Origin of the sequence: Pseudomonas delhiensis (assembly GCF_900187975.1) — a bacterium.
Taxonomy (GTDB): domain Bacteria; phylum Pseudomonadota; class Gammaproteobacteria; order Pseudomonadales; family Pseudomonadaceae; genus Pseudomonas; species Pseudomonas delhiensis.
This window is the reverse complement of the sequence record NZ_FZPC01000023.1, coordinates 56,023-113,693: the sequence shown is the minus strand read 5'-3', so window position 1 is coordinate 113,693 and position 57,671 is coordinate 56,023. Positions and strand designations below refer to the sequence as shown.

General features: G+C 70.0%; 43 protein-coding genes (2 of these 43 only partly in view). 11 read left to right on the top strand and 32 right to left on the bottom strand.

The window, feature by feature from the left end:
- On the top strand, positions 1-1,209 hold the 3' portion of the coding sequence (gene norR, locus CHC02_RS20870) for a nitric oxide reductase transcriptional regulator NorR (protein ID WP_089393343.1). The gene continues 357 nt to the left of window position 1, outside the view; 1,209 of the gene's 1,566 nt are visible here — the last part of the coding sequence; its start codon lies off the left edge, out of view; it ends in the stop codon at positions 1,207-1,209.
- Positions 1,210-1,249: 40 nt separating this feature from the next.
- Here the strand turns inward: norR and CHC02_RS20865 are convergent, their stop codons facing one another.
- Positions 1,250-3,223, bottom strand: a complete 1,974-nt coding sequence (locus CHC02_RS20865) for a BCCT family transporter (RefSeq protein WP_089393342.1) — start codon at positions 3,221-3,223, stop codon at positions 1,250-1,252.
- A gap of 309 nt (positions 3,224-3,532) precedes the next feature.
- On the opposite strand from CHC02_RS20865, the gene CHC02_RS20860 reads away from it, so the two are divergent.
- Positions 3,533-3,877 carry a DUF3302 domain-containing protein gene (locus CHC02_RS20860; protein WP_089393341.1) on the top strand — a complete coding sequence of 115 codons (345 nt, stop codon included), beginning with the start codon at positions 3,533-3,535 and terminating at the stop codon, positions 3,875-3,877.
- Position 3,878: 1 nt separating this feature from the next.
- Complete coding sequence (locus tag CHC02_RS20855; protein WP_089393340.1) at positions 3,879-4,838, top strand: HlyD family secretion protein; 960 nt, start codon at positions 3,879-3,881, stop codon at positions 4,836-4,838.
- A 458-nt stretch (positions 4,839-5,296) separates the two neighbouring features.
- Here the strand turns inward: CHC02_RS20855 and CHC02_RS20850 are convergent, their stop codons facing one another.
- The 5 genes from CHC02_RS20850 to CHC02_RS20830 form a co-directional block, all read right to left on the bottom strand.
- Complete coding sequence (locus tag CHC02_RS20850) at positions 5,297-5,839, bottom strand: PqiC family protein (RefSeq protein ID WP_089393339.1); 543 nt, start codon at positions 5,837-5,839, stop codon at positions 5,297-5,299.
- Between the two features lie 27 nt (positions 5,840-5,866).
- Positions 5,867-7,504 carry a PqiB family protein gene (locus CHC02_RS20845; RefSeq protein WP_089393338.1) on the bottom strand — a complete coding sequence of 546 codons (1,638 nt, stop codon included), beginning with the start codon at positions 7,502-7,504 and terminating at the stop codon, positions 5,867-5,869.
- A complete protein-coding gene (locus tag CHC02_RS20840) occupies positions 7,485-8,132 on the bottom strand; it encodes a paraquat-inducible protein A (protein WP_089393337.1) in 648 nt (215 codons plus the stop codon). The genes CHC02_RS20845 and CHC02_RS20840 overlap by 20 nt, the downstream gene beginning before the upstream one ends.
- Positions 8,129-8,725 (bottom strand): paraquat-inducible protein A, encoded by a 597-nt coding sequence (locus CHC02_RS20835; RefSeq protein WP_089393336.1) that lies wholly within the window; start codon positions 8,723-8,725, stop codon positions 8,129-8,131. Before CHC02_RS20835 ends, CHC02_RS20840 begins: the two co-directional genes overlap by 4 nt.
- A gap of 138 nt (positions 8,726-8,863) precedes the next feature.
- Positions 8,864-10,447: a GMC family oxidoreductase gene (locus CHC02_RS20830; protein WP_089393335.1), complete on the bottom strand. Its 1,584-nt coding sequence runs from the start codon at positions 10,445-10,447 to the stop codon at positions 8,864-8,866.
- 98 nt (positions 10,448-10,545) lie between these two features.
- Between CHC02_RS20830 and CHC02_RS20825 the strand changes: the two genes are divergently transcribed.
- A complete protein-coding gene (locus tag CHC02_RS20825) occupies positions 10,546-11,556 on the top strand; it encodes an AraC family transcriptional regulator (RefSeq protein WP_089393334.1) in 1,011 nt (336 codons plus the stop codon).
- A 351-nt stretch (positions 11,557-11,907) separates the two neighbouring features.
- Here the strand turns inward: CHC02_RS20825 and CHC02_RS20820 are convergent, their stop codons facing one another.
- The 9 genes from CHC02_RS20820 to CHC02_RS20780 form a co-directional block, all read right to left on the bottom strand.
- A complete protein-coding gene (locus tag CHC02_RS20820; RefSeq protein ID WP_089393333.1) occupies positions 11,908-14,418 on the bottom strand; it encodes a fused MFS/spermidine synthase in 2,511 nt (836 codons plus the stop codon).
- A gap of 125 nt (positions 14,419-14,543) precedes the next feature.
- Positions 14,544-16,124 (bottom strand): arylsulfatase, encoded by a 1,581-nt coding sequence (locus tag CHC02_RS20815; protein ID WP_089393332.1) that lies wholly within the window; start codon positions 16,122-16,124, stop codon positions 14,544-14,546.
- Between the two features lie 97 nt (positions 16,125-16,221).
- Complete coding sequence (locus CHC02_RS20810; RefSeq protein ID WP_089393331.1) at positions 16,222-17,235, bottom strand: HAD family hydrolase; 1,014 nt, start codon at positions 17,233-17,235, stop codon at positions 16,222-16,224.
- Between the two features lie 14 nt (positions 17,236-17,249).
- Complete coding sequence (locus tag CHC02_RS20805; RefSeq protein ID WP_089393330.1) at positions 17,250-18,563, bottom strand: BatD family protein; 1,314 nt, start codon at positions 18,561-18,563, stop codon at positions 17,250-17,252.
- On the bottom strand, positions 18,560-20,146 hold the full coding sequence (locus CHC02_RS20800) for a VWA domain-containing protein (RefSeq protein ID WP_089393329.1): 1,587 nt from the start codon (positions 20,144-20,146) through the stop codon (positions 18,560-18,562). The genes CHC02_RS20805 and CHC02_RS20800 overlap by 4 nt, the downstream gene beginning before the upstream one ends.
- 1 nt (position 20,147) lies before the next feature.
- Complete coding sequence (locus CHC02_RS20795; RefSeq protein WP_089393328.1) at positions 20,148-21,149, bottom strand: vWA domain-containing protein; 1,002 nt, start codon at positions 21,147-21,149, stop codon at positions 20,148-20,150.
- On the bottom strand, positions 21,136-21,642 hold the full coding sequence (locus CHC02_RS20790) for a DUF4381 domain-containing protein (protein WP_089393327.1): 507 nt from the start codon (positions 21,640-21,642) through the stop codon (positions 21,136-21,138). The genes CHC02_RS20795 and CHC02_RS20790 overlap by 14 nt, the downstream gene beginning before the upstream one ends.
- Positions 21,639-22,589, bottom strand: coding sequence for a DUF58 domain-containing protein (locus tag CHC02_RS20785; protein WP_089393326.1), 951 nt, complete (start codon positions 22,587-22,589; stop codon positions 21,639-21,641). The genes CHC02_RS20790 and CHC02_RS20785 overlap by 4 nt, the downstream gene beginning before the upstream one ends.
- A 13-nt stretch (positions 22,590-22,602) precedes the next feature.
- Positions 22,603-23,583 carry an AAA family ATPase gene (locus tag CHC02_RS20780; RefSeq protein ID WP_089393325.1) on the bottom strand — a complete coding sequence of 327 codons (981 nt, stop codon included), beginning with the start codon at positions 23,581-23,583 and terminating at the stop codon, positions 22,603-22,605.
- 323 nt (positions 23,584-23,906) lie between these two features.
- Between CHC02_RS20780 and CHC02_RS20775 the strand changes: the two genes are divergently transcribed.
- From CHC02_RS20775 to CHC02_RS20765, 3 genes are all read left to right on the top strand, one after another.
- Complete coding sequence (locus CHC02_RS20775; RefSeq protein ID WP_089393324.1) at positions 23,907-25,208, top strand: OmpP1/FadL family transporter; 1,302 nt, start codon at positions 23,907-23,909, stop codon at positions 25,206-25,208.
- Positions 25,209-25,273: 65 nt separating this feature from the next.
- Entirely contained in the window at positions 25,274-25,942 is a 669-nt protein-coding gene (locus tag CHC02_RS20770) for a DUF3313 domain-containing protein (protein WP_089393323.1), read from the top strand.
- 138 nt (positions 25,943-26,080) lie between these two features.
- Positions 26,081-27,106 carry an AraC family transcriptional regulator gene (locus CHC02_RS20765; protein WP_089393322.1) on the top strand — a complete coding sequence of 342 codons (1,026 nt, stop codon included), beginning with the start codon at positions 26,081-26,083 and terminating at the stop codon, positions 27,104-27,106.
- Here the strand turns inward: CHC02_RS20765 and CHC02_RS20760 are convergent.
- Positions 27,103-28,725 carry a mechanosensitive ion channel family protein gene (locus CHC02_RS20760; RefSeq protein WP_425262401.1) on the bottom strand — a complete coding sequence of 541 codons (1,623 nt, stop codon included), beginning with the start codon at positions 28,723-28,725 and terminating at the stop codon, positions 27,103-27,105. The two genes, CHC02_RS20765 and CHC02_RS20760, sit on opposite strands and share 4 nt — an antisense overlap.
- Before the next feature lie 432 nt (positions 28,726-29,157).
- Between CHC02_RS20760 and CHC02_RS20755 the strand changes: the two genes are divergently transcribed.
- Both CHC02_RS20755 and CHC02_RS20750 read left to right on the top strand, forming a co-directional pair.
- Positions 29,158-30,288: an AI-2E family transporter gene (locus tag CHC02_RS20755; RefSeq protein WP_244160940.1), complete on the top strand. Its 1,131-nt coding sequence runs from the start codon at positions 29,158-29,160 to the stop codon at positions 30,286-30,288.
- A 395-nt stretch (positions 30,289-30,683) separates the two neighbouring features.
- Positions 30,684-30,941, top strand: a complete 258-nt coding sequence (locus tag CHC02_RS20750; protein WP_089393320.1) for a hypothetical protein — start codon at positions 30,684-30,686, stop codon at positions 30,939-30,941.
- 441 nt (positions 30,942-31,382) lie between these two features.
- Here CHC02_RS20750 and CHC02_RS20745 read toward each other — a convergent pair whose 3' ends face one another.
- On the bottom strand, positions 31,383-33,872 hold the full coding sequence (locus CHC02_RS20745) for a helix-turn-helix transcriptional regulator (RefSeq protein WP_089393319.1): 2,490 nt from the start codon (positions 33,870-33,872) through the stop codon (positions 31,383-31,385).
- Between the two features lie 249 nt (positions 33,873-34,121).
- Positions 34,122-36,020, bottom strand: a complete 1,899-nt coding sequence (locus CHC02_RS20740) for a DUF1302 domain-containing protein (RefSeq protein ID WP_089393318.1) — start codon at positions 36,018-36,020, stop codon at positions 34,122-34,124.
- A gap of 249 nt (positions 36,021-36,269) precedes the next feature.
- Between CHC02_RS20740 and CHC02_RS20735 the strand changes: the two genes are divergently transcribed.
- Positions 36,270-37,637 carry a DUF1329 domain-containing protein gene (locus tag CHC02_RS20735; protein WP_089393317.1) on the top strand — a complete coding sequence of 456 codons (1,368 nt, stop codon included), beginning with the start codon at positions 36,270-36,272 and terminating at the stop codon, positions 37,635-37,637.
- A gap of 169 nt (positions 37,638-37,806) precedes the next feature.
- The gene (locus CHC02_RS20730; RefSeq protein ID WP_089393316.1) at positions 37,807-40,458 is read left to right on the top strand and encodes a winged helix-turn-helix domain-containing protein; all 2,652 of its coding nucleotides are present in this window, start codon (positions 37,807-37,809) and stop codon (positions 40,456-40,458) included.
- A 27-nt stretch (positions 40,459-40,485) separates the two neighbouring features.
- Here CHC02_RS20730 and CHC02_RS20725 read toward each other — a convergent pair whose 3' ends face one another.
- The 14 genes from CHC02_RS20725 to CHC02_RS20660 all read right to left on the bottom strand — a co-directional run.
- Positions 40,486-41,649 (bottom strand): OmpA family protein, encoded by a 1,164-nt coding sequence (locus CHC02_RS20725; RefSeq protein WP_244160939.1) that lies wholly within the window; start codon positions 41,647-41,649, stop codon positions 40,486-40,488.
- Positions 41,650-41,703: 54 nt separating this feature from the next.
- On the bottom strand, positions 41,704-42,147 hold the full coding sequence (gene tssE, locus CHC02_RS20720; RefSeq protein ID WP_089393314.1) for a type VI secretion system baseplate subunit TssE: 444 nt from the start codon (positions 42,145-42,147) through the stop codon (positions 41,704-41,706).
- A gap of 2 nt (positions 42,148-42,149) precedes the next feature.
- Entirely contained in the window at positions 42,150-42,695 is a 546-nt protein-coding gene (gene tssJ, locus CHC02_RS20715) for a type VI secretion system lipoprotein TssJ (RefSeq protein ID WP_089393313.1), read from the bottom strand.
- Entirely contained in the window at positions 42,676-43,770 is a 1,095-nt protein-coding gene (gene tssG, locus CHC02_RS20710; protein ID WP_089393312.1) for a type VI secretion system baseplate subunit TssG, read from the bottom strand. Before tssG ends, tssJ begins: the two co-directional genes overlap by 20 nt.
- Positions 43,734-45,503 carry a type VI secretion system baseplate subunit TssF gene (gene tssF, locus CHC02_RS20705; RefSeq protein ID WP_089393311.1) on the bottom strand — a complete coding sequence of 590 codons (1,770 nt, stop codon included), beginning with the start codon at positions 45,501-45,503 and terminating at the stop codon, positions 43,734-43,736. Before tssF ends, tssG begins: the two co-directional genes overlap by 37 nt.
- Before the next feature lie 29 nt (positions 45,504-45,532).
- Entirely contained in the window at positions 45,533-47,119 is a 1,587-nt protein-coding gene (gene tssA, locus CHC02_RS20700) for a type VI secretion system protein TssA (RefSeq protein ID WP_089393310.1), read from the bottom strand.
- Positions 47,120-47,128: 9 nt separating this feature from the next.
- Positions 47,129-50,536 (bottom strand): ImcF-related family protein, encoded by a 3,408-nt coding sequence (locus tag CHC02_RS20695; RefSeq protein WP_244160938.1) that lies wholly within the window; start codon positions 50,534-50,536, stop codon positions 47,129-47,131.
- Entirely contained in the window at positions 50,523-51,659 is a 1,137-nt protein-coding gene (locus CHC02_RS20690) for a hypothetical protein (protein WP_089393309.1), read from the bottom strand. The genes CHC02_RS20695 and CHC02_RS20690 overlap by 14 nt, the downstream gene beginning before the upstream one ends.
- Complete coding sequence (locus CHC02_RS20685) at positions 51,656-51,913, bottom strand: PAAR domain-containing protein (RefSeq protein WP_089393308.1); 258 nt, start codon at positions 51,911-51,913, stop codon at positions 51,656-51,658. The genes CHC02_RS20690 and CHC02_RS20685 overlap by 4 nt, the downstream gene beginning before the upstream one ends.
- Before the next feature lie 40 nt (positions 51,914-51,953).
- Positions 51,954-52,445: a Tli1a family immunity protein gene (tli1a, locus tag CHC02_RS20680; RefSeq protein WP_279615542.1), complete on the bottom strand. Its 492-nt coding sequence runs from the start codon at positions 52,443-52,445 to the stop codon at positions 51,954-51,956.
- A 67-nt stretch (positions 52,446-52,512) separates the two neighbouring features.
- The gene (locus CHC02_RS20675; RefSeq protein WP_089393306.1) at positions 52,513-55,008 is read right to left on the bottom strand and encodes a T6SS phospholipase effector Tle1-like catalytic domain-containing protein; all 2,496 of its coding nucleotides are present in this window, start codon (positions 55,006-55,008) and stop codon (positions 52,513-52,515) included.
- Positions 54,996-55,538: a Tli1a family immunity protein gene (gene tli1a, locus CHC02_RS20670; protein ID WP_089393305.1), complete on the bottom strand. Its 543-nt coding sequence runs from the start codon at positions 55,536-55,538 to the stop codon at positions 54,996-54,998. The genes CHC02_RS20675 and tli1a (CHC02_RS20670) overlap by 13 nt, the downstream gene beginning before the upstream one ends.
- Before the next feature lie 25 nt (positions 55,539-55,563).
- Positions 55,564-56,334, bottom strand: a complete 771-nt coding sequence (gene tla1, locus CHC02_RS20665) for a toxin Tle1 chaperone Tla1 (RefSeq protein WP_089393304.1) — start codon at positions 56,332-56,334, stop codon at positions 55,564-55,566.
- Position 56,335: 1 nt separating this feature from the next.
- Positions 56,336-57,671, bottom strand: the 3' portion of a protein-coding gene (locus CHC02_RS20660) for a type VI secretion system Vgr family protein (RefSeq protein ID WP_089393303.1). 1,058 nt of this gene lie beyond the right edge of the window; 1,336 of the gene's 2,394 nt are visible here — the last part of the coding sequence; its start codon lies beyond the right edge, outside the window; its stop codon occupies positions 56,336-56,338.

Sequence of the window (57,671 nt, the reverse complement as noted above, 5' to 3'; positions counted from 1 at the left end):
AAGCCCCTGCCGGTGCACGACTGCATGGGCATGAGCCTCTACCTGGAGGGCCGCCCCTGGGGCGTGCTGACCCTGGACGCCCTGCGCCCCGGCAGCTTCTCGCCGGTCCTGGTCCGGCGCCTGGAGCACTGCGCGCCGCTGATCGAGGCCGCCGTGCGCGTCGGCCGCCTGGAAAGCGAAGTGCGCCGCCTGCGCCTGACCCGCAGCGCCCTGGCCGAGCCCGCCCTGGAGCCCGGCGCCGGCATCCTCGGCGAAAGCCCGGTGCTGCACCGGCTGCTGGACGAGCTGAAGATAGTCGCCGACTCCGAGCTGCCGGTGCTGCTGCAGGGCGAGACCGGCGTCGGCAAGGAACTGTTCGCCCGCGCCCTGCACGCCAGCTCGCCGCGCTCGCGCAAGCCGCTGGTGTACGTGAACTGCGCGGCGCTGCCGGAAACCCTCGCCGAAAGCGAGCTGTTCGGCCACGTGCGCGGCGCCTTCTCCGGCGCCGCCCAGGACCGCCAGGGCCGCTTCGAGGCGGCCAACGGCGGCACGCTGTTCCTCGACGAGATCGGCGAGCTGCCGCTGTCGATCCAGGCCAAGCTGCTGCGCGCCCTGCAGGGCGGCGAGATCCAGCGCCTGGGGGCGGACCGGCCCCGGCACGTCGACGTGCGCATCATCGCCGCCACCAACCGCCACCTGGCCGACGAGGTGCGCGGCGGGCGCTTCCGCGCCGACCTCTACCACCGGCTGTCGGTGTACCCGGTGCACATCCCGCCGCTGCGCGAGCGCGGCCAGGACGTGCTGGTGCTGGCCGGGCACTTCCTCGAACTCAACCGCACCCGCCTGGGCCTGCGCTGCCTGCGCCTGGCGCCGGACGCCGAGCAGGCCCTGCTGGACTACGCCTGGCCGGGGAACGTGCGCGAGCTGGAACACCTCATCAGCCGCGCGGCGCTCAAGGCCCTGAGCCTGGCCGGCTCCCGCCGCGAGCTGCTGAGCATAGACGCCGCGGGGCTCGGCCTGGACCTGCCGGCGGCCGATGACGCCAGAGCGGCCAGCGCCCCCGCGGCCGAGGACGCCCGTTCCCTGCAGGAGGCGGTCGACGACTTCCAGCGCCACCTGCTGCAGCGCGCCCTGCAACGCCACGACGGCAAGTGGGCCGCCGCCGCCCGCGCGCTGAAGATGGACCCGAGCAACCTGCGCAAGCTGGCGCGCCGCCTCGACCTGCGCTGAGCGCCTCGCGAGCGGCCCGCGGGCCGCTCGCAGCGGGGCTTCAGCGCACCAGGTGCAGGTAGTGCAGGTGGCGTTCGTACTGGTCGAGGATGTCGCCGATCACGTCCTCGCGGCTCCAGCCCATGATGTCGTAGTCCTGGCCGCCCTCGCGCAGGTGCACCTCGGCGCGGAAGTACTTGCGGGCGTCGTTGCCCTCGTCGCTGTCCTGCACCACGAAGCTGGGCTGGGCGAAGGCCCGCGGGCGCACCTCGTAGAGGAAGCGACCTTCGCCGGCGTGGTCCAGCGCCAGGCTCACGCGGCCGTCGTCGCGCTCCTCCACCGCCACCTCGTAGCCCTGCTTGCGCAGCTCGCCGGCCACCTGCTCGCAGGCCGGGCGCACCACCTCGGTGATGAAGCGCGCCACGTGGGCCCGCCGCGGGCGCATGGCGATGTTGCGCAGGCGCCGCTGCCAGCCGCCCTGCGCGTGGGGCGCATGGCGTGGCGAGGGCAGCGCCTGGTGGCGCAGGCCGCGGCGGGTGGCGTCCAGGTGCAGCGCCTTGAACAGGCCCCAGATCGACGCCAGGAGGATGATGGCGAACGGCAGCGCGCTGGCGATGGTCGCCGTCTGCAGCGCCTTCAGGCCGTTGGCCAGCAGCAGCGCCACCGCCACCACGCCGATGCTCACCGACCAGAAGATGCGCTGCCACAGCGGCGAGTGGTCGTGCCCGGACGAGGCCAGCATGTCCACCACCAGCGCGCCGGAGTCGGCGGAGGTGACGAAGAACACCACCACCATCAGCACCGCCACCAGCGACACCACGCGGGACAACGGGAAGTGCTCGAGGAAGGCGAACAGCGCCAGGGAGCTGTCCTGGCCGACCACCGTCGCCAGGTCGGTCACCCCTTCGTTGAGGATCATGTGCAGCGCCGAGTCGCCGAACACCGTCATCCATAGCAGGGTAAAGCCGGCCGGCACGAAGAGCACGCCGCAGACGAACTGGCGGATGGTCCGCCCGCGGGAGATGCGCGCGATGAACAGGCCGACGAAGGGCGACCAGGACAACCACCAGCCCCAGTACAGCAAGGTCCAGCCGCCGATCCAGTCGGTGGGCTGGTAGGCGTAGAGGTTGAAGGTCTTGTTGACGATCTCCGAGAGGTAGGCGCCGGTGTTCTGCACGTAGGCCTGCAGCAGGAAGACCGTGGGCCCCAGCAGCAGCACGAAGAGCATCAGCAGCACCGCCAGGCCCAGGTTCAGCTCGGAGAGGATGCGGATGCCGCGGTCCAGGCCGCTGGCCACCGAGAGGGTCGCCAGGGCACAGGTGGCGGCGATCAGGATGACCTGCACGGTGGCGTTCACCGGCAGGCCGAACACGTGGTGGAAGCCGCTGTTGATCTGCAGCACGCCGTAGCCCAGGGAAGTGGCCACGCCGAACACGGTGCCGAGGATGGCGAACACGTCCACGGCATGGCCGATGGGGCCGTGGATGCGTTCGCCGATCAGCGGGTAGAGCGCCGAGCGCAGCGTCAGCGGCAGGCCCTTGCGGAAGCTGAAGTAGGCCAGGATCAGCCCGACGATGGCGTAGATCGCCCAGGCGTGCAGGCCCCAGTGGAAGAAGGTGATCTTCATCGCCTCGCGCGCGGCGGCCACGGTGCCCGCCTCGCCCACCGGCGGCGTGGTGAAGTGCATGACCGGCTCGGCGACGCCGAAGAACATCAGGCCGATGCCCATGCCGGCGGAGAACAGCATGGCGAACCAGCTGCCGTTGCGGTACTCGGGCTCGCTGTGGTCGGGCCCCAGCTTGATGTCGCCGTAGCGGCTGATGGCCAGGAACACCACGCAGATGAGCACCAGCGCCACCGCCAGGATGTAGAACCAGCTGGCGTTGCCGACGATCCATTGCTGGATGCGGTCGAAGCGGGCCTGCGCCTGGTCCTGGAAGGCCACCGCGTAGACCACCAGCAGCACGATGAGCAGTGCGCTGCTGTAGAAGACCGGGGGGTTGAGCGTGCTCCTTGGTTTGGAAGGGTCGGACATCGGGGACGGTTTCTCCTTGTGAAGCGAAGGCGCCGGTGGCGCCCTGAACCTGCGTTCGCCTGCAAGGGTAGCTCATCGGCATCTCGTAATAATTCGAGGCACGGCGTTGCTACAGTGTCGCCGCGGCGGGCAAGACGCATGGCGCGGGCCCTCCCCGCCCGCCGGGCAGCCCTTCGCCCATGGCCGCTGTCGCCAAATGAGCATCCCGCTCCCGCCCGCCCATCGCCGGCCCGGCTTTGCGCCAGCGCGAATCGAAACTAGATTCAAAGGCAGCGCCCCCGCCGGCACCGCTCAAGGAACAGAACGCCCATGCTGAACTACGTGGCCCTAGGAATCCTCATCGCCGTCGCCCTGATTCTCTTCTACGGCATCATCGCCCTCCACGACATCCCCTACGAGATCGCCAAGGAACGCAACCACCCGCACCAGGACTCCATCCACGTGGCCGGCTGGGTGAGCCTGTTCACCCTGCACGTCATCTGGCCGCTGCTGTGGATCTGGGCGACGCTCTACCGCGAAGACCGCGGCTGGGGCATGGGCAACCCGAACGCGCCGGCCACCGAGCGCGAGCTGGCCGAGCTGAAGGCCGAGCTGGTGGAACTCAAGCGCACCCTCGCCGCGCCCCATGCGCCCCACGACGAAGGGAGCCACTGAGATGGAAACGTTGCTCCTGCTGACCTACGCCGCCCTCTGCGTCGCCGTCTTCAAGCTGTTCCGCATTCCCAGGAACAAGTGGACCGTGCCCACCGCCGCCCTCGGCGGCGTGGTCCTGGTGGGCTGCCTGGTGTTCTTCATGAACTACAACCACCCCTACTCCGAGGTGGCCCGCAGCTACTTCATCAGCACGCCCATCTCTCCCAACGTCAGCGGCCAGGTGATCGAGGTGCCGGTGGAGCGCGACCGCGCGGTGAAGAAAGGCGACGTGCTGTTCCGCCTGGACCCGACGCCCTTCCAGAGCAAGGTCAAGGCACTGGAGGCCCAGCTGGTGTCGGCCAAGGCCGACCTCTACCGCGCCTCCACCCTGGTGCAGCGCAACGTCGGCAACCGCCGCGACCTCGACCAGGCCACCGCCCAGGTCAACGCCATCGAGGCGCAGCTGATCGGCGCCCGCTACGACCTGGAAAGCACCACGGTGCACGCCCCGGCCGACGGCATCGTGTCCCAGCTGATCCTGCGTCCCGGCGTGCGCGCCACGCGCTTCGCCACCCGGCCGTCGATGGTCTTCATTCCCAACGAGGACTACTTCTACGTGGCCTGGATGCGGCAGAACAGCCAGCTGCGCCTGAACGCCGGCGACGCCGCCGAGATCGCCTTCGACGGCCTGCCCGGCCAGGTGTTCCAGGCCAAGGTGCGGCGCGTGCTGCCGGTGATCGGCGAAGGCCAGATCCAGCCCGGCGGCAACCTGATCAGCTTCAGCGGCTCGCCGCCGCCGGGGCGCGTGCCGGTGCTTCTCGACATCACCGACCCGGCCTTCGAGCAATACCGCGCCACCCTGCCCGGCGGCGCCTTCGGCCAGGCCGCGGTGTACAGCGAGCACGCCCACGAGCTGGCGGTGATGCGCAAGATCCTGCTGCGCATGGCGTCCTGGTTGAACTACATCTATCCCTTCCACTGACGCCCCATGCAGGAGCGCGCCCTGCGCGCGAAATCGCGGACAGAGTCCGCTCCTACAGGTTGCCGGGTGGTACGGACGCGTAGGGCGCATAACCGTTCGCGGTTATCCGCCGCCGGCCGGAACGCCGGTGCTCGGGCAATGGCGGATAACGCCGTAGGCGTTATCCGCCCTACGGGCAGGGAGGCGCGGACGCGTAGGGCGCATGACCGTTCGCGGTTATCCGCCGCCGGCCGGAACGCCGGTGCCCGGGCAATGGCGGATAACGCCGTAGGCGTTATCCGCCCTACGGGCAGGGAGGCGCGGACGCGTAGGGCGCATGACCGTTCGCGGTTATCCGCCGCCGGCCGGAACGCCGGTGCCCGGGCAATGGCGGATATCCGTGAGGCATGGCATTCCCCCGCAGGAGCGGACTCCGTCCGCGATCTGCCGATCCCGGGCACCGCTATCGCGGATGAACCCTACGGCGCCGGGCAACGCCCCTGGCCGGCCGCGGTCTGGGCGATGGCTGTGGCCAGTTGGTGCAGGTTGGCCTGGTGCGCGCTGACCAGGCTTTCCACGCTGTTCTGCGCCGGCGTCTGCACCGTGGTGTGGCAGCTCAGTTCGCCCTGGCCGCCCGCGCGTTTCAGGCGCCAGGTGGCGTCCAGCAGCGCGTAGCGCCCCGGCACCGAGTCGAAGCGCTGCACCTCCACCCGCAGCACCGCCCTGGGCGCGGCGCCGGGCGGGCCGCCCAGCTGGTCCTGCAGGGCGTTGTGGAACTCGTCCACCAGGTTGGCGCCCCACCATTCGGTTTCCAGGATGGCCAGGCCGCTGCCGCCCTGGCGCACCACGATCTGCGAGCGGTCCACCTGCGGCGGCAGGCTCACGCGTTCCACGCGCACCCCGCTCGCCGCGCCCTGCCCCGGTTGCGCGGGCACCAGCGTGTGGTAGTGGATGGGCGCGCTGCTGCAGCCCCAGAACAACGGCAGCAGCCCGGCCATGAGCAGCTTCGGCAGCTTGGGCATCTCGTTCACTCCTTTGGCATGGCCCTGTCAGGGCTGCAGGTCGTCGACGCCCGCGGCCTTCGGGCGCCCGCGGATCAGCGATTCGGGGTGCCGGCCGAGGTAGTCCGAGAGGTCGCGCAGCGAGCGCGACATGCGGTCCAGTTCCTCCAGGGTGTCGCCCAGCTTCTGGCGCTGCGGCGAGTCCTCCGCCAGCGCGGCGTTGGCCGTCTGCAGCGTCTTGCGCACCTCGTCGAGGGTGCCCTTCACCCCGGGCAGGGTCTGGGCGTTGAACTGCTTCAGGCTTTTCTGCAGCTCGCGCAGGCTGCCGTCCAGGTTGTTGGCGATGTGCTCCAGCGGCAGCTTGCGGATGCGCTCCACCACCTCCTGCAACTGTTCCTGCAGCTTGTCCAGGTTGCCGGGCACGGTGGGGATGACGAACGGCTGGGCCGCGGCGTCGAAGCCCACCTTCCTGGCGTCGGGGTAGAAGTCCAGGGAGATGTACATCTGCCCGGTGATCAGGTTGCCGCTGCGGGCCTGGGCGCGCAGGCCGTGCTCGACGAAGGTGCCGATCAGGCGCCGGGCCGCCTCCTCGCCGGGCGACTGGCCGAAGGCCTTGAGCATCTTCTCGTGCACCGGGCCGAGGCGCGCCGGGTAGACCACGGCCTCGACCATCACCGGGAAGCTCTGCTTCACCTCGTCGTAGTCCAGCTGCACCGAGGTGACCTTGCCGAAGGCCACGCCCATGAACTCCACCGGCGCGCCCACCGACAGGCCGCGCATCGACTGGTCGAAGCGAAAGCGCAGGTGCTGCGCGATGCCGCTGGGCGGGGCCAGGGCGCTGTCGCGATCGGCGAACAGGCGGAAGCTCTGCTGGTCGGCCGCCGGCGCCGCATTGGCGGCGAACGGCGGGGTGCCGAAGGCCAGGCCGCCCATCAGCAGCGAGGACAGCGACTCGGTGTTGACCTTCAGGCCGTTGGCATCCACCGATACATCCACCCCGCTGGCGTTCCAGAAGCGCGTGTCCTGGGTGACGAAGGCGTCGTAGGGCGCATTGACGAACACGCCGATGTCCACGCCCTTGCCGTCCTCGCGCAAGGCGTAGGACACCACCTGCCCCACCGGGATGCGCCGGTAGTAGATCGACGAGCCGATGTCCAGCGAGCCCAGGTCGTCGGCGCTGAGCGTGAAGCGCTTGCCCTTCTCGCCATAGGTGATCGGCGGCGGCGACTCCAGGCCGGTGAAGTTCTTCTCCGGGGCGCTGGCCTCGCCGGCGTCGGCGCCGATGAAGGCCCCTGACAGCAGGGTGTCCACCCCCGACACGCCGCCGGCGCCGATGCGCGGCCGCACCACCCAGAACTTGGCGCCGCGGCTGGCGAAGGACTCGGCGTCCTTGGACAGCTGCACCGTGGTGACGACGCCCTTGCGGTCCCTGGCCAGCTCCACCGAGGTCACCTCGCCTATCACCACGCTGCGGTACTTGACCTGGGTCTTGTGCGCTTCCAGCCCCTCGCCGGTGGCGAAGGAAATGGAGATCACCGGCCCCTGCTGCATCCAGTTGCGCACCACCAGCGAGGCGCCCACCAGCAGCGCGATGATCGGCACTATCCAGACCAGCGACAGGTTCCAGCGCCGCGTGCGCACCTCGGCCCGCCCCGGCGGGGCCGGGTCATGTGTGTCCTGCGCCATCGATTCGGTCCCCCTTGTGCGGATCGTCGTCCCAGATCAGGCGAGGGTCGAAACTCATCGCCGAAAGCATGGTGAGTACCACCACCAGGCCGAAGAAGAGGATGCCCGGGCGCGGCTCGATGGTGCCCAGCCCGCGCATCTGCACCAGCGCCGCCACCAGCGCCACCACCATCACGTCGAGCATCGACCAGTAGCCGATCAGCTCGACGAAGCGGTACAGCTGCGAGCGCTGCCGGCGCGCCCAGGCGCTGTGGCGCTGGGCGGTGAACAGCAGCAGGCCGAGGGAGCCGAACTTGATCGCCGGCACGCCGATGCTGGCGATGAAGATGATCAGCGCGATGTCCCAGGCGCCCGCCTCCCAGAACTCCAGCACGCCGCCGCCGATGGTGCTGTCCACGCCCTGGCCGAGCATCTCGGTGCGCATCACCGGCAGCAGGTTGGCCGGCACGTAGAACACCAGCGCCGCCACCAGGTAGGCCCAGCCGCGGTTGATGGCGTCGGCCTTGCGCGCGTGCAGCGGCGCGCCGCAGCGTTCGCACTCATGGGCGTTGCGGCCCAGGTCGCAGGTGTGGCCGCAGCCGTGGCACAGGCACAGGTTCAGCTGCGGGGCCAGTGGCGGCGTGCTCATACCTGCTCCCAGAGGTCGCGGATGTCGCGCCCGGCGATGGCGATCAGCAGCACGCTCAGCGCCGCCAGGGCCACCAGGCCGATGCCGGGGATCACCTCCAGCAGCCCGGCCAGCTTGATCACCGCCACCAGGGCGCCGAGCAGGCACACCTCCAGCATGCTCCATGGCCGCAGCCCCTCCAGGGCGCGCATGCACGGGGCGAAGGCCGGCGCGCGGCGGCCGCCCAGGGCGAAGCCCAGCACCCAGGTGAGCAGCGCCACCTGCAGCGCCGGGGCGATGATGATGGCCAGGGCCAGCACCAGGGCGATGAAGGTGATGCTGCCGCTGCTGAGGATCAGCACCGAGTCCCAGAGCGTCGCCGAGTTGCTCAGGCCCTTCATGCTGATGGTCATCACCGGGTAGGCGTTGGCGAAGGCCAGCAGCACGGCGCCGGTCAGGCTCAGCGCCAGGCGCTGCTGCACCGTCAGCGCGCTGTGCCGCTGCAGCACGCCGCCACAACGCACGCACAATGCGCGCTGGTGGCGTTGCAGCGGCGCGCGCTCATACACGGCGTCGCAGTATTCGCAGATGATCAGGTCGCGGGCCTGGGGCATGCGGGGCTCTGGGCAGTGGGAACCGGGGCCGGGGCGCCGCGCGAATGACGGCGCGCCCGACCATGCCTGGCAAGCCTAGCCGAAGATGGCGGCGCGGCCGCCGCACCCTGCTCTTTGCACGACAGCCGGCCCGCCGTCTCAGGCGCCGCCGATCCACCCCGCCGCGCGCTCGGCGATCATGATCGCCGCGGCGTTGGTGTTGCCGCCCACCAGGGTCGGCATGATCGACGCGTCGACCACGCGCAGGCCCTCGATGCCGCGGACCTTCAGGCGGCTGTCCACCACCGCGTCTTCGTCGGGGCCCATGCGGCAGGTGCCCACCGGGTGGTAGATGGTGTCGGTGCGGCGGCGCAGCACCTCCACCAGTTGCTCGTCGCTGTGCAGGCCGGCGCTGTACAGGTCCTTCAGGCCGAAGCGCGCCATGGGCCGCTGCTCGCAGATTTCCCGCGCCATGCGGTAGCCCTTGAGCAGCGTCTGCACGTCGTCGTCGTGGCCGAGGATGTTCGGGTCGATGCGCGGCGCCGCGGCCGGGTCGGCGGACTGCAGGCCCAGGCTGCCGGCGCTCTTGGGCCGCAGCACGCAGACGTGGCAGCTGAAGCCGTGGCCCCAGTGCAGGGTGCGGTTGTGGTTGTCCAGCAGGCTCACCACCGAATGCAGCTGCACGTCCGGGCGGCTCTGCTCGGGGCCGGTGCGCAGGAAGGCGCCGGCCTCGGCGAAGTTGCTCGCCAGCGGGCCGCTGTGGCTGGCCAGGTACTGCGCCAGGGCCGCGCCCATGCGCGCGCCGCCGCGCACCGAGTAGCCCGGCAGCGAGGTGTCGTGGCTGCGGTAGCAGAGCACCACGTCCGGGTGGTCGCGCAGGTTCTGCCCCACGCCGGGCAGCTCGTGCTGCACGCGGATGCCATGGGGTTTCAGCTCGGCCTCCGGGCCGATGCCCGAGAGCAGCAGCAGTTGCGGGCTGCCGAACACCCCGGCGCTGAGCAGCACCTCGCGGCGCGCCTTCAGCTCCAGGTGCTGGCCCTTGTGCGTCACCCGCACGCCGCAGGCCTGCTTGCCCTGCAGCAGGATGCGCTCGGCGCGGGCGCCGGTCAGCACCCTGAGGTTGCCGCGCGCCTTGCGGATCGGCTTGAGGAAGGCGGTGGCGGCGCTCCAGCGGCGGCCGTCGCGGATGGTCACCTCGTAGTGGCCCACGCCTTCCTGCTCGGCGCCGTTGAAATCCTCGTTGTAGCGATGGCCGGCGTGCAGCCCGGCCTCGATGAAGGCATGGGAGGCCACGTGGGCGTTCACCCGGCCGACGTACAGCTCGCCCTGGCCGCCGTGGTACTCGCAGCCGCCGCCGTGGTGGCGCTCGCTCTTGCGGAAGTACGGCAGCACCTCGGCGAAGGACCAGCCGGGGTTGCCCAGGGCCGCCCAGTCGTCGAAGTCGCTGTGGTGGCCGCGGATGTAGATCATGCCGTTGATCGAGCTGCTGCCGCCGAGCACCTTGCCCCGCGGCTGGTAGCCGACGCGCCCGCCCAGGCCGGGCTGGGGCACGGTATCGAAGGCCCAGTTGACGTGGTGCGTGGGCAGGATGGCGGCGATGCCGGCCGGCGCGTGCACCAGCGGCGAACGGTCCTCCGGCCCCGCCTCGAGCAGGCACACGGAAACGCCGGGGTCGGCGCTCAGGCGGTTGGCCAGCACGCAACCGGACGAGCCGGCGCCAACGATGATGTAGTCGAATTCCATGAGGTGCTCCGGTGAGTGGGAAGGGAACGCCTCGGATTCTTCGCTGGCCATCGTCCGATTGATTGATCTTTGATGACAGATAATTGATTCTTCACGACATGGAACCTTTCATCCGCACCACCTCCTTCACCGGCTTCCGCGAGCTGGTCGCCCAGCACGGCCAGGACCCGGCCGCGTACCTGCGGCGCTTCCGCATCAAGCCGCAGTTGCTCGACGACGAGGACGCCCGGGTGCCCTTCCGCTCGCTGGTGGAGCTGCTGGAATACACCGCCGCCGAACTGGGCTGCCCGGACTTCGGCCTGCGCATGGCCGAGCACCAGAACCTGCACGTGCTCGGCCCCATCGCCGCCATCGCCCGCCATTCGGTGACCGTGGCCCATGCCCTGGGCGACGTGGTGCGGTTCATCGGCTACCACAGCCCGGGCATCCAGCTGGAGCTCGACCAGGCGCCCGGCCAGGCCCCGCGCCTGTGCATCGCCCTGCGCATCCCCGGGGTGACGCAGCAGCGGCAGATGGCCGAGCTGGCCATGGGCGTGGCGCACAACACCATGAGGCTGCTCTGCGGCCCCGGCTTCAAGGCCCAGGCGGTGGAGCTGCACGGCGCGAGCCCGGTGCCGCTGCTGCGCTACCGGCGCTACTTCCATACCGAGGTGCGCAGCGGCCAGGCCGGCTACGCCATGCTGCTGACCCGCGCCCAGCTCGACCAGCGCATCGAGCAGCAGGACCCGGCGCTGCACCGCACCCTGGTGCAGTACCTCAGCCAGTTCGAACAGGAAGGTGCCGACCTGGGCGAGCTGGTGCGGCGCTGGGTCACGCGCATGCTGCCCACCCAGCGCTGCCGCCTGCCGCTGGTGGCCGAGCAGATGGGCCTGCACGAGCGCACCCTGCAGCGCCGCCTGGGCGAACTGGGGCTGACCTTCGACGAGGTGGTCGACAGCGTCCGCCGCGAGCGCGCGCAAACCTACCTGGCGGCGCGGGACATCCCCCTGGCGCAGATCGCCAACATGCTCGGCTACAGCGAACAGGCGGTGTTCAACCGCGCCTGCCGGCGCTGGTTCGACCTCACCCCCGGCGCGCGCCGCCGCCAGTTGCTGGCGCCGCGCGCGTAGATACCCCCCCGGCCACGTCCCACGCCAAGGTCGGCCTCGAAGCCGCCTGGGGTCCAGGCCAAACGGCGGATAACGCCGGAGGCGTTATGCGCCCTACGGGGTTCGGCCGTGGCGTGGGGCGTATAACCGTTCGCGGTTATACGCCGACACACCCGTGCCACAACCCACGCCTAGGTCGACCTCGAAGCCGCCTGGGGCCCAGGCCAAGCGGCGGATAACGCCGGAGGCGTTATGCGCCCTACGGGTTCGGTCGTGGCGTAGGGCGTATAACCGTTCGCGGTTATACGCCGATACACCCATGCCACGACCCACGCCAAGGTCGACCTCGGAGCCGCCTGGACGCCGGAGGCGTTATTCGCCACCCAGGAACCAGCGGTAGTAGGGGTTGTCGCCGTCGTCACGGACCACTTGGCGGGCGTCGCGGGCCCAGGCCTGGCGGTCGCCGCGGTAGGCGTGCAGGCTCAGGTCGTAGAAGCGCCGCAGGCGCGCCCAGTGCTCGTCCACCGCGGCGCGGAAGGACGGCTCGGCGCCCTCCAGCGGCGGCGCGCGGCGCAGCGCCAGCAGCGCCGGCAGCACGCGGGTGATCTCCCTGGCGCGCACCCAGGGCGCGTACTCGATGCGCGGCTGGTCGTCGGTGACCGGCTGCGCGTCGCCGGCGAAGCTTTCCAGCCCGGCGCGGTCGGTCACCCAGGTGGCCAGCAGCGCCTCGGGCGAGTCCACGCCCACCTCGCCCAGGGCCGCGGCCACCGCCGGCTGCGCGAAACGCTCGCGGATGCGCGGCACGTCCAGGCGCAGCGGCTGCAGCGAGCCCACCAGGAGCATCTCGTGGAACTCGGTGGTCCACAGCCAGGCATGGGGGAAGACGTCGATGAAGCTGCGCACCAGCGCGCGGCTGTCCTCCTCGTTCTGCGTCGGCAGCGGCAGCCACTGGGCGACGATGCCGCCCTGCTCCAGGCGGCTGGCGGCCAGCTGGTAGAAGTCCCGCGAGTACAGGTTGACCACGCCGGCGGCCGAGGGCGGCGGCGGCTCCAGGGTGATCATGTCGTAGCGCTCGGCGCTGCGCAGCAGCTCGCGGCGGCCGTCGCGCAGGCGGATGTCCAGGCGCGGGTCGTGGCGGGCGTCGAAGTTGCCCTTGAAGTGCGGCGCCGCGGCCAGCACCTCGGGCAGCAGCTCGGCCACCACCGGGTGCCGCAGGGCCGGGTAGCGCAGCATGGCGCCGGCGGTGATGCCGGTGCCGAAGCCGATCACCAGCGCCGAGCGCGGTTCGCCGTCGTGTACCAGCAGCGGCAGCAGCGCCTGCAGGCGCATGTAGCGCAGCGAGGGCATGGCGTCGCCGGTGTTGGACACGCCCTGGATGTACAGGCGGCTGAAGCGGTTCTGCCCCCTGCCCTGCTCCACCACCGCCACGGTGCCGCCGCGGCCCTCTTCGTAGAAGGTGATCTGCCCGTTGCGCGCGGCCGGCAGCAGTTCGGCCAGGTGCCGCGGCGAGGTGAGCGCGCCGGCCGCCAGGGTGGCGACGGCGACCAGCGCCACGCCCAGGCGCATGCGCTTGCCCACCTGCTGGCCGCGGCATACCGCCAGCAGCCCGACGGCCGCGGCCAGCGCCGCGAGCAGCGCCAGGCTGCGCACCAGGCCCAGGCCGGGCACCAGCAGGAAGCCGGTGAGCATCACCCCGAGGATGCCGCCGAGGGTGTTGAGCGCCACCACCAGGCCGACGTCGCGGCCCACGTGGGCGCTGTCCACCGCCAGGCGCAGGGCCAGGGGGAAGGCGGCGCCCAGCAGCGTGGTGGGCAGGAACACCACGCACAGCGCGGCCACGGCGAAGCGCGCGCACATGCCGGCCAGCTCGCTGCCGCCCAGCCCCAGCACCAGCGCCTCGGCGCGGGTCTGCGCGCCCACCAGCCAGTGGCCGAGGCCGGCGACCTGGAGGATGGCCAGCAGCCCGGCGGCGGCGATCAGCAGGCCGAACAGGCCCCAGGGGTCGCGGATGCGGTCGGCGCGCCGGGCGTACAGCGCGCTGCCCAGCACCAGGCCGCAGAGGTAGGTGGCCAGCACCATGGCGAAGGCGAAGGCGCGGGTGCTCATGAACTGCACGATGGACTGCGTCCACACCACTTCGTAGCCCAGGGCCACGCCGCCAGCCACGCAGTACAGGGCGATGGCCAGGCGCGCCGCGGGGCTGCGCGGCGCCACCGGCTGCCCGGCGGACGCGGCGGGTTCCACGGCCTCGCGGCGGGCCAGCAGTGCGCCGGCGGCGGCCAGCAGGTTGAGGCCGGCGGCGGCGCAGGCGCTGCCGAGCACGCCCAGGGCCGGCAGCAGCACGAAGGCCGCCAGCAGCGTACCGGCGATGGCGCCGGCGGTATTGGCCGCATACAGCCCGCCGCCGGCGCGGCCCAGCTGGTCGTTCGCCGGTTTCAGCGCCCGCACCAGCACCGGCAGCGTGCCGCCCATGAAGAAGGCCGGCAGGCCGACCAGGGCGAAGGGCAATAGCCAGGCCGCCAGGCCAATGCCGGCCTCCAGGCGGGCGAAGGGCCCGGCGGCGTGGGCCAGGGCCACGCTGGCGGCGACGCCGAGCGCCGCCACCAGCAGCTCCAGGCCGGCGTACAGGCGCACCGGCCGGCGCAGGCGGTCGGCCCAGCGGCCGAAGGCCAGGCCGCCCAGGGCCAGGCCGGCGAAGAAGGCGCTGATGGCGGTGGTGACGGCATACACCTCCACCCCCACCACCAGGGAAAGCTGTTTCACCCACAGCACCTGGAACACCAGCGCCGCGCCCCCGGAGGCGAACATCAGCAGGGCCGGGAGCAGCATCTGCAGGTGGGCCCGGGAAGGGACTTCCGCGCCAACGGCACGACGGGATCGCATACGGGGCGGGCTGGCAGCTGAGGACATCGGACGGCCTTGTCGGAAAATGGAAAAGCCTGCGACGGCAAAGCCGTCGCAGGCATCGGTCCGGAAGCCCGGCTCGCGGGCTTCCCATGCGGCACAGCTTACTTCGCAGTGCCCTGCTGCTTCATCTTCGCTTCGATCTGCTTGTCCACGTTCTCGCGGATCTGGTCGATGCTGAAGCTGGCCGGGCGCTGGCTCGGCGGGTACTCGACGAAGGTCTGCAGGAACTTCGCGGCCTTCTGCGTGCCCTGGAACAACAGATAGTCGTTCTTGGTCAGCCAGTCGTAGTACTGGTCGGAGACCACGTCCGCCCGCTCGTACGGGTCCATGCGCAGGTTGAACAGCTTGGGCACCCGCAGGCAGGTGAAGGGCTCGCTCCACACCTGCAGGCCGCCGGGCGCGCGCTGTTCGCACCAGACGATCTTCCAGTCGCCGAAGCGCATGCCCACCAGCTCGCCGTCGTCGTTGAAGTAGTAGAACTCGTTGCGCGCACTCTTGTCGGCCTTGCCGGTCAGGTAGTCCAGCTGGTTGAAGCCATCCAGGTGCACCTTGAAGTTCTTGCCGCCGATGTTGGCGCCCTTGAGCAGGCGCTCCTTGATGTCGGTGTCGCCCACCGCGGCGAGCAGCGTCGGGAACCAGTCCAGCCCGGAGACCATCTGGGTGGAGACTTCGCCGGCCTTGATGTGGCCCGGCCAGCGGATCATCGCCGGCACCCGGTAGGCGCCTTCCCAGTTGGAGTTCTTCTCGTTGCGGAACGGGGTGGTCGCCGCATCCGGCCAGGACCACTGGTTCGGGCCGTTGTCGGTGGTGTAGATGACGATGGTGTTGTCGGCGATCTTCAGGTCATCCACCGCCTTGAGCAGTTTGCCGACGTCGCCGTCGTGCTCGAGCATGCCGTCGGCGTACTCGTTGCCCGGCATGCCGCTCTGCCCTTTCATCGAGTCGCGCACGTGGGTGAAGGCGTGCATGCGCGTGGTGTTCATCCACACGAAGAACGGCTTGTCGGCCTTCACCTGCTTGTCCATGAAGTTGATGGCGGCCTGGGTGGTGTCGTCGTCGATGGTCTCCATGCGCTTGCTGTTCAGCGGGCCGGTGTCCTCGATCTTGCCGTCGGCGGTGGAGTGGATCACCCCGCGCGGCGTGGCGGCCTTGGTGAAGGCCTCGTCGTCCTTCGGCCAGTACGGGCGCTCGGGCTCTTCCTCGGCGTTGAGGTGGTACAGGTTGCCGAAGAACTCGTCGAAGCCGTGCTTGGTCGGCAGGTACTCGTCGCGGTCGCCCAGGTGGTTCTTGCCGAACTGCCCGGTGGCGTAGCCCTGGGCCTTGAGCGCCTGGGCGATGGTGATGTCGCGGTCCTGCAGGCCCACCGGCACGCCGGGCATGCCGACCTTGGACAGGCCGGTGCGCAGCGCCGACTGGCCGGTGATGAAGGTGGAACGGCCGGCGGTGCAGCTGTTCTCCGCGTAGTAGTCGGTGAACATCATGCCTTCGTGGGCGATGCGGTCGATGTTCGGCGTCTTGTAGCCGACCACGCCGAAGGCGTAGGCGCTGATGTTGGTCTGGCCGACATCGTCGCCGAAGATCACCAGGATGTTCGGCTTGTCAGCGGCGCTGGCGACCGAGCATCCGACTATCGCCGTCGCCGCCAGGGCGAAGCGCGACAACCATCTTCCCGTGCGTTTCATGTGGGTGTTACTCCTTTCCAGTTTGCTTGTCGTGAGCCACGACTACGTTCACCGGGGGCGCCGGCCGGCCGGCTGGCGCCCCCTGCGATCCTGCGGTTCAGTTGTTTCCCGCTTGCTGTTCGAACGGATAGATCCGCTTCCACTCCTTCGCCATGTCCACTACGGTCCAGCCCTTCTCCGTGGCCTCGTCGAGCGCCTTGTCCAGGCGCCCGACCTTGCTCTGGCGGTCGTAGGCCCATTCGCGCTCGCCGTCGGTGTGGTGCACCAGGCCGGCGAAGCGCAGGCCTTCGCCCGCGGTGGTCCACTGCAGCATCTGCAGGTCGCCGTCGGAGTTGCCGAAGGCGAGGATCGGCCGGCGGCCGATGATGGCGTCGATGCTCTCGGGCTTGCCGGCGCCGTCGTCGTTGTGGGTGAGCTTGGGCAGGCGCTGGATCGACAGCGCGCCCTCGTCGTCCTGGAAGCGGGTGGCGAAGGTGGTGCCGATCACCTGCTCCGGCGGGATGCCGTAGACCTCCTCGGCAAAGGCGCGCATGAAGGCCACTTCGCCGCCGGAAACGATGTAGGTCTTGAAGCCGTGCTCGCGCAGGTAGCCCAGCAGTTCCAGCATCGGCTGGTAGACCATCTCGGTGTAGGGCTTGTGGCTGCGCGGGTGCGTGGCGCTGGCCAGCCAGCGCCGGGCGTTGTCGGTGAAGGCCTCGGTGCTCATGTTGGTGTGGGTGGCCATGACGATCTCCAGCAGGCCGCGCATGCCGGCCGCCTCCAGGGCCTTCTGGTCGTTCTCCAGCACCGCCTTGAACGGCATCTGCTCCTTCCACTCCGGGTGCTGCGGCGCCATGCGCTTCACCTCGGCCAGGGCGAACAGCACCTGGAAGTACAGCGGCTGCTCGCTCCACAGGGTGCCGTCGTTGTCGAACACGGCGATGCGTTCGGCGGGCTTCACGTAGTCCTTGCCGCCCTCGGTGCTCACCGCTTCGACGAACTTCACGATGGCCTGCCTGGAGGGCCCGTCGTTCCACGACGGCAGCACCTCGGCCGCCTGGGCCAGCAGCGGCAGGCAGAGCAGCAGGGTGAGGATCCAGCGCAGGGTGGGCGGCGTGCGGTGTGCGTACATGGGACGTCCTTGCTTCAGGGGTTCAACGGCTTGAGGCTGTGGTGCGCCGGTGCGGGTTCGTCGTGTTCGGCAACAGCCTTCGGCAGCCCGGGCAGCGCCTTCAGAAGCGCCTCCGGGGTGTCTGCACGGTGTTCGCGTCCATAGCGAGTTCTGAAAAACGCTAGCAAATAATCGACAGTCGGCTCGGGCAGGCGGCCAAAGGCGCTACTCATTTCGTGACATCCGGTGCGCCGGCGCAGCCACAGGTACAGCGCGCCCAGCTGCGGCGGCGAGCCTTCGAGCTGCGGGCGCACCTGGCGCCAGGCGTATTCGGCGGAGTCCAGCCAGGCCTGCTGGCGGCGCTGGCGCCAGCTGCGCCATTGGCCGACCAGCGGCGCGCCCCAGTGCTGCCCGGCGAACGCCAGCGCGGCCAGCAGCACCAGGGCCAGGCCGATGAGCAGCCAGTGCCCGGCGATGTGCACCTGGGCCTTCTGCCCCAGGCGGCGCAGGTCCTCGGTGATGGAGAACGGCGCCTGGTAGCCGGCCGCGCCCCTGGCCTCCAGGTCCAGGGCCGGCACCGTGGCGCTCTTCTGCTCGCCCGTGGTGGCATCCCACCAGCGCAGCTCGATGGCCGGCAGGCTGAAGCGGCCGGCCTCGCCCACCACGTAGGTCGCCGCGTCCTCGCGCTCGCCGCCGTCGACGCCGCCGCGCCCGTCGCCCATGGGCTTGACCGTCGGCGTCTGCACGTAGCGGCGCAGCCCGTCCACCTCGGCGAAGGCCGGCGCCGGGATCAGCATCGCCTGGGCCCCTTCGGCCCGCACGTGGAGGCGCCGGGTGACGCTGTCGCCCACCCGCAGCGGCTTGTGTGACTGCTCCAGCACCTGGCTGAAGTCGAGCTGCCGGGCCACCAGCCGCTGCGCCCCGGCCTCGCCGCCGGCGGGCTCGCGGGCGGTGAAATGCAGGGGCTGGCTGTGCACCGTCAGCGGCCCGCTGCCCTGCCCCGGCCGCACCTGGATAGCCAGGGCGGGAATGTCGAAGGCGCGGGCCTGCTGCGGGGTGATCTGGTAACTGTAGCGCAGGCCGAAGAACGGCTTGCCGTCGATCTGCTCGGTGAGGTGCGTGGCCTCGCCGCTGGGCACCGACACCACCGCGCCGTCCAGCGCCAGCTTGGGCAGTTGCGGCGCTGCGCTGAACCAGGTGTCCACCAGCAGGTCCAGCTGCAGGCTGAGCGTCCCGCCCACCAGCACCGAGTCGCCCGGCAGCAGCTGGCTGCGCACCTTCACCAGCGGTTCGTCGGCCAGCGCCGGCACGGGCAGGGCCAGCAGCAGGCACAGCAGCAGGCGCTTCATGGCGTGGCCTCCGTGGCCGGGTTGCGCGCGGCATCCTGCAGCAGGAACTTGCGCTTGAGGAAGCGCGCCGGCGAGGTGGTCAGGTTGCTCAGCCACTGCTCGTCGGAGCTGGCCTGGCCGGTCTGGCTCTGCACCGGCTTGCCCTTGCCGGCGGTGTTGTCGAACACCTCCTTGTCGGCCTTCTCGTCCGGCGGCCCGGCTTCCTGCTGGGCGTCGCGGTCCTTCTGCAGGGCCTGCGCCAGGGCCAGGTTGGCCCTGGCCTCGGGGAAGTCCGCCTGGCGCGCCAGGGCCTTGCGGTAGGCGGCGATGGCCTGCTCGAACTTGCTCAGGCGCACGTAGGTGTTGCCCAGGTAGAAATACGCTTGCGCCGTGTCCAGCCGGGCGAAGCTGGCCAGGGCCTGTGGGTAGTCCGCCGCGCGGTAGGCGGCGATGCCCTTCCAGTACACATCCTGGAAGTGCGCCGCGGCCTGCGGGTAGTGCTCGTGCTCGAAGGCCCAGCGGCCCTGCTGGTCGGCAGTGAAGAAGGCGTCCGCCAGCGGCCCGGCGTGCGCCGGCGGCGCCAGCCAGCCCAGGCCCAGGGCCAGCAGCGCCGCGCCCAGCCAGTGCACCTGCCAGCCCTTGCGAACGGCCAGCAGCGCCAGCGCCAGCAGCGGCCAGCACAGCCAGTAGCCGGCATCCTTCCAGTGCAGTTCGCGGCCATCGTCCTGGGCCGCCTGGAAGTGCTGCTGGGCGTGCAGTTCGATCCAGTCCAGGTCATCGTCGTTCAGCGTCAGGCTGCCCAGGGGCGCGTCGGCGGCGTCGGCCAGGCCCTTCAGGCCCTCGGCGTCGAAGCGCGCCAGCAGCGGCCGGCCCTCGGCGTCTTCCCGGCCGCCCTTGAGCAGGCCGCCGTTCTGGCTGCCCACGGCCAGCACCAGCACCTGCAGCTCGCTGCCCTGCAGGGCCTTGCCGATGGCGTCGAACTGGGTGAGGTCGGCGCCGTCGGTGACCAGCACCAGGGTACCGGGCGCCTGCTCGGCGGCCAGCAGGCGCTTGGCCACCTCGATGGCGCCCAGGGCGTCCTTGCCGCTGCGCTCGATCAGGTTGCTGGACAGCGCCTGCAGGAAGCTGTCCAGCAGGGCCGGATCCTCGGTGGCCGGCAGCACCAGGTGCGCGCTGCCGGCATAGGCCAGCAGCGCGGTATGGCCGCCGGCGCGGCGCTGGATGAGGTCGTGCAGCTTGTGCTTGGCCGCCTCCAGGCGCGAGGGCGGCACGTCGTCGGCGTCCATCGAGGGCGACAGGTCCAGGGCCAGGATCAGCGGCGCGCGGTTGTCGAGGAAGGCCGGGCGGTCCTGCTCCCAGGTCGGCCCGGCGGCGGCGATGCCGCCCAGCACCAGGAAGGCGCCGAGCAGGTGCACCGGGCGCAGGCGCTGGTTGTCCTGCGGGGTGATCACCAGGTGCTGCAGCAGGTGCGGGGCGATGATGCCGTCCAGGCGCCGCGCCAGGTCGTGGCGGCGCGTCCACAGCAGCGGGAAGAGCACGCCGGGCAGCAGTGCCAGCAGCCACAGCGGGCGCAGGAAGTGGAAGGCGGCGAGGTCGATGTTCATCTCAGCCCTCCGCCTGCGCCTGGCGCCGCCCCGGCGCGCTCACGCGCCCGGCCAGTGCCGCCAGGCCGTGGGCCAGCACCAGGGCCAGCAGCGCCGCGCCCAGGGGCAGCCAGAACAGGTCGCGCTTGGGCTGGTGGCTGAAGGTTTTCACCTTGTGCGGGGTGATGCGGTCCAGGGTGGCGTACACCTGCTGCAGGGCACCGCTGTCGCCAGCGCGGAAGAAGCGCCCGCCGGTGGCCTGGGCGATGCCGCGCAGGCCGTCCAGGTCCACCTTGGCCTCGCCGCTGGCCGCGGGGTCGCCGATGCCGATGGTGTGCACCACGATGCCGCGCTCGCGGGCCATGGCCGCCGCATGGTCGGGGGTGATGGCGCTGGCGGTGTCGTTGCCGTCGGTGAGCAGGATCAGCACCTTCTCCTGCTCCTTCGCGTCGGCCAGCAGCTTGATGGTCAGGCCGATGGCGTCGCCCAGGGCGGTGTTCGGCCCGGCCATGCCGATGCCCACCTCGTCCAGCAGCATCAGCAGGCTGGCGTGGTCCAGGGTCGGCGGCGCCTGGGGGAAGGCGCCGGTGCCGAAGACGATCAGGCCGATGCGGTCGTCCTTGCGCCTGGCGATGAAGTCGCGCACTACGCTCTTCACCGCGCTCAGGCGGTCCACCTTCTGCCCGTCGGGGCCTGCGTAGTCGCGGGTCTCCATGGACTGGGAGATGTCCAGCGCCAGCATCAGGTCGCGGATCGGCCGTTCCTTCTCGATGGGCTTCTCCACCAGCACCGGGCGCGCGCAGGCGGCCACCAGCAGGGCCCACACCAGCAGGTTCAGCCACAATTGCCAGCGCCCGCCGGCGGCCCGGCCACTGCCCGGGGCCTGGCCGGTGGCGCGGCTCATGGCGGCGAAGAACGGCACGCGCAGGGCGCTGCGCGACTCGTGGTAGGCGCGCAGGTAGCGGTACGCCAGCCAGGGCAGCGGCAGCAGGAACAGCAGCCAGGGATAATCAAACTGCCACATGGTGAGCCTCTATCCAGTGCCGGCAGGCCGCCAGCAATGCCTGTACCTCGCTGTCGGCCAGGGCCTGCAGGCGCGCAGCCGGGGCGTAGGCGAGCAGCGCCAGGCGCTGCGCCAGATCCGCCGGCAGCGGCGTGGCGCTGCGCCGTTGCAGGAACGCCTGCCACTGCGGCCCGCCCAGGCGCGCCGCGGCCTCGCCGCCGGGCAGCGACAGGGCCACGCGCTTGAGCAGCTGCGGCAGCTCGCGCAGGGCGCCCAGGCGGCGCTGCGGGTCGGCCAGCTCGACGCTCAGTTGCTCCAGCAGGGCCAGGGCCTCGCGCCGGTAGCGGTCGCGCCGCCAGCGCAGGTAGCGCCAGGTGCCCCAAGCCGCCAGCAAGGCGACCAGCACCAGCGCCAGCACCAGCCAGCCCCAGGTCTGCGGCCAGTAGCCGGTGACCGGTGGCGGCAACGCCAGCTCCTGCAGCTGGTCGATGCCCGGTACGGCGGCCAGGCTCATCGCGGCACGCCCGATAGCCGGCCCAGTTCGCCGCGCAGTTGCTCCAGGCTCTCGCGCCCGGTGCTGAACATCATCAGCGGCACCTGGCTGCGGCGCAGCAGCGTGGCCACGTCCTTCAGCCGCCCGGAAAGGAATTCGCCCAGCGGCTGGTGCACCTGGCGCCGGCCCACTTCCAGCTCCACCTGCAGCTCGCCCTGGGTGACGGTGACGCGGCCGCGGTCGGGAATCTTCAGGGCGATGGGGTCGAACACCTGCAGCGCCAGCACGTCGTTGTGCGCGCTCAGCTGGCGCAGCAGCTGCAGGGTCTGCGGGCCGACGCCGGCGAAGTCGCTGATGATCACGATCAGCGCGTCGTGCCCGGCCACCGCCAGGCACTCGCGCAGCACCCGGTCGAGCTGCCCCGGCGACTCGTCGTCGGTGCGTGTCGCCTGCAGCGAATGGTTGTGCCGCACCACCGCCGAGCACAGCGCCTCCACCCGCGCGCGGCTGCGCAGCGGGCGGACGTAGTCGATGCGCTGGTCGCCGAACACCAGCCCGCCCACCCGGTCGCCGGCGTGGAAGGCCATCCAGGCGCCGATGGCCGCCAGCTCCGCCGCGGTCACCGACTTGAAGTTGCGCTGGGAGCCGAAGTACATGCTCATGCGCTGGTCCACCAGCAGCAGCGTCGGGCGGTCGCGCTCCTCGGTGTAGCTGCGCACGAAGGGCTTGCCGTAGCGCAGCGAGGCGCGCCAGTCCAGGTGCCGCAGGTCGTCGCCGGGGCTGTACTGGCGCAGTTCGTCGAAGCTCAGCCCGCGGCCGCGCAGACGCGCCGCGTGGTTGCCGGAAAGCACGCTGGACAGCGGCTGCCGCGACAGGAAGCTGAGCCCGCGCACCTGGTGCTCCAGCAGCATCAGTTGCTCCAGCGAGGCGTAGACGAAGCCGTCGGCGACGGGCGTTGCAGGGGCCATGGCTACCCTCCCCTCAGGCCGGTACCGCGACCTTGTCGAGCAGGCGGTCGACCACCTGGTCGGCGCTCACGCCGTCGGCCACGGCGTCGTAGGACAGCAGCAGGCGGTGGCGCAGCACCGGGTGCAGCACGGCGCGCACGTCGTCGGGCGAGACGTAGTCGCTGCCGGCCAGCCAGGCGTGGGCGCGCGCCACGCGGTCCAGGCTGATGCCGCCGCGCGGGCTGGCGCCGACCTTGATCCAGCGCGCCAGGTCCGCGTCGTAGTCGGCCGGGCGGCGGGTGGCGTTGATCAGGTCGATCAGGTAGCGGTCGATGGCCTCGGCCACGTGCACCTGGCCAACCTCGCGGCGGGCGGCGAAGATCGCCTCCTGGGCCAGCGGCGCCGGCGCCTCGGCGGCTGCGCCGGCCTGCTGGCGCTGCTCCTCGGCGCGCACCAGGCGCAGCACCCGGGTCTCATCCTCCACCCTGGGGTAGTCGATCAAGAGCTTCATCAGGAAGCGGTCCATCTGCGCCTCGGGCAGCGGGTAGGTGCCTTCCTGCTCGATGGGGTTCTGGGTGGCCAGCACCATGAACAGCCCGGGCATGGCGTGGGTCTGCCCGGCCACGGTGATCTGGCGTTCCTCCATGGCCTCCAGCAGCGCCGCCTGGACCTTGGCCGGGGCGCGGTTGATCTCGTCGGCGAGGATGACGTTGCCGAACAGCGGGCCGGGCTGGAACTTCAGCTGGTTGCCGGCCTCGGTCTGCTGCAGGATCTCGCCGCCGGTAATGTCCGAGGGCAGCAGGTCGGGGGTGAACTGGATACGGCTCATGCGCGCGTCGAGGTGCTTCGACAGGGCCTTGACCGTGCGCGTCTTGGCCAGGCCGGGCAGGCTCTCCAGCAACACATGGCCGTTGGCCAGCAACCCCAGCAGGATGTTGCGGATGGTCTGCTCCTGGCCCAGTACCTGCGCGCCGACGCTGGCTTCCAGGCTGGCGATCTGCTCACGTGTGCTCACTGTCTTTTTCCTTGTTCCGGCCGTCGCATCGCATGCGGTTTCCCTGCGGCGGGCGCACCATGCCTGGCGCTTTGCCACTCCACTGCGCTGGCGCAGGGTTGCCCTAACTCTAGCCCGCGCCTCGTTCGGCGCCACGGCAAAAGCCGCACTGTCGTGTAATGAACATCCCCGTCGCGGCCCTGGGCCTGCGAGGTTGCATAACCGCTGTCAGTATCTAGGCTGGTCTGTGTCACAACACTCCCCCAAAGGGGTGGTTCTCGCGTGTGCAAGGCAAGCGAGGCCTGTTCCGGAACCCACCCGATACACGAGCAAAAGGAAGCGCCATGCACCACCACTCGCCGCCTCGCCGCCTGCGACTGAAGACCCTGGCCGTGACCGTGGCCCTGGGCCTGTCCAGCGCCCATGCCTGGGCCGGCGGCATCCTCATCTACGAGGCCGGCCAGGAAGGCAACGGCCTGGCCAACGCCGGCGCCGCCGCCCTGGCCAGCGACCCCAGCGTGCTGATGAGCAACCCCGCCGGCATCACCGAACTCAAGGGCACGCAGGTCAGCGCCAATGGCCAGCTGATCCTCGGCCACCTGCGCTTCTCCCGCGATGGCGCCAACCAGTTCGACGGCAACGAAGGCGGCAACGCCCTGCAGTACCTGCCCGGCGCCAGCCTGTTCATCAGCCACCAGCTCGACGAGCGCTCGGCCATCGGCTTCGGCATGTACGGCAACTTCGGCCTGGCCCTGGACTACGACGACGACTGGGCCGGCCGCTACTTCAACCAGGAGGCGGCAGTCATCGGCGTGTCCTTCCAGCCGACCCTGGCGCACAAGTTCACCGACGACCTGTCCGTGGGCATCGGCCCGCGCATCATGTACGCCTACTACCGCAACGAGACGGCCATCAACAACAACCTGCTGGGCCTGCTCGACCGCCCCGACGGCCAGCTGGAGTACAAGGACACCGACGTCGGCACCGGCATCAACCTCGGCCTGCTCTACCGCGTCAGCCCCAGCACGCAGATCGGCCTGGCCTACACCAGCAAGGTCAAGCTGGAGTTCAAGGACAGCCCCGACGTGCGCAAGGTCAGCAACCCGATCATCAACGCCGCCCTGCGCCGCGCCGACGTGGACTCGCTGGAACTGGACATGAACGTGCCGCAGACAGTGCTGCTGAGCGTGGCCCACGACCTCGACGCGCAGTGGAAGCTGCTGGGCAGCCTGGGCTGGCAGGACTGGAGCGACTTCGGCGAGTTCGGCGTGGAGGTGGACGCCAACGCCGGCGGCGTCAGCCGCACCGTCGACCGCCAGTACAAGGACACCTGGCACGCCTCCCTCGGCGCCCAGTACCAGGCCAGCAAGCAGTGGCGCTGGAGCTTCGGCCTGGGCTACGACAGCTCGGCCGTGGACGACAAGGACCGCACCGTCGACAACCCCATGGGCGAGGCCTGGCGCCTGGCCACCGGGGTCAACTACCAGGTCGACGAGGGGCTGGACCTGCACCTGGCCTACACCCTGGTATGGCTGGGCGACATGGACGTCCAGCAGACCAAGGCGCGCTCGGGCACCACCCTCTCCGGCACCTACAAGGACGCCGCGCTGCACATCATCGGCGGCGGCGCCACCTGGCGCTTCTGACACGCCGCCCCATCCGCGAATCACCCACTGCAACCCTGCCGAACCGTCCAACAAGGAGCAACTCGATGAAGTTGAAGTCGCTAGCGGTATCCGTGTGCCTGGCGTCCCTCGTGCTCTCCGGCTGCGCGAGCAAGTACGTCGCGCCCGAGCAGTACTCCGGCTTCCTCAAGGACTACAGCGTCCTCAAGGAAGACAAGTCGCCCTCCGGCGCGCCGGTGATGCGCTGGATCCAGCCGGGCGTCGACGTCAACCGCTTCACCAGCGTGTACGTCGAGCCGAGCCAGCTCTATCCCCAGCCGCAACCCACCGAGAAGATCCCGCAAAGCACCCTGACCGGCATCACCACCTACTACGACCAGGCCCTGCAGACGCAATTCGCCAAGGTCCTGCCGCTGGCCAGTGGCCCCGGCCCGGGCGTGCTGGTGGTGCGCCCGGCGATCACCGCGGTGAGCGCCTCGACCAAGGGCCTGCAGCCCTACGAGGTGATCCCCATCGCCCTGGTGGCCGCCGGCGTCAGCGTCGCCACCGGCATCCGCGATCAGGACACCAGCATCGCCACCGAAGCGGCCTTCCTCGATGGCGGCAACAGCCAGGTGGTGGCCGAGGTGGTGCGCAAGGGCGCCGGCGCCGAGCTGGAGAACTCCTCCCAGGTCATGAAGCCCAGCGACGCCCGCGCCGTGCTCGATGGCTGGGCGGCGGACATGGTCAAGTCGTTCCAGGCCCTGAAGAAGTAGGCTATACCGCCCGGGGCACCCGCTGCCCCGGGCACTGCGCACCGCCCCCCGCATACGACAGTTCATCGCCCCGGCGTGCAGGCCCCACCTCGGCGGCCATACTGACGGGCAACCCACTGGCTACGAACAAGAACGGACATGGATAGCATTCGCGGCACAGCCTTTCTCAAATTCGGCGAACTGGTCACCGAGCGCGGCGCCTCCGTGCGCGACTTCCTCGCCCCCCATCGCATCGGCCTGGACGTGGTCGGCAGTTTCGACAAGCATTTTCCCTACAAGAGCCTGGTGCAGATCTTCGAGGGCAGCGCCCGGGCCCTCGAGCTGCCGCACTTCGGCCTGGAGCTGGCCACCCGCCAGGGCTTCGCGCTGGCAGGCCCGCTGCAGCACCTGGCCCACTCCGCGCCCACGGTGGGCGACGCCCTGGTGGCGGTGATCCGCTACATGAGCATATACAGCCCGTCCATCCTCTATCGCCTGGAACGCCGCCCCGGCCAGGCGCTGCTGTACTTCGACAATGCCCTGCCCAGCAACATCCAGACGCCGCAGATCGTGGAGAAATCGGTGCTGCACGGCAAACTGCTGGTCAGCGAAGTGAGCGGCGCCTCCTGGACTCCCAAGGCCGTGATGTTCCGCCACCAGGCCGTGGGCGAAATGGAGACCTATCGCGAGTACTTCGGCTGCCCGGTGCTGTTCGGCCAGGACCACAACGCCCTGGTCATGCCCGCGGAGGTGCTGCAGCGCGCCTGCCTCCACCACGACGCTATCCTGCACTCCATCGTGCGCTTCTACCTGGAGACCTACAGCGACGCCAACGACGACCTGCGCGAGAAAGTGGCGCGCAAGATCCGCATCCTGCTGCCGAACCACCGCTGCAGCCTGGAGCAGGTCGCCCACGCCCTCGGCCTGCACCCCAGGACGCTGCAGCGGCGCCTCGCCGCCGACGGCATCGACTTCGAGGAACACCTGGACCGCATCCGCCGCCGCCAGGCCCAGCAGATGCTGCGCCGGACCAACCTGGGCGTGGCGCAGATCGCCAGCGAGCTGGGCTACCGGCGCACCACCTCGTTCTGCCGCGCGCATCAGCGCTGGTTCGACATGACGCCCCTGGAGCACCGGCGCCTGCACGGCGACCCCGGCATCATCATGCCGGAGACTACCGACTAGCGGCGCGTCTCGACCCCGGGGCCGCCCTCGCCGGCCGGCGGCGCGGCCGGCGCGGCGTACCATTTGTCCCTGGGCACCCACTTCTCCTGCGCGGGGTCGGCCAGGTAATGCGGCGACATGATCTGCACGCCGTATTCGTTGAACACGTCCTGGATGTTCGCGTGCAGCAGGCTCAGCAGCTCGGCGCGCGGCCGCGGCTCGCTGGGCACCGCCTGGGCCACCAGGCGGTACTCGGGGTAGAAGTCCGACAGGCCGGTCTGGAACACCTGCGGCCGGGGCTTCTCGAGGATGCCATCGGTGCGCCGGGCGGCCTCGACCAGCATCGCCTCCACCTGGCGCCAGGGCGTGTCGTAGCCGATGGTCACCACGGTATCGACGATGTAGCCGGCGCCCTGCACGGTGCGCGAATAGTTGCGCGTCACCGAGCCGGTGATCATCGAGTTGGGCAGCGTCAGCACCTCGCCCAGGCCGGTGCGGATGGTGGTGTTGAACATGCCCACCTCGGTGACCGTGCCCTCGTTGTCGCCCACCCGCACGTACTCGCCCACCCTGAGCGTGCGCGAGTAGGTGAGGATGAGCCCGGCGGCGGCCTGGCCGACCATGCTCGACGCGCCCAGGGAAATCATCAGGCCCAGCAGCACCGAAAGCCCCTTGAAGGCGTCGGTGCCCGAGCCCGGCAGGTACGGGTAGGCCATCACCAGGGCGAACAGCCAGATGGCCAGGGACGTCAGGCGCGTGGTCGGCTGCAGCGTCTCCACGGTCAGCCAGCGGATGTTCCCGGGGCGCGCCAGGCGCTCCAGCAGGCGCCGGCTGAAGCCGCTCACGCCGCGGGCGATGAAGAAGATCGCCACGGCCACGGCGATGCCCGGGATGGCGCCGACGATGCCGTCCAGCAGGTAGTCGGCCAGCTCCAGCAGGTAGACGTTGAGGCCCTCGCCCCAGGGCCGCGTGTAGGGGAACTGCGAGAGCACGAAGCTCAGCCACTTGTAGCCGCACAGCAGCACTACCGCCCAGTACAGCAGCGCCAGCAGGCGGTCCACCAGGTAGAACACGTACTGCATGTCCAGCAGCGGCGTGTGCCCGACCTTGATCTGGTAGGTGCGCTCGCGCATCAGCTGCGGCAGCCGGCCGCGCAGCTTGCGCCGCAGGTAGCCGGCGGCCTTGAGCACCAGGGCGTAGACCAGCGTGGCCAGCGCCGAGTACCCCAGCGCCACGAGCAGGAAGCGCAGGCTGCGTGCCTGGCCGGTTTCCTCCACCACCACGCGCAGCTTGGCGGCGGCCTGCCGGGCCGCCTCCTGCACCGAGCCGCCGGGCGGCTCCAGGTCCAGCGGCGAGACGATGAACGCCCGCCGGCCCCCCAGCAGCACCAGTTGGCTGTGCAGGATGGAATCGACGCCGACCGTCAGTTCCTCGGTGCCCTGCAGCGCCTCCTCGATCACCGCCCGGGCACGCTGCGCGCGGGCCGCCGGCGTCTCGCCCAACAGCGTGGCGCGGAAGGTGATGATGCTGCGGTTGGCCACCTTCAGCTCCGCCGGCGTGCCCGGCACCCCTTCCGTGGCATCGGCCGGCACCTCCGCCAGCACCCACCCCGGCAACGCGACGAACAGCAACAGCAGCATGCTGAACCAGCGCCTCATGTACTCCACTCCTTGGCCCTCGCTGCGGGCATCGATGGCTACACCTGCGGGCACGCACGGGTGCCCTGGCTCAAGCGTAGCCACTGGCGCGACATTCGTCGGCGCGCCGGCGGCATCTGCCGGAAACATCGACTGCGCCACAGTTCCAGGCCGCTGCGGCAGCCGCCGCCGGCTATACCTAGGTTGTCGCCCTCCCGGCCTCCGGGCGGGCGGCTCTCGCGTTCCGATGCAATGGCCTTTTTGGCCCGCCGACGTTGCGGGCGAGCGCTCCCCGCCGGGCCCCGCCAGGCTCCTGGGCCCGGCCCTGGCGGGGGCCTGTCGTTCAAAGAGAAGGCCGGTTCCCCCCCTTGCGCTGGCGAGCCCCGCGCGTGCGGCTAGCCTTCAGGCATCGCCCCCGCAATGGAGCTTTTCCGCATGGCCGCCCGCAAGTTCCTCGAGATCAGCAGTGCCCGCGACTACCTGGACGTCCTGATACGCGCCGGGCTGATCGCCGGGCTGGTGATCTTCTGCTACGAAATCTTCCGCCCCTTCCTCGGCGTGATGCTCTGGGCGGTGATCCTCGCCGTCACCCTGCACCCGCTGAACGCCCGCATCGCCGGCGCCCTGCGCCTGTCCCCGGGCAAGGCCGCCACCCTGCTGGTGCTGCTCGCCCTGCTGTGCCTCATCGTGCCCCTGGCCTTCCTCGGCGAATCCATCGCCAGCTCCGTGCAACTGGCGCTGCACTCGGCCCAGGAGTGGAAGCTGGAAATCCCCCCGCCCACCGAGGCCGTGCAGGGCTGGCCGGTGATCGGCGAGCCGCTGTACCGCATCTGGATGCACGCCTCCCAGGACCTGAGCTGGGCCCTGCAGCAGGTGGCCCCGCACCTGAAGGACCTGAGCAAGACCCTGCTGGTGAAACTGGCCGGCGTGGGCACCGGCGTGCTGGTGTTCGTCTTCGCCCTGATCATCGCCGGGCTGTTCCTGGCCAACGGCGAGCGCAGCGCGCACCGCGCCACCGTCATCGCCCAGCGCATCTTCAGCCCCGAGCGCGGCGCCGAGCTGGCCAGCCTGTGCGCCGCCACCATCCGCGCGGTGGCCCAGGGCGTGGTGGGCATCGCCTTCATCCAGATGCTGCTGGTGGGCGTGGGCCTGGTGCTGATGGGCGTGCCCGGCGCCGGCCTGCTGGCCCTGCTGGTGCTGTTGCTGGGCATCATGCAACTGCCGGTGCTGCTGATCACCCTGCCGGTGGTGCTCTACGTGTTCAGTCAGGACGGCGTGGGCGCCACCACCATCCTCTTCGCCATCTGGACCATAGCCGCGGGCCTGTCGGACAACGTGCTCAAGCCGCTGATGCTCGGCCGCGGCGTCTCCGTGCCCATGCCGGTGGTGCTGATCGGCGCCCTGGGCGGGATGATCAGCAACGGCATCATCGGCCTGTTCATCGGCCCGGTGGTGCTGGCGGTGGGCTACGAGCTGTTCAACTCCTGGGTGGACCAGGCGCAGAACGGCGGCGAACAGCCGGCGGCGGAAAACCCCGCGGGCGAACCGGGCGCCGCCCGCCCCTGAATGGCGAAGGGCGGTACATACACCGCCCTCGCTCCGTTTCAACCGAAAAGTCCCACGCGCATTCGCCCTTGTGGTCTTACAAGGCGAGCCCCTAGATTCGGTCCGTCACGGTGATCCCGTGGCCGGGCGTCGCAACCCGGATTTGTTAGAGCGTAAGAAGCGCCGACGCATCCCGCACAGGCGCTTTTTACTGCCTGCTGCATTCGCAGTCATGGCGGATCGTGCGGGTCAGGCCCCAGCCTGGCCGGTAACTGTCGCTCTAACAGCCGGTTTGCGACCCCGCACGGTCCGCCGCCCCTTTGGGCGGTGGCCCTTCCCACTCCCATGAGGCAAAGGACATGCGCTACCTCTCCACACCGTGCATCCGTTGCCGACCCGCCCCCTGGAGGTAGCCCGTGCCCGAAGCGAAGCTGGAACCCCTGCAGCACCAGTCGTACGAAGACGTCCTCTTCGTCAACCCCAACGCCCCCGCCAACCACCTGTTCGAAGCCGCCGAATCGCGCCTGAGCCGCCTGGAAGACATGCTGCGGGTACTGGAGAACCACGAAGGCTCCGACGTCCTGGTGATGGAAACCGCCCGCATCGCCTCCGCCCTGGCGCCCCTGGCCGGCGAAGCCAAGCAGCTGTACGCCCTGGCCCACCAGGCGCGGTGATGAAGCCGCCACCGTTGCAACACCGACAATGCCCTCCAGACGACGAGGGCATTTTTCTGCCCGCCCCCATCCAGCCGTAGGGCGCATAACGCCTAAGGCGTTATCCGCGAGGCACGCCGATACCTCCTGCTATCGCGGACAGAGTCCGCGATTGACCCCGGCTACGCTGGACACCCCGGCGGCACGAATGGCGGCGGATAACCGCGAACGGTTATTCGCCCTACATTGCCCCACCCACGCCATCCCCTGTAGGAGCGCGCCCTGCGCGCGATTCGCGGGCAGGGCCCGCTCCTACAGTCACCTTGAGGCATGGCGTTCCCGTAGGGCGCATAACGCCTACGGCGTTATCCGCCGTTTTCGCCGGGCCCCGGTGCCCCGGCCATCGGCGCATAACCGCGAACGGTCATGCGCCCTACCCCGGCCCACGATTTCGTGCTGGGCTCAATGCACCAGGCCCAGGGCCTTCGCCCGGACGATGGCCTGGGTGCGCCGCGACACGCCCAGCTTGTTGTTGATGCGCTGGGCGTGGCTTTTCACCGTGTGCAGGGAAATGTGCAGGCGCTCGGCGATCTCCTGGTTGGCCAGGCCCTCGGCGATCATGCCCAGCACCGAGCGCTCGCGCCGGCTCAGTTGGCTGACGTCCAGCGCTTCGCCTTCGCCATCGCCGGCCCTTCCGGCCCAGCGCGCGATCTCGGGGCGGAACGAGTGCCAGTAGGCCTGGGTGCCGGGCCCGCCGAAGCGCCTGGCCTGGGCCAGCGCATCGAACAGGGCCGCCTGGGCCTTGCGTTGCCGGCCGCCGGCCAGGTGCGCCTCGGCCAGGGCGAAGCCCAGCTCGGCAGCCAGCTCCAGCTGCCTCGCCCGTAGTGCCTCCTGCTGCCAGGGCTGCAGCACCTCGGCCAGGTCCTGCCCGGCGGCCACGGCGGCCCGGGCCTGGAGCAACTCGAACTGCCGGCGCGCATCCACGCCGGGGAATTCCAGGTGCCAACCCGGCCGCTCCAGGCACAGCGCCAGGTAGGCCGCGGCCAGTTCGGCACAGCGCCCATGCTGGCCTTCGCGCAGCCACAGGCGGGCGCGCAGCAGGTCCAGCTGCGGGCGGTACAGCGGTTCCGCGACACGCAGCAGCTGCATGCAGCGCAGGGCCTCGGTGAGCCTGGCATAGGCGCTGGCCAGGTCGCCCTGGGCGGCATCGATCTCGGCCAGGCCGACGTGGGCCCAGGCCACCGCGGGGTCGGCGGCGGCCCCGCAGAATGCCAGGCCTTGCGCATACAGCTCCCGTGCCTCGGCCAGGCGCCCCTGGTGCCAGAGGTTGCGGGCGAGCTGCAGCTGCGTGCGGCCCCGCACCCGACCGCCGAGGGCCGCCAGTTCGCTGTTCGCGCGCCTCAGCACCCCTTCGGCGCGGGCGAACTCGCCGCGCCACTCCAGGCGCCGGGCATGCTGGAGCACCAGCATGGCCTCCAGGGTTCGGCAATCGCGGTCGCGAACCACCTTGGCCACGGCGTCTTCGAGCTGCCTCCCGGCGTCGTCGCGGCCTTCGGTCTGGGCCTGTTCGAGCAGCGCCAGTTGCGTCAGCACCCGCGCCGCCCAGGCCTGCCCGGGCAAGCCCTGCAGGGCCTGCTCCAGCGTCGCCGCGGCAGCCACTGCATCGCCCGCACGCAACTGCAATTGGCCGACCAGCGCCTGCCAGTACCCGAGCCATTCGGCCTGGCGCTGCCGGCACGGGCTCGGCAAGAAGGCGGCGAGTTGCCCGGCGCAGGCACCGGCCTCGTCCAGCCGGCCGGCCAGCAGCAACGACCAGGCCCGCAGCAGGACCACCTGCGGCGTACTGCGCAGCAGCGTTTCCGGCAGTCGCTCGCTCCAGCGCAGCACCATCGCCGGCCCTTCGCCGTGCAGCAGGGCCTCGATGCCGATGCGCCCCATCAGGCTGGCCGCCATGTCCGGTTGCTCGGCCAGCAATGCGTAGTGCACCGCCTGCGCGTCCTCGCCCAGTTCGACGAAGTACTGGCACACCTGGCGATACAGGCAAAGCCGGGTCGAGGGCGGCAGGCTGGCCGCCAGCGTGCCCGCCACGGCGGGGTGGACCCGCAGGCGCTCCTCGCCCGCCCCCACGGGCTCGATGAAGGCCCCGGCGTCGAGCAGCGCGGACAGCAGCTGGGCGCCCTCGCCCGCCTCGAACAGGTGGCCGAGCAGGTGTTTGTCGAAATCCGCCAGGCAGGCCAGCTGGCACAGCGCCTGGCGCTGGCGCGCCGGCAGGCCGTCGAGCAGTTCGCAGTGCAGGTAGTTCAGCAACAGGCGCTCGCGGCCGATCGGCGGCTCGCCCAGGCGGGCGGCCAGCAGGTCCAGGGCGGCGCCGGCGCACCAGCCACGGGTGCGCTGCAGCAGCGTGTCGGCCTCCAGCGACGGGGCCGGCTGCCGTTCCAGCAGCGCCTGCAGCTCGGCCCCGGTCAGGGCCAGTTGCCGCGCATCCACTTCATGCAGGTCGCCGGCCAGCAGCAGGCGTGTCAGGGGCCAGGCCGGGCGGCGCCGGCTGGCGATCCACCAGCCGACCTGCGGCGAGGCGAGCTGCAGCAGCCGGCCCACCAGCCTTTCCACCTCTTCGCCGGCACCGCACAGGTGGTCGAGCATGATCCACAACGGCCGCTCCTGCTGCGCCAGGCGCGCCTCCAGCGCCTGCTCCGTAGCCTCCTGCAGCCCCAGCATGGAAGCCAGGCGCTGCACCACTTCGCTGACGCCGATGCGCCGGCCGCGCAGGTCCAGCCAGCACAACCCGGTGTTCGCCGGGGCCGCCTGGGCGCAGGCGCGCAGCAGCAGGCTCTTGCCACTGCCGGCGCAGGCGCAGAGCAGGCGAAGGCGCGGGTTGCCCCGGAGCAGCGGCTCGCTCAGGCGCGGGCGCGGCAGGTGGTCCAGCGGCAGGTCGGGCAGGTTGTGCGGCATGGTGCGGGGAGACTCCGGGCGCGGCTGGGCGTTTTTCAGCCAATGCTAGGAAGCGTGCCGGGCAAGGTTCATCCCCCGGACGGGGGAAAAAAGGGCGGCCCGGGGGGCCGCCAAACCACGGAGTTGCTCTGTCGACGGCCGGAGAGGCCGCCCGCCGGGAGCGGCGTGAGGAAAAAGGGGCGGCCCACAAACCGCCCGAACCGGATGGTGCCGGTGTGGGCGGCGGACCGGGGCCCGCCGCCCTTGCCTTCAGAAGTTCACCCCCAGGCTCAGGGCGACGAAGTCACGGTCGCTGGAGGTGTTGTAGTCGCCCCCGAAGAAGTTGGTGTACGACAGGCTGGCCGTGTAGGTGTTCAGGTAGTCGGCGTCAAGGCCCAGGCTGATCGCCTTGCGGCCTTCCTCGAAGTTGCCGCCCGGGCCCGGCGAGAAGCCATCGACGTCGTGGGACCAGGCCAGGTTGGGCTTGAGGTTCACCCCGGCGAACACGTCGTTGTAGTCCCAGATGGCGCGCATCCGGTAGCCCCAGGAGTCGGTGGTGGTGAAGCCGTCGCTGTCGCAGTAGCGGCTGACGTTCTTGCCGTTGGCGCCGACGGTGTTGGCGTTGATGGCCCGGCAGGTGTTGTTGGGCAGCTCGCCGGGGCCGAAGACCGGGTCGCGGCCGTAGCGTACGTCGTGGCTGCTTTCCAGGCCGCCGACGTGGGTCCAGCCCACCTCGCCCACCAGGGTCAGGCGCTCGGCGCCCATGACCTGGTCGAGGAAGTGGGTGAAGGTGGTCTGCAGCTGGGTGATCTCCTTGCGCTCGTAGCCGGCCAGGGAGCTGCCGGGGATGGACGCCGGGTCGCCGCCGGCCAGGGAGAAGTTGGAGAAGGCGGCGAACGCCGGGTTGATCCCGGCCAGGCCGCGCACGCCGCCGTAGAGCAGGTCGGTGGTGTTGATCTGCACCGGGGCGTTGGGCCGGTAGCTGATCTCGCCCTGCCAGGCGGTGCCGGTGGGCAGCGTGGTGGAGAAGCTCAGGCCATAGAGGTGGATGTCCTCGGGGTATTCCATGAAGTAGCTGCTGCCGCCGGCGACGTTGGCGATGGCCACGCCCTGGCGCGCGGCGGCCGGCACCTGCGGCACCGCGCCGGCGAGCACCTGCGCCGAGCGAACGTAGGTGGCGCGGTCGGCGGCGTTGACGCTGAGGATCGGCAGGCGCGAGTGGTAGTTCATGTAGTAGGCGCCGAATTCGGTGTCCAGCGCATCGGACATCCAGTGCAGGGCCATGCCGTACTGGCCGCCGTCGCGGGCGTCCTTGTCGCCGCTGCGCGGCACTATCACGCCCTCGCGGGTGGTCTGGTAGCCGAAGGCCGGGCCGAACGGCGCCAGGGCCGGGGACAGCACCGCCAGGTTGTTGCTGCAGCCGTCGGCAATCACGTCGAACTGGGAGAAGAAGGTGCCGCAGTTGTCCACCACCGTCTGGTCCCATTCCAGCTGGTAGAAGGCGTCCGCCGACAGGGAATCGGTGATGTTCTGCGAGACATAGAACATGTTCACCGGGATCAGGCCTTCCTTGATCTCGGCGCCGGGCCGGCGGAAGGCGGACACGTCGATGGGGTTGACGGCGTTGATGCCGCCCTGGATGAAGGTGCTCTCGCCCCAGCTCACCACCTGCTTGCCCAGGCGCACGCTGCCCGGCAGGTCGGCGATGCTGTAGTTGTGGTAGACGAAGGCGTCGAGCAGCTCGGCGCCGGAGGACTTGGCGCCTTCCTTGCGGCCGCTGTCGTCGATGTCCTTGAACAGGCGGCTTTCGTCCTTCAGCTCGAAGTCGTACCAGTACTTGCCGCGGACGAAGACGCCGGTGTCGCCGTACTTCAGCTCCAGGTCGTGGATGCCCTTGAAGATCTTCGAGAAGGTCTCGCCGCGCTTGAAGTTCAGGTGCGCGTCGTCGGAGGTCTGCGACAGGCCGCGGCCGCCGTTGTTGCCGCCGATGAAGTCCTTGTCGGGCTTGCTCGTCGACCAGCTGGCGCCCACCGACAGGCTGGAGTCGAACTGCCCCTCGATCTCGCCGATGTTGAAGGTGACGGCCTGGGCGTGCCCGCCGATGCCGACCGCGACCGCCGCGGCCAGCGCCTGCAGCGGGAACCCGGCGCGCTTTCTTGTTGTACTCATGCGGCTCTCCCCATTCTGGGTGTTTTTGTTGGCCGCAGAAGCTAATCAGCCGAGCCGGTGCGTCGAAAGCAACCTAGTAGTGATTCGAAATTCATACCTTTCGCGCAAAGCCGCGCTCCACCGGGGCCCACCCGGGCTAGCCCCCCATTTGGGGGACATTCTCCGGCACGGCGGATTGCTAGCTTGGCGCCAGGGCCGAACCTGCCCCCGGCGCGACCGCGCCGCATCCAGCACATCGAGGAAAGTAATATGTCGCCAATAAGATCCTGGCTGCGCGCCGGGGCTTTCTCTCTCACTGCACTCTCCGCTGCCGCCCTCGCTGCCGTGCCGGCCGACGAGGCCGCGCAACTGGGCGGCAAGCTCACCCCCATGGGCGCGGAAAAGGCCGGCAATGCCGACGGCAGCATTCCCGCCTGGACCGGCGGCCTGGCCAGGGACGCCGCGCCGGTGGACGCCAAGGGCTTCCTCAGCGACCCCTTCGCCAGCGAGAAGCCGCTGTTCACCATCACCAAGGACAACTACACCCAGTACCAGGACAAGCTCACCCCCGGCCAGGTGGAGATGTTCAAGCGCTATGGCGGCACCTACGTGATGCCGGTCTACCCGAGCCACCGCAGCGCCGCCCTGCCCGACGCGGTGTATGCCGCCGCCAAGCGCAACGCCACCCACACCAGCCTGGTGACCGGCGGCAACGGCCTGGCCGACTTCGACACCGCCGTGCCCTTCCCCATTCCGAAGAACGGCCTGGAGGTGATCTGGAACCACATCACCCGCTACCGCGGCGGCAGCTTCAGCCGGCAGATCGTCCAGGCCACCCCGCAGGCCGACGGCACGCCGAGCCTGGTGACCTTCGAGGACCACTTCACCTTCCGCACCAACCTCAAGGACTACAGCGCGGACGAGAACAAGAACCTGCTGTTCTGCTTCACCCAGCAGGTGGTGCAGCCGGCGCGCCTGTCGGGCAACGTGCTGCTGGTGCGCGAGCCCATCGACCAGGTGGCCGAGCCGCGCCAGGCGTGGATGTACAACGCCGGCCAGCGCCGCGTGCGCCGCGCCCCGCAGGTGGCCTATGACGGCCCCGGCCAGGCCACCGACGGCCTGCGCACCTCGGACAACTACGACCTGTACAACGGCGCGCCGGACCGCTACGACTGGAAGCTGATCGGCAAGAAGGAGATCTACATCCCCTACAACAGCTACCGCCTGGCCTCCACCAAGCTGAAGTACTCGGACATCCTCCAGGCCGGCCACATCAACCAGAACCTGGCGCGCTACGAGCTGCACCGCGTCTGGGAAGTGGAAGCGACGCTCAAGCCCGGCCAGCGCCACATCTACGCCAAGCGCCACTTCTTCATCGACGAGGACAGCTGGCAGGCCGCCGAGATCGACCACTACGACGGCCGCGGCCTGCTGTGGCGCGTCGCCGAGGCCCACGCCATGCAGTTCTACGATCACCAGGTGCCGCTGTACGCCATGGAGACCCTCTACGACCTGCAATCCGGCCGCTACCTGGCCCTGGGCCTGACCAACGAGGAGAAGCGCTTCTACAACTTCGGCTACCAGGCTTCCAACGCCGACTACCTGCCCGCCGCGCTGCGCAACATGGGCGTGCGCTGACGGCGGAATCCCCCCTCGGACGAAAGGCCACCTGCGGGTGGCCTTTTGCATTGGCGGCGCGGCCGATCGGGACCTGCCGCTGTAACCCGCCGAAAGACTTGGATACCATTTACCCACCATACTGTATCCCTCCGCGGGGCATGCGCCGCGCCACGAACCCACGACGACGATGCTCTCTCCGCTGCTTTCCACCAAACTCCTGCCGCCCCGCCGGGCCCGCGGCACCCTGCCCCGGCCCCGCCTGGAACAGCTGGTCGAGCGCATTGCCGAGGCCACCCTGACGGTGCTCAAGGCCCCGCCGGGCTTCGGCAAGAGCACCCTGGCCGGCAGCTGGGCCGAGGCGGCGCTGGCCCGTGGCGGCAAGGTGGCCTGGCTGAACCTGGACGAGGCCGACGACAGCGCCGACCGCCTGCTGCTCTACCTCGCCGCGGCCATCCAGCGGGGCTTCGACGGCAGCGCCGACGACAACCTGTTCAAGGAGCTTTCGCTGCTGCCGGTGGAGCAGCTGGCGACGCTGCTGGCCAACGACCTGGAGCGCCGCAGCGAGCAGTGCTTCCTGTTCATCGACGACTACCACTGCGTGCCGCCGGCGGTGCTCGCCGCGGCCTTCGACAGCCTGGTGCGCTTCGCCCCGGACAACCTGCACCTGGTGTTCTGCGGGCGCGTCGACCTGCCGGCGGCGCTGGTCGCCCACACCTACGACGACGCCTGCCTGGAGGTGGACGTCGGCCAGTTGCGCTTCGACCTGGACGAAACCCGCGACCTGCTGCTGCGCACCGGCACGCCGAACGTGGACGCCACAGAGCTGCTGGAGCTGCACGCCGCCACCGAGGGCTGGATCGCCGCGCTGCGCGCCAGCCTGCTCACCCTGCGCCAGCGCCCCGCCGGTGGCGCGCGCCTGAGCAACAGCATCAGCGGCCTGCTGGACGAACTGCTGGCGCGCCTGCCCGCCGGACTGGCCGGCTGCCTGCCACGCCTGGCGGCCGTGGACAAGTTCGACGCGGTGCTGGCCGAGGCCCTGACCGGCGCCGCCGATGGCCGCGCGCTGATCGAGGACATCGACCGCCGCCAGCTGTTCCTCACCACCCTGGACGCCCAGGCGCAGTGGTTCAGCTTCCACCCGCTGTTCCGCGAGCACCTGCGCCGCCGCCTGCCGGCCGACGCGCTGGCGGCCACCCTGGACAAGGCCGCGCGCTGGTTCGCCGGGCAGCAACTGTGGATGGACGCGGTGCGCACCGCGCTGGCCTGCGGCGACAACGACAGCGCCCGCGCCTGGATCGCGCATTGCGCCATGGACATGGTCGAGCGCGGCGAATTCGTCACCCTGGTCGACTGGCAGCGCCAGTTGCACGACCGCCTGCTGGAAAGCCCGGCGCAACTGAAGCTGGCCATGGGCTGGGCCAGCGGCCTGGCCATGGGCAGCGGCCGCGCCCGGCAGTTGCTCGCGGAGGTGCGCCAGGCGCTGCCCGGCATCGCCGACGAAGCGCAGCGGGAACACCTGGCCTGGGAATGCCGCGCGCTGGAAGCGACGCTGCTGGCCCTGGAAGACCGGGCCGAAGACGCCGGCCAACTGGCGAGCGCCTGCTACCCGCACCTGCGCGAGCGCCCGTGGATCAGCAACACCCTGCTCAACCTGCTGTGCTTCAGCCACCTGCGCACCTGCCGCTGGCAGGCGTTCTACGCCCTGCCGGCCTCGGTGCGCACGCCGCTGGACCCCAACCGCTACCAGTTCAACCAGGTCTACCGCCTCAGCCTGCAGGGCCTGGGCGAAGCCCTGCAGGGGCGTTTCGGCCAGGCCGTGGCGCTGTTCGAGGAAGCCATGCGCGTCACCGCCGAACGGGGCATCACCAGCCGCTCGGTGCTGCGCGCGCTGCCGGCCAGCTTCCTCGGCTGCGTGCGCTACCTGCAGGGCGGCCTGGCCGAGGCCGAGCGGCTGATCATGGAAAGCGTCGAGACCATCATGATCTGCGGCTTCCTCGACTGCGCCGGGGTGCTGTTCATCACCGCCAGCCGCCTCAGCAGCAGCCACGCCAGCCCCCAGGGCGCGCGCTATTTCCTGGAGGAAGGCGACCGCCTGGCCCAGGCCCGCAACTGGCCGCGGTTGCGGGCGCAACTGCTGCTGGAACGGACCCGCGTCAGCCTGCTGGAACAGAAACCCCACGAGGCGACCGCCTGCCTGGGCCAGCTCGACGCCCTGCGCCTCGCCCATGGCGGCGAAAGCGCCGAGCTTTCCGAATACGCCTGCCTCGCCAGCCTGGCGGAGCTATGGTGCGAGGCCGCCGGCATGGGGCGCCAGGCCGACCTGGAGGGCGCCGAGCGGCTCTGCCGCCTGGCCCACCGGCACCACCTGCGCCTGATGCAGCTGCGCCTGGCCGGCAGCCTGGCCATGGTCCACTGGCGGCGCAGGGCCGGCGAGCAGGCCCTGGCCAGCCTGCTGGAAGTCGCCGAACTGCTGGAGCACTGCGACGCGCCGCAACTGCTGCGGGACCTGCCGGCCCAGGACATGCTGCAGCCGCTCATCGCCCACGCCCTGGCCCAACCCGGCCTCGCCCCGGCGCTGAAGGCCCGCCTGCAGCACCTGCAGCCCAGCACGGCGGACAGCGCCACGCAGCACACCGCGCGGCTGATGATCAGCCTGACCAGCAAGGAGCGGAACGTCCTGGACCTGGTGGCCCAGGGCAAGTCGAACAAGGAGATGGCCAAGCTGCTGGGCGTGACCCCGGAAACCATCAAGAGCCACATGAAGCACATCTTCAGCAAGCTGCAGGTGGACAGCCGGGCGCAGGCGGCGGTGGCGGCCAAGGCCTGCGGGTTGATCTGAGCGGCATCGCCGCCGGCGACGAATCGGTCAGCGGCCCGTGCCGGCCCCCGCCTCGCCGCTGCAGGCGCCCGGCGCCGGCACCAGGCGCACGTCCACCCGCCGGTTGGCCGAGCGCCCCTGCTCCGAATCATTGCTGGCGATCGGCTGGCTGGCGCCCAACCCCTGCACGACGAAGCACCGTTCGGGAATGTCGCCCATGCGCTGCATCCAGTCGCGCACGGCGGCCGCCCTGGCCTGCGACAGCGCCAGGTTCTGCCGTTCGTTGCCCGAGTTGTCGGAATGCCCGCTCACCACGATCAGCCAGCCGGGCTGTGCCTTGATGTGCATCAGGCCGTCGATCAGGACCTTGGTCGACTCGGGCTTCAGCTCCGCGCTGCCGGGCGCGAAGAGCAGCAGGCTGTCCAGGTAGACGGGGTCGGGGCCCCGGGCCTGCTCGTCCCGGTCCTGCCTGGCCGCGTGCCACACCCAGAAGCTGCCCAGCGAAAGCCCGGCCAGCAGGATGAGCAGCAGCACCAGCCACAGCAGGCGTGGGCCACGGCGGCGCTCCTGCGCCTGGGATGCTGGCGGCGGGTTGTCGAGCTTCAGGACCAGGACGCTGGGCGAAGCCGCCAGCCGCGGCGGCGCTGCAGGCGCACCGGCCGGCAACGCCGCCGGCAGGCTCAAAGGCGCCGCTTCGGCGGGCGCCGCCTCGCGCTCCAGGCGCCTGGCCAGGCTGGCCAGTTGCGCCTGCAGGGCCTCCAGCGACAGCAAGGGCACCTGCGCGTGCCGGCCCAGCAGCTCGCCCAGCCCCGCCAGGCCGCTGCCGATGCGCTCCAGCAGCGGCAGGTCGGAACCCAGCAGTTCCAGGCGCCGCACCAGCGGCTGCAACTGGGCGAACAGCCAGGTCAGTATCTGGATACGGGCCGACAAGGCGGCCGGCCACAGTTGCGGCCAGCTCTGCGACAGCAGCGCGGTCACCAGCGCCAGCCCCTGCTCCATGCCCGGCAAGCCATGGACATGGCTGCGCGCCAGGGCCAGGGCCGCGGCCGATTGCAGGTCGGCGCCGTTTTCCTGGAACAGCTCCAGGCACTGGTACTCGACCCATTGCCAGTTCACGTCCGGGCAGGCCGGGTGGCTCAGCTTGGCCAGTTCCCCGCCCAGGGCGATGTACGGGGCCAGCTTGCTCGGGTCCGCGCCCGGGCGGAGTTGCATTTCAGACAGTACCGACATTGGGCATCCCTTCGGCCTTGGCCATCCAGTCCGTGATCATGGGTACGCGCGCAGTTGCTGCGCCTGCTTCAGGTGCCGTAGCAGCACCTTGCCCTCGGGCGCCAGGGTGGTGCCGAAGGTTGCGTGGGCGCCACTGCGGAGCGTCACCTCCAGCGCGTATTCGAGGTGCCCGGGGCGGGTCTGCGCCAGCAGCTCGACGCGGATGGCGGCCAGGCGCGGCTCGTGGCGCAGCAGCGTTGCGCGCAGGGTCTCGATCAGGCCATGGGCGCTGCCGGGCAGGCCCTGGAGAATCTGGCTCATGTCCGGCAGGCCGTAGTCCGGCAGGTGGCTCAGGCTCCCGGCCCGGCAGTTGAGGATGCGCTGCAGGTTGTCGAGCACCGACAGCACCACCTGGTCCTCCTCGCGCACCCGGTGCAGGTCCAGCTCGCCGGTGAAGTTCTGCAGCAGCAGCTCGTAGAGCGACGGGTTGACCTCGCTCATCGCTACGCGTCCTTTTCCGCCAGGGGCAGCAGGTTCAGCGTGCTGTCCGAAAGCTCGATCAGCCGCGCACGGTCGGGGTCCAGCTCATCGCGGACCAGCACCAGGCGCCAGCGGGCATCGTCGGCGCCGGGGGCGCGGAACAGGCCGACCACCGCGACGAACTTCGCCTCGGCGACCAGGGGCATGCTCAGCTGCGCGCCTTCGCCAGGCTTGACCACCACCTGCCGCTCTTCCAGCAGGTCGTTCGCCAGCACCTCGGCCCCCTCGCCCAGCAACGCCTGGTAGCTGGCCCTGTCGAACGCCTCGCGGCTGCGCAACTGGTACACGCGGACCAGGGTCGACACCGACAGCCCGGACATGTCGCGGGCATCGGTGTTGAGCGCCGCGCGCCCGCTGAAGTCCAGGCGCAGCACCTTGACCTGCTTGTAGAAAATCCCCTGCGCCAGGGAGCTGCCTCCCTCCGCGACGCGCTGGGCCACGCCACAGCCGCCCAGCGCGAGACCCAGCGCCGCCATGGCCAGCAGCGTCCTAAAAACGGTAAGCGACATTCCGTACCTCCCTGGTTTTCGTGTTCTCGGCCAGGCCCTGGTAGCGCCCGAGGTTGACCGTCATGCATGGTTGCCCGGCGTCTTCGGGCCCGGCGTCGAGCCCCAGCACGCCAGTGAGCCCCAGCAGCACCGGGGCGGCGCCCAGCACCGGCCTGGGCAGGCATTTCAGCGGCAGGGTGAGCTGCAGCTTCGCGTTGCAGCGCCAGCCCAGGTACACCCGCAGCAGCACCAGCAGGTCGCTGTGCAGCTGCCCCCCCGGCAACCAGCCCCGCACCTCGGCGGGGTCCTCGGTGGCCAGTTCCAGGCGCACCTGGCTGTTGGCATCGGCGCCCATGGCGCCCAGCGGCGTGCCCTGGGACAGGCTCACGGGCGCCTCCGGCGACAGGCTGGCGGGCCGCGCCAGCGGCACCTTGCGCGGCCAGTGGGGCGTCACCCGCACCCGGGTGTTGGGCGCCAGCAGCTTCACCAGGGCGCCGATGCCCTCGGCGTTGCGGGTGGGCAGGCGCATCACGCTGAGCAGGGCCAGGAAGCGCGAGACCGGCGTGGCGATGTGGTTGGCCGTTCCGGGTATACCCAAGCCGATCAGGCCAAGCAGACACTGCGAGGTCTTGTCCGCGCCGCCAGCCTCGAAGGTGGCCGGGTAGGAGTACTTGCGCCAGATGCGGTAGAACTGGGTGAAGATCCGATGGTTGAAGATGTCGAGGAAGGCTTCCAGCGCCTCGTGCCCCTCGCGGCGCTGGGCGATGTCGTCCAGGTAGGCGGTGGGCAGCGGCGAGTCGACGCCGTACAGGCCGAGCAGCCGCGTGCGCACCGTGGCCGGGCGCTCGGGATGCTCCTCGTCGAACTCGATGGCCTTCAGCTCGCCGGCGGGAAAGCCCATGCCGGGGTCCGGGCGGAAGCGCACGGCATCGTCGCCGGGCCGGCTCGTCGTGCCCAGGGGCGGGTTGCCCGGGGCGGCGGCCTCGACCAGTTGGCAGAAGCGGTACAGGTTCGCCTCGCAAACCCGCCCCTCCAGCGCCTGCAGCAGGCCGCTGGCCTTCAGCCGGGAATACGCTGATTGTGGTTCTCTTTCCATCGCAGGCACTTACCGGTGGGTTGCAGGACCAGCGTGAGCTGGTTGAACAGGTGGATGTCGGCATACAGGGCGAAGAAGCGGTTGAGCATCTCGCCGAACAGGCTGATGTCGCCCTCGCCGCAGAAGCCGTTGGCGTCCAGCGTCACCTCGATGTCCACGCCGCGCAGCAGGAAGCCCTTTTCGAAGCGCTGGATCAGGTGGTGGCGGACCTCGACGATGGCCGCCAGGCGCCGGCGGTTCAGCTCGCTGTGGCTCCAGTCGTAGAGCGCCAGGGTGCCGCGCAGCACCTCGGCGTTGTCCAGCATCGGCAGGAAGTTCGAGCCCAGGTGGCTGAGCACGCGCCAGTGGAAGCGGTCCTGGTTCGGCGGGTAGCACGGCAGGCTCGGCGCGCACAGGTTGCGCACCTTCAGGCCGGCCAGCGGCGCCTTTGCCAGGGTGTCCAGCAGGGTGCTCTGCAGGGCCTTGCGCGGCAGTTGGCCATTGGTCCCGGTGAGGCGCAGGGACAGGCTTTCGCCCTCCTCCAGGCGGTCGACGTCGAAACCCCCGCCGCCGAGGATCAGCCAGGTGTCGTGCATGCCGTTCGCCCCGCGCCTCATGCGGGTGTGGAAATAGCGTTCGGGCGCTTCGTCGCGCAGCATGCCGCCCTTGTGGCGGAAGCTGCTGAAGGGCACGTAGTCGCGCTGCTCCGAGTGCCTGGAGGAAGACACGCTGTCCACCGAGTAGATCTCGGTGTGCCCGTCCTGCAAGCGCATCGGCCGCAGCAGGTAGTCGGTCTGCAGCGGCGACAGCGTCAGGGGGTCGGCCTCCAGCGCGAACAGGTTGATCACCGGCACCGCGTGCAGGCGCACGTGCTCGGCGCCCAGCGCGAACTCGTGGGCCCATTGCTCGCCCAGCACCACGTCCAGCTCGAAGCCCGGCAGGCCGGGGGGAAGCGGCACCTGCTCCAGGCCGCAGAGGCTGACGAACATGAACTTCTCGCGGAAGGTGAAGTACTCCAGCAGCAGCTGGTAGCCGCTGAAGGCGCCCTCCCCCTTGGGCCACAAGCGATCGTCGTCGCCAAAGCCCTTGGGCGCGAAATGGCCGTCCAGCTCCAGCCGGTCGGGCTGGCCCGGCAGCCGCAGGTAAAGCGCCTGGGCCTTCAGCGTCAGGGCATGGTGCAGCGCGCAGGCCAGCGGCGCGTCGGCGTTGAGGTACAGCGGCAGGCGCCCCAGGTCGATCTGCGACCAGTCCGCCAGGGGGCTGCAGGCGAAGCGCAGGTGCAGCACCGAGCGCCCGTCCGGCTCGCTGCCCACCCGCACCGAGTCGATGGCCATCGGGTACAGCGTGGCGTCCGCGGTGGTGCTGTAGCGGCAGCGCGTGCGCCGTGGCCCCACCGGCTGCGACAGCACCTCGGTGCCCTTGGGCAGCGTTTCGCAGCGCTTCATCTCCCGGTAGTCCGGCGTCAGCTCGACCACCGACAGCGACGGGATGGTGCGCAGGTAGTGCGGCCACAACAGGCTCACCAGCCCCTCGGTCAGCTCCGGCAGGTCGTCGTCGAGCTTCTCGCGCAGGCGCCCCATGAGGAATGCGAAGCCCTCGAACAGCCGCTCCACGTAGGGGTCGCGGGCCCCGGCCTTGTCCAGGTTGAGCTGCGCCGCACGGTCCGGGAACGCCTCGGCGAACTCCTTGCCCGCCTCGCGCAGGTAGCGCATTTCGGCATCGAAATAGCGCAGCGTCAGATTGTCCATGCTCACGAAAGAATGTCCTGAAAGTAGTGAGGGGCTCAGCCGCAAAGCACTGCGGCGCGTACCGGGTCGATGGCCACCAGCGCCGCCAGCAGGGCCTCCATGCGGCGGCCCAGCGCGGCCTTGTCGACGTCGTTGCGCTGGAGCTTCTGGCGCAGCAGCTTGAGCAGGCGCGCCTTGACCTCGAAGCCCAGCTCCGGCTCCCAGGCGCCCAGGCCCTGTTGCTGGGCGACGCCGTCGAGCTCGCCCAGCAGATGGATCGCCAGGTCGCTCTTGCCGTACTGCTCCGCCACCCGCGCCATCAACAGCCTCAGCAGCCAGCGCTGGCGGCCGCTGCTCGCATCCGGGCGCGCGGCCAGCCAGGCCAGCGCCGCCTCGACGCCATCGCTGTCGGCCTGGGCCAGCGCCTCGCCCTCCAGGGCCAGGATGTCGTCCGCCACGGCCGGCGCGGCGACGGCCGTGGACGGCCACTGCAGCGGGCGGTTGCCGCTCACGTGCTGGCTGATCCACTCGCGCGTGGTTTCGTCGGCGAACGGCGTGCCGTCGCTCCAGCGCAACTGTTCGAGACCCGGCAGGCGCTCGAGGAACATGCCCAGGTCGCGCTTGACGATGTCCGCCCAGCCCTCGTAGGGCACGCCCAGCCTGGCCAGGCTCTGGCAGAGGAACCACTGCAGGTCCAGCCAGAAGTGGTTGACCCCCTCGGCGTACATGCGCTCGGCCTGGTCCAGCAGTTCGCTCCAGCTCTGCTGCAGGTACAGGCGCTTGAGCTGGGCGCGGTATTCCGTGCGCGGCGGGGCCAGGCGGGTGTTGCCGTTGGCCTCCTGCGGCGGCGACTGGTGCACGGTGTCCCAGCGCAGGCTGGTCAGCAGCCGGTGGGCCGCCAGCCAGCCCTGGGGCTGGTCGCGCAGGTAGCCGGCCAGGGCCTTGCCGGTGTCCAGCAGGTCGCGGCCGGACTTGACGGCCGACATCGGCGGCAGCGCGGCGTGCGGCGTGGGCTCGGCGTGGGCGGCGCTGTTCTGCGGCACCAGCGCGTTCACCCCGCCGGATTGCGTCAGGCGCGCGGCCAGGGCCCCATAGAGCGCGCCCAGGCCCGGCCGCTCGGCTTCCGGCCAGGCGGCGACGCTGCGTTCGAGCCAGGCCAGCGCCGCGACCGTACGCTGCGCCTCGGCCTTGACCACCTCGGGGAACAGCGACAGGCTGTCCAGCACCTTGCCGCTGGCCAGCCACTCCAGGGCCATGCGCCGGCTCTTCGGGCGGCCCGGCAGCACCTGCCCGGCGAAGCGTTCGAGCAGCGCCGCCAGCAGCTCCAGGCCATCGGCCAGGCCCGCCTCGCCGTCGCGCTGGGTCCGCGCCCAGAGGTAATAGGTGGCGATCCGCAGGTCCTTGCAGCGCTGCTTGAGCAGTTGCTCCGCCAGCCGCGCCACCCGTTCCACATCCGCGCCGGAGAGCTTGTCGATCTCCTCGCGCAGGCATTGGAAGTCATCGTCGTAGCCGGGGTCTTCCCCCACCGGCGTCGCCACGTCGATGGGCGCCAGCCAGGGTTCCCAGCGCTGCGCCTGGGCCTTCGCCAGGGCCACGGCGTCCTGGCCTTCCAGGCAGGTCGAAATCAGTCCTTGCAAACTCATCGGCGCGTCCTACATCCCTTCGCGTGTGTTCGAGCCGGCCGCCTCGAACGGCTCGGCCATGGCGTAGGGGTCGGCTCGCCCGCCCCCTACGTCGAAAATGTTCGTCGGCAGCGCGAAGCCGCGCAGTTGCAGCAGCGCCAGCGGCCCGCTGCCCAGCTCGGTGCGCATCTGCCAGGTCAGGGGCAGGCCGTCCGGCGCGGTCAGCACCAGCTCGAAGCGCGTGTCGCTGTCGTCCAGCGCGGTGACCTGGGCCTGTTCGAGCAGGCGGATCAGCCCCCAGATGCCGGCAAAGTCGCCGAACAGCCGCGCCCCGCCCCTGGCGCTGGTCCAGCTCAACGAGGCGCCGGGGTGGTCGGCGCCGCCCGGCCAGATGAACTGCTGCCAGCTCTCCTCCTGGTTGAAGTACTCCAGCGTCACGCCATCGAGGATGAAGGTCGTCTGCACCAGGTTGCGCACCGGCTTGGCCTGCAGCTGGAAGGCCAGCCCCATGCCGCCGTCGGTGTAGAGGATGTCGGCCAGCTCGCCGAGCCGGTTGACCGCCTCGAGGAACTGCGGGTCGAAGTGCAGCCCCTGGCTGCCGGCGCTGTCCGGCACCCAGCGGTTGCCCTCCTTGCGCAGCACGCCGCCCAGCTGCGTGCGGATGAACTGGTCGATCCGCCCGCTATCGGCCCTGATCATCTGCCCCAGCATCGGCAGCGAGGCGTCGCTGCCGGTGGCGGCGAACGGGTAGCGGCCATCGAAGGCACGCCGCCAGTTGGCCACGATCGCCCGCTGCCACTGGCGGTTCAGGCTCTGCGCCGAAGGCTGCAGCACGCCCTCCCAGGCCTGGTTGAGCGGCTGCACGAAGAGGTTCTGGCCGAAGCCGCTCCATTCCGCGCCCAGGCTGGCGGCGATCAGGCTGCCGTAGTCCAGCGTGTCGGTCAGGTCGACGCTCTTGCCCTGGAACACGGTCTGCGCCAGGGCCTGGGTCATCGCCTGCGGGTCGGCGGCATGGGTGACCTGCTGCAGCTTCAGGCGCACGCGGGTGACGCGCGTGAGGAAGGCCTGCAGGCTCAGGCTGCCGTCGCCGCCCGCGACCGCCGACGGGTCCTTGCCCAGCAGGCCGAGCAGCGGGCCGAAGGTGGTATCCAGCGGGCCACGCGGCCCGCCCGGCCGCTGGTCGATCACCGGCTGCCGGTCGCCGTCCAGCAGCTGCTGCGCCGACTTCATCAGCGAGTCGGCCAGCGCCTCGGCCCGGGCTTCGGTCCGGCCCTGGTAGGCCAGGGTGTTCATCAGCGCGATCAGCGGCGACTGGCGCACGTCGCTGAGCAGGGTGAGCTGGTCGATGACGTCGGACAGGCTCTGCGCCTTGCGCCAGCGGATGCTGTTGAGGAAGGCCAGCCAGGCGTCGCCGAACGCCTGGAAGTAGCGCTCGGTCAGGCGGGCCTTGAGCACCTCGGGTTGCAGCTCGGCGTCGAGGCTGCCCTGCTGGTCGCTCAGCACCCAGTCGATCTCCTCGCGGCGGGCCTCGGCGACATCGTCGATGGCCTTGCGCACCTGGCCTTCCCAGGCCTGGCGGGTGAACACGCCCGGCACGCTCTCGGGGGTATCGAACAGCAGCGCCGCATCGGTTTCGCCCACCATCTGCGCCAGGCCCATGGCGGCATAGTCGTTGCCCGCCCGCTCGACCACCTGCTGGTACAGGTTGGCCACGCCGTTGCGCTGGCCCAACCGCCCCAGCAGCACCTGCCGGGCCCGGGCCACCACGGCGGGGCTGGCCTCGATGCGCCACTGCGGATGCGCCGCCAGGTGCTGCGCGTAGAAGGCCCACAGCCTGGGCGACAGGCCCTGCCAAAGGCCCGGCGCCACACCGGGGCGGGCGGTTTCGTTGGCGGCCAGCACCTTGGCCAGGAAGGCCGCCTCGACCTTTTCCGGGCGCGCCATCATCAGGTAGGCCTTGAGCTGGTCATAGGCCCCCTCGGCCCGCCTCACCCGCTCCGGGCTGCCCACGGGCAACGCGGCCAGCTCGGCAAGCTGCCGCTCCAGGCGCAGCGCCGCGCCATCGCGCAGCAGGCGATTGTTGGCCTGGGCATAGCGCGGCCACAGCGCCGCCAGCAACGCATCGTTCTGGCTCAGGCCCAGGCGCTGGTACCAGGGCACGCCATGCTCGCGCCGGTAATCCAGCCGCGACAACTCGCGGGTCAGCGCGTCGAGGGCGACCAGTTGCGCCTCCGCATCACCGGGCTTGCCAAGGGTCGCCAGCGCCGCCTCGACCGTGGCGACCTGGCTGCGGTTGCTGGCGAAGGACAGCAGCAGGGCCAGCAGGCAGAGGCCGGCGAACGCCAGGGCGCAGGCGTATGCGGCGCGGGGCCAGGACCAGCCCAGGCGGCTGCCGCGGGCCTGGCGGTCCTCGCGGATGGCCTCCCAGGCCGGCGATGGCCACCAGCTGTGCCTGGCCGTTGGCTCGATGGGGGGCTTTTGCGGCGCAGCGAACAACAGTCCGCGAAGCGGTACGCCGCGAGCGAAATTCTGCAACAGCGGTACGAGGGCATCACGCCATTGGGCGATACCGTTGTGCTCCAGGTCTCGGGACAGGCGCAGCAGGAAATCGTTGGCGCGCGCCTGGCTCATCTGCCCCAGGCCACGTTCGCGAAGCGGCGTCAGCAACTGGCGCAACGCGCTTTCGATGCGCTGTGCCGTGGGTGCCGGCGGTAACAGACAGCCGGTCGATTGGGCGGCACGCCCCTCCTGCGTCCAGGCGCAGCGGCGAACCTGCCAAAGATACAGCGGTGCCTGCCAGCGCAGTTCGCGCGCCAGGCCCTGGAGGCGACGCACGCCTCCGCCGAACAGCTCCACGTTGCCGGCCTGCTCTTCCGTCATGGCCCAGACGATGCCGTCCAGCGGGCGCCGCCAGGACAACCGGCGAAGGCTGCCCGGCCACTCGCTTTCCCAATCGCCTGTCAGGCTGCCGCCCCACAGCAGCAGCGTGCCCTGGCCTTCCCGCCATTTGGCCTCGGCCAGCCCCGGCGCAACCGCCTCGATCTCGTCCGCCTCGCCGACCACCAGCAGCACGCGGATGCGGCGGCGCCAGAAATGGCCGTATGCGTTGCGGATGTGGTCGCGTACTTCCTCTGGCGGCGACGGGCTCTTCGCCTGGTTGCCAAGCGCCTCCGACACGGCCACTGGTGCCTGTTGCCGCACCTGCTCACGGATACCGAGCTGTATCAATAGCCAGACGCACCCCGAGAGGGCGAACAGGAAACCCCAGGCAATGCCAGCCCGAATGGCGAACGGTTGCAGTGCCTCGCGGCTGACATTGCGCTGTGGGTCGGCGAACCACCAGGCGCCCGCCGCCAGCAGGACCAGCACGGCCAGTACCATGCCAAGCAGCAACAAGCTGCGCCAGACCGCCAGGCGTTTGACTTCAGGCTGACTCATGTTCGGGGCTCACTACACCAAGGACCAACGTATGGGACGGGGAGCTCGCCAACCAGCCGCAGGGCTCTCCCTGCTGCTGGGCCTGGAACGCGGCGAGGGTTTGCACCACCATCGCCTCCAGTTCGCCGAGCCGGCCCCAGTAGGTGTCCTGCAATTGGCCAGCAAGACGCCAGCCCATCTCGGCTAGCTCGGGTACCCCGGCCTGCGAGAACGACACGCACGCCTCGGGCGGCTCCTCCAGACGGCTTTGCCTGCACGCCTGCGCGGCAACCTCACCCAGCGACTCGGCGCCCGCTGCATACCACTGGCCACGGCCCAGGCGCACACCCTGGCCGGGGCTGCCCAGCAGCCAGAGCACCGCCGCCTCGCCCGCCGGCAGGCTCTCGTCCTTCCCGGCGGGCATGCAGCGGCAGCCGGCACAGAGAATGCGCGCCGCCTCCGGCGCCCCCTGCAAGCGCTCGATAATCGCCTCCAGGGTCTTCTGGCCCTGCCAGGCTTCCGGCTGCTCTGGCAGGTGCAGGCCGGGGCACTGCTCGGCCATGTCTTTCACCAGGGCCTGCCAGGCCGGTATCGAGCCCAGCCAGTAGCAAGCCATCGGCGCATCGGCCAGGGTGCCCGGCAGTTGCTCGCGCCACTGCAAGGCCAGCAATCGGGCCAGTTGCATCTCGCGCCCGGCGGTGTCCGTACCGAACACCGAGAGCAGGCGCAAAGCGCTGCCCTCGCCTTCCTTTCGCGGTTCCGGCGGCCGTTGCTGCCGCGCAAGCACCTGCTGCCAATGCGCGGAGGTACTGCCCGCAGGGCCCAGCAGCAGGCAACCCCGCAGCCCCACCTGCTGGCGATGCCGCACCCACCAGGCGCGCTCGACCTGCTCTACCTCCTGGCCGTACAGATAGGCGTTGTGCCGGTTCAGCCGGTAGTACAGGGTGCGCAGCAGCAAGGCTGCCAACCACAGCAACAGCACGACCGCGGCCAGCAGCGCCGTCACGCGCGATTCCAGGAAGGGCTGCGACAACACCCCCGTGGCGCCCAGGAGGGCCAACAGCGTGGTGCCGGCGGCCAGCCAGCGGCCGTAGGCTGGCGGGCGGGCCGCGGGATAGGCGGCGAAGCGCGGTGGCACATTCATAATTCGACCTGGGTATCCGGCAACGAACTGACCAGGGTGCAGCCGCAGGCGCAGCGATGCCCGTCCAGCGCCAATGGCCGGCCGTCGATCTCGCTCAGGCCGCTGCCTTCGGCGATGCGGGTCATGCCGTGTTTGTTGCAGCGCGCCGCATCGCCCATACAAGCCATGGGCAGGCCCTCGCACTCGTAATGCCCTTCCAGTACCACGCCGCCGAAGGGGTGCAGGGTATCGCCCTTGCGTACGATGGGTTTCATGTCGGGTTCTCCTTGATGGCTCTGGCGGGCCGCTGGCAGGTCATTTCGGGCACGATTTCGGCTCCGGCAGCTTCAGCGGTTCCTTGATCGGGTAGTTCGGGTTGCCGTAGATGAGGCAGGAGGTGGTGACCTTGAGCTGGTCGCAGGGCAGGAAATGCACGGTGATGCCGCAGGTTTCCTGGCCGCTGTAGTTAGGGACCGGGACGACTTTGCTGTGCTGGCGTTTTTGAGAGTGAATTTTTTGCTTCCACTCCAAGTACTTCTCACGGTTCTCATAACCTGGGAAATCAAAGGAGTAACCAACCCCGGTCTGCCAATCCACCCGCACTGTCATTCCCGGCCTCCACTGCTTAGGCACGGCGAAGCAACAGGCACCGCCCCCGCCCTGGTACGGCCCGATGATGTCCACGGCATTCCGGCCATCCACGCTGAAGCGGTTGATGGCCCAGTGGGTGTGGTTGATGGCGTCGATGGTGCCGCTGCCGGCCTGGGCGGGCACCGGCGCGGTAGCGCAGCCGGTGGCGGCGAGCATGGCGGCAAGCAGGGCCATCGGGCGAATGACGGGCATGCGGGACGCTCCCGGTGCATGAGTGAGGGGATCAGGCTTTTTCATCGAGTTGTTCCTGGGCCTGGGCAAGGAAGGCCTCCCAACGCGTGTCGATGGCCTGCTGGGCCTGGGCCAGGCGCAGGGCGTTGATGGCCTGGCGTTGCTGGGCCACGAGCTCGCCCACGTGGCGGGTGGGCGCCTGCAGGTCGGCGGCATTGGCCAGCATGGGCAACGGCAGGCCGTTGCGCAGGTCGAGGATGTCGAACTGCGACAACGCCCCCGCCATGGCCAGCTTGCCGGCCCAGCCCTTCTGTTTCTTGACCAACACCACGCCGCCGACGATCAGCGCCGCGCCGACGATGCCGCCGGCCACGCTGAACAGGGAGAGTTCCTTGTTGCACTCCGTGCCGAAATACACCATCCGCTCGCGGAAGTAGCTGTTCCATGGCTCGCGGGTACCCTTGAGCGCCCAGTGCAGGAACCAGGCGCGCGAATCGTGTACCTGGTCGTCGAAGAGGGCACGCACCAACCCGCTGGGCTGGTCGGCGTTAAGACGCTCGTCCACCTCGCCGCGCTCGGTTTCGCTGAGGAAGTTCTGCTTGCCCCTGGGCGGCGGAAACAGCAGGCGCACGCGCTCCTGGCCCAGCTTTTTCATCTGCTGGTACTCCACCCGCTCGTCGTCGCCGTTGATCAGGTACACCGCCTGCATCGGGATGCTGTGCAGGACCCACTGCGACAGGCTGGTGGGCTCGCGGCGGGTGCCGCGGTAGTCCTCGCCGAACTCCTGGGCGGCCTCGCGCAACTGGGTCTGGTCCATCTCCGGGTCGAAGTCGCGCACGCCGGGCTCCAGCGGCGGCGCCTCTTCCTTCGGGGTCTGCCGGGCCTTGGCTTCGGCTTCGCTGCGCCGGCCTTCTACCGCCCTCTGCTCCTTGTCACGCCTGGCCTCGGAGGACTCGCGCGCGGCCTTGATGGCGTCGCCGTCCGGCGCCTTCTGGTAGAAGGCGCACTGCTTCAGCGTATCGAAGGCATAGCGGTCGATACGCCAGGCAGTGATCCAGCCCATCTGGTCGCGCAGCACTGCTTCCAGAGCCGCACTACCTTCGGTGGGGGCGTAACAATGCACCTGGTCGGCAGGCAATGGCTGCGGGGCACTGGGCAGGCCGAGGGTGAGCTCGCGCCAGGCGTTGAAGCGGGAGATGACAATCGCAGAAGTCGCAAACTCCTGCGACATTTCAAGATCCAACGATCTCCAAGATTCATTCTGAAGCTCGTTTGGCAAGGATGTTATGGGCACTTTGAATGGTGCTCCACATGCAAAAGCATCCGCATACATCTCGTGCAATACGATCTGAGACAGCAGTAGCACATCTCGCTGGCTCTCATCCGGACTGATCGCCTTCCCCTGAGTCCCCGGTGTATAACCACCGCCCTGATCGGAATGCACGCCGGGATAAATCACCTCCACGCTATTGCGCGGGTACTGGCCGTTGCTGCGGCGGATGGAGTCCAGCGGGAAACACAAGCGCTGCTCGTGGCTGGCGACGATGTGCAGGCAGCGCTTGATCAGCGCCGGATGGGTATCCTCGCTGCTCAGCTCCTGGGTGCCGTTGGCCCAGCTCATATGGCCGTCGAACTGCGGCACGGCATGGGCCACGCCCACCGAGGCCACGGTATCCAGTAACCCGAGGTACTCGATACTCACCGGCATCTTCAGATCGCCCACCGCCAGATAGGGTTCGATCTTCTGCCCCGGCTCGGGTTGCACGAGCAATTCGCTCAGCCATTTGACGAAAGCCCGCGCCGCTGCCGCGCCACGGGAGAAGCCATAGACATAGAGCTTCAAGCCCAGCAGCTTGGGATGCCCCGGCGAGGGCTGTTCCAAAGCCAGGCGCAACGGCCCGCCCAATAGCCGCAACTGGCGCTCGAATTCGCGGCGGCGATTGGCAGCACCACCCACGTCCAGCAACGTGCCCATGGCCTTGACCGCCTCGCCCACCCCCGTGAGCTTGCTCTGCTGCAGGGAGCGCTTGAGGGCGTCGATGAGCATCAGCAAGGCCCAGTTGATGCGCTCCTCACCGTAGCCGGCGGCGGCCAGGCCATATGTGCTGTAGTCCAGGTCGCCGACCTCGGGGAAAGGCGTGCCGACGCCGGGCATGTAGTACTTGTAGTACTCGCCGGTGCCTACGCCGTCTTCGTCCAGCAAGCCGTCGGACCCCGAGCTGAGGGCGGTACCGCCTGCATGGCCGGTGCCGATGGTGGCGCGGAACAGCCGGGCGACATTGGTGGGGTGCGGGTTGGACGACTGGAACAGGTCGTTGTTCAGGTTGTTGCCGGTACCATCGAAGAACAGGCTGATGCGCAGTGTCCTGCAGCAAGGCGGGACGACGCGGCGCCCTGCAGCGATGCACAGGCTGTTGTGGTAGGCGGTTTCCAGGTCGCGCTGGCAAGCCAGGTTGAGCGCCACCAGGTGCGGCTGGTCCGGCAGCCGGCCCTGCACGGGGAACTGCGGTGGGAAGGCCACCTTAGCCAGGGATTTCACTTCGGGCATGAGGTCGGCTCCGGCAGGCGCAGTGCCTCCTTGATCGGGTAGTTCGGATGGCCGTAGGTGAGGCAGGAGGTGGTGACCTTGAGCTGATCGCAGGGCAGGAAGTGCACGGTGATACCGCAGGTTTCCTGGCCGCCGTAGTCAGGGACCGGGACGACTTGGCTATGCTGGCGTTTCTGGGCATTTACCTTCCTGGACCATTCAACATATCTAGGCCAGTCGGCATATCCGGGAAACTCTTTTGCAAGATTGCTCACACCGCTTGCTCCCGTCTCCCAATCCACCCGCACCGTCATTCCCGGCCGCCACTGCTCAGGCACGGCGAAGCAGCAAGCACCGCCCCCGCCCTGGTACGGCCCGATGATGTCCACGGCATTCCGGCCATCCACGCTGAAGCGGTTGATGGCCCAGTGGGTGTGGTTGATGGCCTCGATGGTGCCGCTGGCCTGGGCCGGCGCCGGCGCGGTGGCGCAGCCGGCGATGAGCAGGAGCGCCAGGGCGATGGCGGCGCAGGGAAAGGCGGGGTATGGCATGGCGTCCGTATCCTCTTCTGAAGGTTCAGGCCTGGGCCAGGCGCTGGCGAACCAGTTTTTCGCGCTGCTCGTCGGCCAGCAGGCCGGCTGCGCTGGCCTCGCGCATGGCGGCATAGGCGAGCTGGAAACACTCCTCGGCGCAACGCCCGGCCTTGGCCTCGGCTGGCAGCCTGGCCAGCGCACAGGTGGCGTCGCTGGCGCACAGCAGGGTGTCGACCTGCTCGTCGCTGAGTTCGATAAGGCTGAAGTCCCTGGCGCTCTCTTCCGGCGCGCCATGGCCGAGCAGACGTCGGGGCACCCCGTCGTGGTCGGCCCAGCTCCAGAACACTGCCGGACGCAGCAACTGGCGTTGCTGCTCAGGCGTCAGCACTTCGCCGATGAGCAGCGGGAACAGGCGCGGGTCGTAATAGCGCAGCAGGCCGAGTCGCCCACCGTTGCGCGCCTCCAGGCAGCGGCCGAGGTAGTCGGCCAGGGTGTCGAAGGGCCAGGTGGAAACCAGGGCCAGCACGCGCGGCCTGCCCGCCAGTTCGTTGAGCAGGCCATGCAGCCAATGGCGCTGCAGGGGATGCTGCAGGTCCACGCGCAGCAGCAGCGGCGCCAGGTCTTCGGCACTGGCCTCGGGCAGCCCACTGAACAGCGAACGCCATGGCAACGGCGGGTGTAGCGCCTGTATGGCGGGGATCAGTGGTCGGTCGCAAGCGGCCTGGTCGATGATCAGGTCCAGGTACCGGGTGGGGACGTCCGCACAGGCGGCCTCCAGCAGGGCGAGCCATTGGAGGGTGAAGGGGCTGGACATGTCAGGGCTCCCTCAGTACGTAGCCCATGGCCTGGGCCTGGGCTTTCCTCAGGCAGTCCTTGCAGACGGAGGTGGGTAGTTCCGGTAACGGGAACTCCTGGCTGGTCGGTCGGGTCAGGCGGTGCTGGCCCTTGAGGCTGAGCATGGAGGGGCCGTGCACTTCGACCTTGCCATCCGGGGTGAGGCGGATGTAGGCACCACCGCTGGCCAGGGTAATGCCCTGCTTGGCGGTGATCTGCAGATGGCCCTGGGTGGACTGGACGGTGATGTCCTGCTGAGCGATCACACTCAGGGCGTCGGCGTGGGACTCGAGGTTCAGCGGGCCTTTGCCGGAGACCAGACGCATGCCTTCCTCCTGAGCCAGGAGCGTCATGGCCTGCCGGCTGTTGGCATGCAGACGGTCCTCGCTGGCGAGGTTGACCTCGCCGGCCGATTGCAGGTACAGCGCCTGGGCGCTGTCGAGCAGGATGGGTTGCGGGCTGACGGCGCCGATGCCATTGGGTGCGCTGAGCAGTATCGCGGGGGCCTTGAGCTGGGTTGCGTCAGCCTGGAGGCGACGCAGGCTTTCGCGATCCGGCGCGAGGTTGTGGTGGGCCTGGGCGATTTCGGCGCGCCTCTCCATCTGGTTCACGGCGCCCTCGAGCAAGCTTTCCGCCGGTTGCATCGCGAGCACCTGCCCACCGGCCCGGACCTGTTCGTCGGCGCTGATGAATAACCCCTTGCCGGCACGGACGGCGCCCCAGCCGTCGGTCCTCAGCTCGAAGCCCTCCCCCCGCTTCTGCCGCTGGCCATCCACCAGGTGGCCCAGGTTGAGCTGGCTCTTGCCGCTGTATTCGGTGCTGAGCTTGATGTGCTCCTGCCCGCGAGTGTCATCCATGCGCAACTTGTTGTTCGCCGGCGTGCGCAGGACGTTGCGCTTGTAGTTGTGGATGGTGACGTGGTCGGGGTGCAGGCTGTCGTGCAGGGCGTGGGCGATGAAGGGCCGGTCGGGGTCGCCCTGTTCGAAGGCGACGGCCACCTCGGTGCCGGCCAGCAGCGGCAGGTGCAGGCCGTGGGTGTCGCCGGCGTAGGGGCGCGCCAGGCGCAGCCACATGCTTTCCCGGCCGGCGGGCCAGGCATCGCGGTCGAAGAGGAAGTTGACGCGGTAGCGCCCTTCGCCGTCGATGTGGCCGTAGGGGTCGTTCCGCTGCGGGCTGGTGACCCGCGCCGGGACGGTGCCGGCGATGCGGGGCTTGGCCGGGACCGCGGGGCGGAAGGCGACGGTGTCGCTGTCCGGGATGGCTTCGAAGCGGATTTCGTAGCTGCGGTCGCGGGCGGCCTTGCTGTGCAGGCGGACG

Excerpts from the sequence above, each read along its gene's own strand:
- tli1a (WP_089393305.1), bottom strand. The coding sequence starts at position 55,538 with ATGCCATACCCCGCCTTTCCCTGCGCCGCCATCGCCCTGGCGCTCCTG.
- CHC02_RS20735 (WP_089393317.1), top strand. The coding sequence starts at position 36,270 with ATGTCGCCAATAAGATCCTGGCTGCGCGCCGGGGCTTTCTCTCTCACT.
- CHC02_RS20770 (WP_089393323.1), top strand. The coding sequence starts at position 25,274 with ATGAAGTTGAAGTCGCTAGCGGTATCCGTGTGCCTGGCGTCCCTCGTG.
- tssJ (WP_089393313.1), bottom strand. The coding sequence starts at position 42,695 with ATGTCGCTTACCGTTTTTAGGACGCTGCTGGCCATGGCGGCGCTGGGT.
- CHC02_RS20825 (WP_089393334.1), top strand. The coding sequence starts at position 10,546 with ATGGAACCTTTCATCCGCACCACCTCCTTCACCGGCTTCCGCGAGCTG.
- CHC02_RS20805 (WP_089393330.1), bottom strand. The coding sequence starts at position 18,563 with ATGAAGCGCCTGCTGCTGTGCCTGCTGCTGGCCCTGCCCGTGCCGGCG.
- CHC02_RS20755 (WP_244160940.1), top strand. The coding sequence starts at position 29,158 with ATGGCCGCCCGCAAGTTCCTCGAGATCAGCAGTGCCCGCGACTACCTG.
- CHC02_RS20790 (WP_089393327.1), bottom strand. The coding sequence starts at position 21,642 with ATGAGCCTGGCCGCCGTACCGGGCATCGACCAGCTGCAGGAGCTGGCG.
- tli1a (WP_279615542.1), bottom strand. The coding sequence starts at position 52,445 with ATGCTCGCCGCCACCGGCTGCGCTACCGCGCCGGTGCCCGCCCAGGCC.
- CHC02_RS20830 (WP_089393335.1), bottom strand. The coding sequence starts at position 10,447 with ATGGAATTCGACTACATCATCGTTGGCGCCGGCTCGTCCGGTTGCGTG.
- CHC02_RS20690 (WP_089393309.1), bottom strand. The coding sequence starts at position 51,659 with ATGAATGTGCCACCGCGCTTCGCCGCCTATCCCGCGGCCCGCCCGCCA.
- CHC02_RS20855 (WP_089393340.1), top strand. The coding sequence starts at position 3,879 with ATGGAAACGTTGCTCCTGCTGACCTACGCCGCCCTCTGCGTCGCCGTC.
- CHC02_RS20845 (WP_089393338.1), bottom strand. The coding sequence starts at position 7,504 with ATGGCGCAGGACACACATGACCCGGCCCCGCCGGGGCGGGCCGAGGTG.
- CHC02_RS20865 (WP_089393342.1), bottom strand. The coding sequence starts at position 3,223 with ATGTCCGACCCTTCCAAACCAAGGAGCACGCTCAACCCCCCGGTCTTC.
- CHC02_RS20775 (WP_089393324.1), top strand. The coding sequence starts at position 23,907 with ATGCACCACCACTCGCCGCCTCGCCGCCTGCGACTGAAGACCCTGGCC.
- CHC02_RS20860 (WP_089393341.1), top strand. The coding sequence starts at position 3,533 with ATGCTGAACTACGTGGCCCTAGGAATCCTCATCGCCGTCGCCCTGATT.
- CHC02_RS20815 (WP_089393332.1), bottom strand. The coding sequence starts at position 16,124 with ATGAAACGCACGGGAAGATGGTTGTCGCGCTTCGCCCTGGCGGCGACG.
- CHC02_RS20725 (WP_244160939.1), bottom strand. The coding sequence starts at position 41,649 with ATGCAACTCCGCCCGGGCGCGGACCCGAGCAAGCTGGCCCCGTACATC.
- CHC02_RS20835 (WP_089393336.1), bottom strand. The coding sequence starts at position 8,725 with ATGCCCCAGGCCCGCGACCTGATCATCTGCGAATACTGCGACGCCGTG.
- CHC02_RS20850 (WP_089393339.1), bottom strand. The coding sequence starts at position 5,839 with ATGCCCAAGCTGCCGAAGCTGCTCATGGCCGGGCTGCTGCCGTTGTTC.
- CHC02_RS20695 (WP_244160938.1), bottom strand. The coding sequence starts at position 50,536 with ATGAGTCAGCCTGAAGTCAAACGCCTGGCGGTCTGGCGCAGCTTGTTG.
- tssG (WP_089393312.1), bottom strand. The coding sequence starts at position 43,770 with ATGGAAAGAGAACCACAATCAGCGTATTCCCGGCTGAAGGCCAGCGGC.
- CHC02_RS20800 (WP_089393329.1), bottom strand. The coding sequence starts at position 20,146 with ATGAACATCGACCTCGCCGCCTTCCACTTCCTGCGCCCGCTGTGGCTG.
- tssE (WP_089393314.1), bottom strand. The coding sequence starts at position 42,147 with ATGAGCGAGGTCAACCCGTCGCTCTACGAGCTGCTGCTGCAGAACTTC.
- CHC02_RS20840 (WP_089393337.1), bottom strand. The coding sequence starts at position 8,132 with ATGAGCACGCCGCCACTGGCCCCGCAGCTGAACCTGTGCCTGTGCCAC.
- tssA (WP_089393310.1), bottom strand. The coding sequence starts at position 47,119 with ATGAGTTTGCAAGGACTGATTTCGACCTGCCTGGAAGGCCAGGACGCC.
- CHC02_RS20730 (WP_089393316.1), top strand. The coding sequence starts at position 37,807 with ATGCTCTCTCCGCTGCTTTCCACCAAACTCCTGCCGCCCCGCCGGGCC.
- CHC02_RS20765 (WP_089393322.1), top strand. The coding sequence starts at position 26,081 with ATGGATAGCATTCGCGGCACAGCCTTTCTCAAATTCGGCGAACTGGTC.
- CHC02_RS20685 (WP_089393308.1), bottom strand. The coding sequence starts at position 51,913 with ATGAAACCCATCGTACGCAAGGGCGATACCCTGCACCCCTTCGGCGGC.
- CHC02_RS20795 (WP_089393328.1), bottom strand. The coding sequence starts at position 21,149 with ATGTGGCAGTTTGATTATCCCTGGCTGCTGTTCCTGCTGCCGCTGCCC.
- CHC02_RS20820 (WP_089393333.1), bottom strand. The coding sequence starts at position 14,418 with ATGCGATCCCGTCGTGCCGTTGGCGCGGAAGTCCCTTCCCGGGCCCAC.
- CHC02_RS20785 (WP_089393326.1), bottom strand. The coding sequence starts at position 22,589 with ATGGCCCCTGCAACGCCCGTCGCCGACGGCTTCGTCTACGCCTCGCTG.
- CHC02_RS20745 (WP_089393319.1), bottom strand. The coding sequence starts at position 33,872 with ATGCCGCACAACCTGCCCGACCTGCCGCTGGACCACCTGCCGCGCCCG.
- CHC02_RS20810 (WP_089393331.1), bottom strand. The coding sequence starts at position 17,235 with ATGTACGCACACCGCACGCCGCCCACCCTGCGCTGGATCCTCACCCTG.
- tla1 (WP_089393304.1), bottom strand. The coding sequence starts at position 56,334 with ATGTCCAGCCCCTTCACCCTCCAATGGCTCGCCCTGCTGGAGGCCGCC.
- CHC02_RS20740 (WP_089393318.1), bottom strand. The coding sequence starts at position 36,020 with ATGAGTACAACAAGAAAGCGCGCCGGGTTCCCGCTGCAGGCGCTGGCC.
- CHC02_RS20760 (WP_425262401.1), bottom strand. The coding sequence starts at position 28,725 with ATGCTGCTGTTGCTGTTCGTCGCGTTGCCGGGGTGGGTGCTGGCGGAG.
- CHC02_RS20675 (WP_089393306.1), bottom strand. The coding sequence starts at position 55,008 with ATGCCCGAAGTGAAATCCCTGGCTAAGGTGGCCTTCCCACCGCAGTTC.